The sequence below is a fragment of the Mesorhizobium sp. BR1-1-13 genome, assembly GCF_020165515.1.
Classification (GTDB): domain Bacteria; phylum Pseudomonadota; class Alphaproteobacteria; order Rhizobiales; family Rhizobiaceae; genus Mesorhizobium.
In genome coordinates this window covers 55,060-110,328 of record NZ_JAIUIH010000017.1, presented here as the reverse complement: position 1 = coordinate 110,328, position 55,269 = coordinate 55,060, and the positions used below count along the sequence as shown (strand labels likewise).

Genomic DNA, 55,269 nt, shown 5'->3' with positions numbered 1-55,269 from the left:
CCCCGCGGATCTGCCCTCCCCTGCAAAGCGGAGGGTAAGACGTGAACTGGTCTATCTCCTTCGAACCGCTGATCTCCTGGCCGCTTTTGGCCCTGGTGCTGGTGCCGCTGGCCCTGCTCGCGGCCGTCGGCCTGTGGTTTCGCCAGCGCGGCGCGGTTCTGCGCCTCGTCGCCTTGCTGGCGCTCGCCGCCGCTCTCTTCAATCCGGTGTTCCTCAACGAGGAGCGCGAGCCGCAGCAAAGCGTGGTCGCCCTGATCGTCGACCGCAGCCAGAGCCAGGACATCGGTGAACGGACCAAACAGACCGACGAGGCGCTGGCCGGGCTTGAGCAGCGCCTCGGCCGCTTCAAGCAGTTTGACGTCCGTGTCGTCGAGGCCGGCAAGTCGGAAGCCGCCGAGGAACGCACGGAAACGCGGCTGTTCGGCGCGCTCGAAAACGCCTTCCGCGATGTGCCGCCCTCGCGCATCGGCGGCGCCGTCATGATCACCGATGGCGAAGTGCATGACGCACCCGCCGGCGCGCCTGATTTCAATGCCCCGCTGCACGCCTTGATCACCGGCAACGACCACGAGAAGGATCGCCGCATACGTTTCGAGAACGCGCCGCGCTTCGCCCTCGTCGGCAAGCCGCTCGATATGACCTATCGCGTCATTTCAACCAGCAACGAGACCGGGCCGGTCGATGTGCGCGTTTCGGTCAATGGCGAGCAGATCGCGGTCGAGCATGCCACCGTCGGCCAGGCCATGCCGCTGCAGGTGACCATTCCCAGCGCCGGGCGCAACATCATCGAACTCGCCATCGATCGCGAGCCCGGCGAGCTCACCGACACCAACAACCGCGCCATCGCGCTGGTAGACGGCATTCGCGAGAACCTGCGCGTGCTGCTCGTCTCCGGCGAACCGCATGCGGGCGAGCGCACCTGGCGCAATCTGTTGAAATCCGACGCCTCGGTCGATCTCGTCCATTTCACCATCCTGCGGCCGCCGGAAAAGCAGGACGGCACGCCGATCAACGAATTGTCGCTGATCGCCTTCCCGACGCGGGAACTGTTCGTCGAGAAGATCAAGGATTTCGACCTGATCATCTTCGACCGCTACCAGCACCGCGACGTGCTGCCGATCCTCTACTACGACTACATCTCCGAATATGTCGAAAAGGGCGGCGCGCTGCTGATTGCGGCCGGACCCGAATATGCCGGTGAAAGCTCGATCGCGCGCACGCCGCTGATGTCGGCGCTGCCGGCGATGCCGACCGGCGAGGTCGTCGACAAGGCGTTCTATCCACGCCTCACCGACATCGGCCAGCGCCATCCGGTGACGCGCGGTCTCGACGGTTCTGCCAGCGAGCCGCCGCACTGGAGCCGCTGGTTCCGCACCATCGGCGTGCAGAATCCCGAAGGCGAGGTGGTGATGAAGGGAGCCGACAACCGGCCGCTGCTCCTGCTCGACCGCAAGGGAGAAGGCCGCGTCGGCATGCTTCTGTCCGACCAGGGCTGGCTGTGGGCGCGCGGCTTCGAAGGCGGCGGCCCGCATGTCCAGCTCTACCGCCGTATCGCCCACTGGCTGATGAAGGAGCCAGAGCTCGAGGAGGAACGGCTGACCGCCGACGGGCGCGGCATGGTGCTGGAGATCCGTCGCCAGACCATGGCCGACGACCCCGGCCCGGCCCAGATCATCACGCCCTCCGGCAAGACCATCACCGTCAAGCTCGAAAAATCCGAACCCGGTGTCTTCCTGGGTAGCGCCCAGACTTCCGAGATCGGCCTTTACCAGGTCGGCAATGGCGACCTTACCGCGCTCGCCCATGTCGGGCCGGTTAACGCACCCGAATTCGCCGACGTCGTTTCCACGCAGGACCGGCTGAAGGCTCCCGCCGAAGCCACCGGCGGCAGCGTTCGCAGGCTTGCGGGATCGCCCCTTGGAGGCGGCGACGTGACCTTGCCCTCGATCGTCCCCGTACGGTCCTCGGGAGAAGCGTCCGGCGCCGACTGGATCGGCCTGCGCACCACCGACGACAGCGTGCTCAAGGCGGTCTCGCGCGTGCCGCTGTTCGGCGGCTTCCTCGGTCTCGGCCTGCTGCTGCTGGCGATGGGTTCGATGTGGTACCGCGAAGGGCGGTAGCTTCCTTCTCCCCGTATAGTGACGGGGAAAAGACGCTGTCGCGGATGGTTTCGCCAATTATCGGCGTTGCGAAGGGAGCCAAGGCTATGAAGGAGCCCTGCTCTACTCCTCAGGCTCCGTTGTGAACATCAGCGGATAGCCCTTGGCCTTGCCGGCGTCGGTGGCCCGTGTCGCCTTGGTCTCCGCGACGTCCTTGGTGAAGACGGCGACGACGCAGACGCCGCGCCGATGCGCCGTGATCATCACCCGATGCGCCTGGTCTTCGCTGAGCTTGAACTCGCCCTTCAGCACCGTCACCACGAATTCACGCGGCGTGAAATCGTCGTTGAGCAGGATGACCTTGTAAAGCTTCGGCCGCTCTGTCTTGGGCAGGGTCTGCGTACGGGGTTTTGTCGTGATTTCAGGCATGGGAGCCGACAATTGCGCGAGCCTCGGTTTCGCCCTTATTTCGCACGGGCGAAAGCGAGCGTCCAATCACAGAGCTATGTGGGAAGTGTCGGCCGCAGTTCAACGGCCCTGGCGGCCGAGGCCGCGCCGGGAAGGCGGCAGGTTCCCGGCCGCATCCGACCGGCGTTCCATCCAGGACGCGACCGGCCAGGCAACGACGCAGATCAGCGTCACGCTGGCAAGGGCAATGAGCAGCCAGGTCTGCGCGGGCGTGATGTAATCCCAGTCGGTGGAAATGACGGGCGCGAACAGCGACGGCTCGGTACGGCCGCTGGCAGGATCCGGCACGGGGCTGGCGGTGAACAGGATCAGCAGCCGGGCGGCGCCGGTGGCAACCAGGCCACCAAGCACGATCGAGCGCAGAATGGACGAAAGCCGCTTCATGCGGATTTCCTACAGGGCCGGCCTTGCAATCGGGTTAAGGGTCGGTCGAGGCGAAAGCCGCCGGCACCGGCTTCGGGTACATCGTTGGGGTCTGTCCGTCCGCTTCACGCCGATACGCGGCCTTCCGCTTTGTCGGACAGGAAGAAGGCCGCTCCAGCCAAAACGCAACTGGAGCGGCCTTGTCACAAGGCAGGCAGTGGTGCCCGACCTGGATTAAGCCTTCGGAGCGACCTTCTTGTCGGTCTTCTTGACAGTCTTCTTGGCGGCCTTCTTGTGCTTCTTGGCAGCGACCTTCTTCACCGGAGGCTTGGCGGTCGTGGTCGCCGGAGCGGTGGTCGTCGAGGAAGCAGCCGGAGCGGCGGTCGTGGTGGCAGCGGCGTTGCCGAGAGCCGGCATGGCGAAGGCGAGAGCAACGGCGAGACCGGTGGCGGAGAGGATGGACTTTTTCATGGCTTCATTTCCTTTTCATGCGGGTCGGGTTTCGAGTGTCACTGAACCGGGTCGTTCGGTGTCACCCCCAGCAGCTTCAGAGCGTTGGCGAGCATCCGGATGCCCTGTGCCTGTTTCTTGGCGGCGCAGTACCGGTTGCCCTTTCTCTGAAGTGCCTTTGCCGCGGTGACCTGCGTTGCCGTGGCATGGGTTTCGAGGGCTTCGTCGAATTGGTGGCTGAGATTGGCACACCGCTCGGTCCGGGTGGTGAGCGTCACTTTTGCATCCGATTGTCCAGCAGCGGCTGTGACGAGCGAAATGCCCATCAACGCACCCAGCAAACTGATCGACAACCTTGGCATCGGTTAATCCGTGAACCCGGAGACTTGCGTCGCGGCCAAATGACATGACCGCCACGGCACCGTTATGCCGGCCTAGTTTTTCAGGAGTTTTTCCCGATTATAGAATTTTGTTTCTGGATTGTGTCTGTGCGCCCCGGGCGGGAAGGCCTCCAGGGCATTCGGTGTGGAGATTGCCAGATTTACCTTGCCTTGAAATCCAAGGCACTGGCCAACATATGGCCCGAATTCTATCGTGTGGGTGGCCGCCTGCCGGCTTGGCAGGTCAACGAAGACAGGATCCCCGTGAAATCCGACGCACACATACTGATCGTCGACGACGACAAGGGCATTCGCGACCTGCTGCAGGAGTTCTTCCAGAAGCGCGGCCTGCACACATCGGTTGCCGCCGACGGCACCGAGATGGAAACGATCCTGCGCCGTGCACAGGTCGATCTCATCGTGCTCGACGTCATGCTGCCCGGCAGGAGCGGGCTGGAACTGTGCCGTGACATCCGGGCCCAGTATTCGACGCCGATCATCATGTTGACCGCCGTGACCGAGACGACAGACCGCGTGGTTGGCCTCGAGATGGGCGCCGACGACTATGTGCCCAAACCTTTCGACCCCCGCGAATTGCTGGCCCGCATACGCGCCGTGCTGCGGCGCAACGGCGCCTCCGAGCCCAAGCGCGCCACATCGAAGCAGATCTATCGCTTCGCCGGCTGGACGATGGATTGTTCGCGGCGCCGGCTGACCGCGCCCGACGACGTCAGGGTCGAACTGACCATGGCGGAGTTCAACCTGTTGCAGACCTTCGTCAAGAGCGCACAGCGCGTGCTGACCCGCGACCAACTCATCGAACTCTCCGGCGGTGATAGCGATTATTCCTTCGACCGCAGCATCGACATCCTGGTCAGCCGGCTGCGGCGCAAGATGGAAGATGACCCCAAGACGCCCAAGCTGATCCTGACGGTGCGCAGCGGCGGCTATCAGTTCCTCCCCGAAACGACTTCCGAATGAGACGTTTCCTGCCGCAGACCCTGCCTGTGTGGGTGCTGCTGATCGTCATTGCCGGCCTGTTGATCAGTCAGGTCGCGACGCTCTACATCGTGTCGCGCGACCGCGCGGCCGCCAATGACGTGGTCGATCTCTACCGCCTCAACGACCGCGCCTATTCGCTGGTGCAGCTGATGCATGCCGCCACGCCCGAGGAACGCAAGGCGACCGCATCCGGCCTGTTCAACGCTACCTATGCTCTCACGGTTTCAGACACCCCCGCGGTCACCTCGTCGATCGCCGGCGACGATGAACTCGCCGAGCTGGAAGACATTCTCGTTGGACGGCTGTCGAAGTTCGGCGTCACCGACGCGCGCGTCCGGCGCGATCCGGCGACGCAGGAATCCGACAGCCCCGGCGGCGAGGTCATGAACAGGGACGTCGGCCAGGTGGAACGCGACCTCCTGGTGCTGGCGGCGAACTTCGCCCAGAGCGACAAGCTGACCGCCTCGCTGCGCTTCGCCGACGGCCAATGGCTGAACTTCACCGAGCCGATCACGCCGGTCGGCCCGATCCTGAGCTTCGACAGCCTGCCGCTCTATTCGCTGATAGCGGGGCTGGTGGTGATCATGTCGATCTGGTCGCTGCGCCGGCTGACCGCGCCCTACCGGATGATGGAAACCGCCGTGAACCGGATCGGCAATGACCTCAAGAGCCCGCCGATCGCCGAAAGCGGCAGCCGCGAGGTGCGCGCTGCCGCCAAGGCGATCAACGCCATGCAGGCGAGACTGCGTGAATATGTCGAGGACCGTGAGCACCTGGCCGCAGCGCTGGCGCACGACCTGCGCACGCCGATGACCAGAATGCGGCTGCGCCTGGAGCTGTTGCGCAAATCCGCGGTTCGCGAGGCATTGGCGCACGATCTCGCCGATGTCGAGAGCATCGCCAGCTCGGTTATCGACTTCGCCACTTTCGAGGTGAACGAAGAAAAGAGCGAGCGCATCGACTTCTGGTCGCTGGTGGAATCGATCGCCGACGGCTACGCCGAGGTCTCCTTCGACAATGATGATACGCGCTCGCGCGGCCTGATCTGCATGGCGCGGCCGGTCGCGCTCAAGCGCTGCGTCACCAATCTTGTGCAAAATGCCGTCACCTACGGCAAGAAGGCGCATCTCGGCCTGTACCGGTCGGGCGACATGATCACGCTGGCCATACGTGATGAGGGGCCGGGCATTCCGCAAGCCCAGATCGACGCCGTGTTCGGATCTTTCGTGCGCCTGGAACAGTCCCGCAACCGCCAGACCGGCGGCCTTGGCCTCGGCCTCACCATCGCTCGCAACATCGCGCGCGCCGCCGGCGGCGAGATCCGCCTGTCCAACCATCCGGACGGCGGCCTGCTGACGGAGCTACGCCTGCCGCTGGCGACTTGAGACGCGACTGAGGGATTACCGCCGCAGCACCGCGCTCAGCACGTCCCTGATGCCGATCGCGCCGACGAAGCGCGACTGGTCATCGAACAGCGCCACGGGCGCGGTCTGCGACCGGTGCATGGCGAGCATCACCGTCTTCAGCGACGTTCCGGGATTGGCCCAGAACACCTGAGCCGCTTCCTCGGACTGGCCTTCGACGTCGGCGCACGACACCCATACCGCCGGCTTGCCGTCACGTTCAGCCGCCGCCACGAGGCCATGATCGTCGATCTTGAAGCGCGTCGTCTTGCGCCGGTCGAGCCACACCCAGCCGTCCTTGCCTTGTTCGAGGTCGCGGCGGTCGCGCATCACGTTCCAGGCGGTGAGCACCGACAGCGGATTCACATTGGCGATAAAGTCGCGGACATAATCGTTGGCGGGCTTGAGCACGATGTCCTCCGCCGCACCAGTCTGCACGATGCGTCCGCCCTCCATGATTGTGATGTGGCTGCCGATCTTCAGCGCTTCCTCGAGGTCGTGGCTGACGAAGATGATGGTCTTCTTCAGTTCGGCCTGCAGCTGAAGCAATTCGTCTTGCAGCTTGGTGCGGATCAGCGGATCGAGCGCGGAGAACGGCTCGTCCATCAAAAGGATCGGCGCCTCGGTGGCGAAGGCGCGCGCCAGCCCGACGCGCTGCTGCATGCCACCCGAAAGCTCATGCGCGTATTTCTTCGACCACTGCTCGAGATTGACCAGCTTGAGCTGCCTGTGCACGCGCTCCTTGCGCTCGGCGTCCGGCACGCCGGCAAGTTCGAGGCCAAGCCCGACATTCTCTTCCACCGTCCGCCACGGCAGCAGGCCGAACTGCTGGAACACCATGGCAACCTGCTTCTGCCGCAGGCGCCGCAAGGTGGCCTCGTCGCAGGTGACGACATCGACGGTGCGGTCGCCATCCTTGACCAGAACCTGGCCGCGCGAGACGACGTTCAGGCGATTGACCGCTCTCAGCAGTGTCGACTTGCCCGAGCCGGACAGACCCATGAGGACGGAAATCTCGCCCTCATGCACGGTGAGGCTGGCGCCGGCGCAGCCGAGCACATTGCCGGTCTGCTCGAGGATCTCGGCGCGCGTCGCACCCTTGTCGATCAGCGCCAGCGAACCCGCCTGGTCGGCGCCGAAGACGATATCGACGTTCCTGAAATCGACGGCGACGGTCATTTCTTGCCTCCAACGCCAATGCGGGTCATGCGGTCGAGCACGATGGCGAGCACGACGATGGCGAGCCCGGCCTCGAGGCCGAGATCGATGCGGCGCGAACCGAGCGCGCGGTTGATCTCGGTGCCGAGCCCGCCGGCGCCGATCAGTGCTGCGAACACCACCATTGACAGCGACAGCATGATCGACTGGGTCAGGCCCGCCATGATGGTGGGCAGCGCCGAGGGCAGTTCAACCTTCCACAGCAGCTGGCTCCTGGTGGCGCCGAAGGCCTCGCCGGCTTCGATGATCGATTTGGGCACCGAGACGACGCCGAGATGCGTGAGCCGGACCGCGGTCGGGATGACGAAGATGATGGTGACGATAAGGCCGGGCGCGTTGCCGAGGCCGAACAGCGTCAGCACCGGGATCAGATAGACGAACGTCGGCAGCGTCTGCATCAGGTCGAGCACCGGCAGCATGAAGCGATAGACCTTCGGCTTGTGCGCCGCCCAGATGCCGAGCGGCACGCCGATGGCCATCGCCATGGCGGCGGCGGCCACAACCAGCACCAGCGTCTGCACCGTCTGCTTCCACAGGTTCTGGTTGATGATGAAGATCAGGCCGAGGAAAACGCCGATGGCGAGCGGGCGCGAACGCTGCAGCAGCCAGGCGATGATGGCGATGATGAGTGCCAGCAGCACCGGCGGCACCATCAGCAGGAGGTCGACCAGGCCGTCGAGGATGAAATTCAGGCCGTTGGAGAAGGCCCTGAACACGGTGTCGAAATTGTCGGTGAGGAATCCGAAGAACGCCTTGCCCCACGGCCCGATGGGAATCTTGTAGCTGACCAGGAATTTGGAAATCGGATCCATCTTGCCCCCTCTCCTACCGGCATTCCCCTGGCGCGGCGCCCGCTGTCGTCACGTCATCTTCTCACAGCATATGAAAAAGGGCAGCCTTTTCCAGTGGCTGCCCTCGTTCCGCTCATGCCGAAATCAGTCGGCTCAGCTTCCCAGCGCTCAGCTTCCCAGCGCGGTCTTGATAGCCGCCGCCGCATCGCCGCCGTCGAAGGTGGTCACGCCGGCGATCCAAGGCGTCACGGCGTCCGGATTTTTCTTCAACCAGTCGGTCGCGACAGTCTGGGCGTCGCCGCCCTTGAGGATGGCGTCCATCAACTGGCCTTCCATATCCAGGTTGAACTTGAGGTTGGCGATCAACTTGCCGGCGTTCGGGCACTCGGTTGTATAGCCCTTGCGCACATTGGTGTAGACGGTGGCGGCGCCGAAGCCGCTGTCGCCCATGCCGTCGAGATAGGTGATCTTCATGGCCCCCATCACCGGATGCGGCGTCCAGCCGAGGAAGGCGATCCATTCATTGTTCTTCATCGACTGCTCGGCCTGCGTCAGCATGCCGGCCTCCGAGGATTCGACCAGCTCGAAGCCTTCCAGATTGTCCTTAGGGTTCTTGATCATGTCGAGGATGATGCGATTGCCGTCATTGCCGGCCTCGATGCCGTAGATCTTGCCGTTGAACTTGTCCTTGAACTTGCCGAGATCGGTCAATGTCTTGACGCCGGCATCCGCCACATAGGTAGGCACGACGATGCCGTAACCGGCACCGGTCAGGTTCGTGCTGATGGTCTCGATCGAACCGTCGGCGGTGTAGTCCTTGATGTCGTTGGTCATCGACGGCATCCAGTTGCCGAGGAAGACGTCCAGGTCCTTGTTCTTCAACGACGCCATCGTCACCGGCACCGACAGCTGGATCACCTGTGGCTCGTAGCCGAGCGCCGTGAGCAGCACCGAGGCTATGCCGGTCGTCGCCTGGATATCGGTCCAGCCGACATCGGAAAGGCGCACCGTCTTGCAGCTTGCCGGATCCCCGGCGAAGGCGGCGCTCGTCGACAAGAAAGCCGCAAGGCCGAGGCCTGCGACGAAGGAATTCATACGCGACATCTGTATTCTCCCATTTCGATTCTTTGGCGAAGCGAAGTCACGGTTTTTACGCCCGCCTTGTTCGTCAGCCAAACACCATTCTCGTGCGGTTTCAAGCATTAAGGCAATCACGATCAACGGCGCGGGCTGGCCGATCAGCGACACGTCTGCCGCTTTTTTTTCCATGCAAGCCGGCTTTTTTGGTGGAAGGCCTTCCATGGCCCCTCCCCGCGCCGGGACAAGTGGGCTTAAAAAGGGCGCCATGGCCAAACTGTATTTCCACTATGCGACGATGAATGCGGGCAAGACGACGATGCTCTTGCAGGCTTCGTACAATTACCAAGAGCGCGGCATGACGACGATGCTGTTCGTCGCCGGCCACTACCGCAAGGGCGACACCGGCTTGATTTCGTCACGCATCGGACTGGAAACGGAAGCCGAGATGTTTCGTGACGGCGACGACCTGTTCGCCCGCGTCGCCGAACATCATCAGCACGGTGCCGTGCATTGCGTCTTCGTCGACGAGGCGCAGTTCCTCGAGGAGGAGCAGGTCTGGCAGCTCGCCCGGATCGCCGACCGGCTCGACATTCCGGTCATGTGCTATGGCCTGCGCACGGATTTCCAGGGCAAGCTGTTTTCCGGCTCGCGCGCGTTGCTGGCCATAGCCGATGAGCTGCGCGAAGTGCGCACCATCTGCCGCTGCGGTCGTAAGGCGACGATGGTGGTGCGCCTCGGCCCTGACGGCAAGGTCGCAAGGCAAGGCGAGCAGGTGGCGATCGGCAAGGACGTCTATGTCTCGCTCTGCCGCCGCCACTGGGAAGAAGAAATGGGCCGCGCCGCCCCCGACGATTTCATCGGCTTTGTCGCGCCTTGACCGGGCTGTGGCATCACGGCCGCCGTTCTTGCCGCCATGGTGCAGTCCTCAGCGATCCGCCACGATGCAGCGTTTGTTAAGGCCTCGGCCCTATTTTGCGTCCTCTCGGTCCAGCCAGGAACTCGTCGGGGATAGCCATGTTTCGAGCCGCTTCGTCTGCCGCAGCCTTTCTGCTTGCCGGCGTCCTTGCCGCCCATGCCGGCGGCGATCCGGTACTGGGCAAGAGGGTCTTCAACCGATGCATGGCCTGCCATGAAGCAGCGAGCGACCGCGACAAGGTCGGCCCGCATCTGATGGGTGTCGTCGGCCGCGCCGCCGGCAGTGCCGAGAGCTTCCTCGGCCATTACTCCGAAGCGATGAAGAGTGCAGGCGCCGCTGGTCTCGTCTGGGACGAGGCCAACCTCGCCGAGTATCTGAAGGCGCCGCGGCAAAAAGTGCCCGGTAACAAGATGGCCTTCGCCGGCCTAAGCAGCGACGACGACATCGCTAATGTCATCGCTTATCTGAAGGCCGATCCCAAGCCCTGAGCCAGGATTATTCCGTCCCCGCTACGGACGCCGAGCTGCCACCGTCCTCACCGCGTTCAATGCTCTGTCGGATTTCAGGCATTCGTGGCAGCGGGGATTGAATGCCTGGCCGACATCCGCCGACGTTGAAGTTCAATGACAGTTGAACCACGCGCATTCCAAACGATCCTTTCGCCATGATCGCGGATCGATTGCGTTTCAAGGGCGCGGGCAAGGTTTTTGTTTTCGAAGCACCCCTGTCTTCACGTCTTTCAATCCCCTGAAGCCCCACATATATTCGCCGCTGTTCGCAATCAGCGACCTGATGCCGGAGCGGGAGGCCCTTATGGCGACATTGCAGAATTTCGATGCCGAAATTGCCAGAACCAAGCAGGTCGTCCAGGACATGCGCACCAAGATAGACCAGTCCGGCACCGTGCTCGACAAACTTGCCACATCAGACAAGAAGATCGGCGACGCCAATTTCGATATCGAGAACGCCCGCATCCAAGACGTGCTGAAGCAGCAGAAGGTGATGGAAGGCAACATCGCCGACCTGATCATCGGGCTGGAGGACGCCACCAACGTTTTCGGCGCCGAGTTCGAGAGCATGAAGAACTACACCGGCTGGGAAAACTTCATCGGCATCTTCTCCAGCCAACGCAAGCAGCGTCTGCGCACCGACCGCGTCCGCAACATGTCGCTGGCCGGCAACCTGCAGGAACTGCTGGCCAAGTCCGACACCATCGTCGGCATATTGAAGGCGCAGAAAGAAGTCCTCGACCAGCGCTACAAGACCTCCGAGACCAGCCTGTCGCAGGTCATCGAGCGCCGCAAGGCCACCATGTCCAACCTGGAAACCGTGCAGAAGCGCATCGAGGAGCTCAATCCGATGCTGCTCGACATCGAAAACAAGATCGCCGCCTCCACCAGCCAGAAGGAACGCACGCAACTCGAGGGCGAACGTTCCAAGCTCGCCACGGAATACAATGAGAAGCAGGCCAAGGAACAGGAATTGCTGGCCGAGAGCCAGACGCTGGAGCGCTACACCTCGATGTTCCAGACCTTCGTCGATTCGCTCAACAACCAGATCGCCGCGCAATCGACGCTGATCAACAAGCTGACCATCGACACCGAGCAGCGCATCGTCCTCTACAAGGCACTGGAAGACTCGCTGAAGACCGCCGCCCAGCAGGACGTCGCCCACAAGATCAACACGCTGGGTAGCCAGGTGGACAACACCGCCGAGGAGACCATGGCCGGCATTGGTGCCGCCTCGCAGAAGCACATTGGCGACCTGCTGGAGATGCACGAGAAGAACATGGTTGCCACCGCTGATATCCAGCGCCGCAAGAAGCTGGCCGACGACGCCTTCGCCCGCCGTTTCGACGAGGTGCTGAAGAAGCACAATTCGGCCAATTACGTGCAGCAGTGATTGTCGCACGAAAAGGTGCGGCAATCCCAGGGCAAGTAGCATGACCCCGGAAAACGACGCGGCGGTGCGGTATTTCTCGGCGATCACGGCCGCGCTCAACGGGCTGGAAGTATTCATGCGCGACGACCGTTCGCCGCTCTACCGGCACGGCATCGTTGCCAAGATCGTCGCCGAATATATCGCCCGGCTCGACAAATCCTTCTCCTGCTGGCGCAACCGGCTGGGCTTCACGGACACGTTCCGCATCTCGCGCGCCGAGAGCGGCTTCCCGGTCTTCCAGAACCTGCTCGAACTGGAAAACGACCGCCGCCAGGCGGACGCCAGGCTTGCCAACATCCCGCTGGCCGGCGAGTTGCGCGAGGAGATGGCCGACTTCATCTTGCGCCACAAGGAATTCCCCGAGGCATTGCAGAAGTCGATGGCCGAGCGGCTCTATCTCGAGGACGTCAAGAGCGAGCAGACCTTCGGCCCGTTCACGCTGGCGCAGACGGCCAAGGTTTCTGTCAATCCGAAGACGGCGCGGCCCTATTATCTCGTCCACTGGGCAACGTTCGACGGCAGCGCCAACCTGCCGCTGGTTTACATGGTGACGGTGGAGGATTCCTCGGAAAGCATGGTCCGCCAGCTTGTCGACAGAAACGGCAAGCTCAATGACAAGGTCGACATTCCATTGCCAGTCGATGGCCTGCTCAATCCCGAGCTTGCCCATCGCTTCGACGATTTCACCGAGAAGAACTCGGCCTATACGCTGTCGCCGGCAACGATCGCCGTCAATCTCGACAAGGACTTCGAGCCGCTGCACCCCAAGCAGCTGCGGCGCGTCGTGCTCGGCCCCTTCTATTCGGCCGGGATCACCGACAACAATTCTACGGTGACCGAGGTTCTGGCCAAGGTGCGCAAGCCGGAGAACGCCTGGCTGCTGACCTGGACCATCCAGGAGGTCTACTCCAAGGGCGAAAAACCCGGCCGCAGGGGGCTGTTTTCGAGCGAGAAGACGACGCAGGAGTTCTTCATCAACACCGACGACCTCGAGGCCGCGCGCCAGGGCGTGTCGAGCTATGAGAACCACGCGTTGATCCCGCACGAGGCATACCAGGCGCTCTATGCCGCGGGCGAAGCGCAGAAGATCTTTTCCGGATACAAGGTCCACATCCTGTCCAACGGACAGGTTATCTCGGACGTCTGACCGTCACACCACGGAGCAACCTTCATGGACACCGGCCTGACCACCATCCCGGAAGCGGCGATCGAGAAGCACCGCGCCACCGCGCAGAGCTTCATCACCCGCATCGTCGTACTGGAGGATCCCTCGCGCGAATCCGGAACCGCGCTCGCAGGCACCAACCGCCGCTTCGTCTCCACCGTCTCGGTCGGTTCGGTGCGCCGCACACGCGAGGTCGAGCTGGCGAAGACCGTCGGCGCCGTTCACCCCGACGACCAGTTGCTGACCATCCCGCAGCACACACTTTTGTTTCGCGCCCGGCGCGGCACGGCGCTCGCGCTCGCCATATCGGATGTTTTCGCCGAAGGCTCGGATCTCGAAAGCCTCCAGGCCAGGAACACCCGCGCTCCCCTCGAAGGCGACGAGGCCGCCACGTTCAAGAAGCTTCTGTCGGCCTCGGCTTACATTGCCGCCTTCAGCCTGTCCTCCTATCTGTTCCAGCTCATCGACAGCGACGGCGAGGCGCCCAACGACATTCCCGAGCCGGATTTCCTCTTCGACACGCCGCAGGACGCGGTGAAGTCGATCCTGGCCGGCCTCGACAAGGCGATTTCGGGCGCATCCGACGATGCCGAGCTGATGACCAGGGCGCGCGCCTTCGCCCGCGTCGCCATCGACGGGCTGCTGGCACGAAAAGGCCGCTTCGACGGCATCGGCCCGTTCGAGAACGCGCATATCCGCATCGATGCCGACGATTTCACACTCGACGGCTTCGACGTCGCGCCGGGCAAACGTTCCAAGCCGCTGGTGATGACCTTCAAGAAACCGGAAGAGGTCGTCGGCAACCACATCGCCAAGTATCAGTCGGTCAAGCTCGCCAAGATGCTGATGGCCTATGATTTCGAACGCGAGCTGAACCCGTTCGTCGAGCTCGGCGGTTTCCTGTTCACCTTCATCGGCGACGGCGCGCCCGGCACCGGCAAGACGACGCTGATCCAGATGATCGCCGGTCTGGTCAATGGTTACTGCCAGGTCGCCGGCTATCCCTTCGCCTATGAGAATTTCGGCGTCGACCAGATATCCTCCTATCAGGGCAAGTCCGGCCAGAACTGCCGCCAGTTCATCAACAATGTGTTGAACCCGCGCGTTATCGGCTTCGGCACCATCGACGACATCGACCAGGTAGCGGCGCGCCGTTCCGACGACCGCGCCTCGGCCGGCCAGCAGGAAATCACCGGCGTCCTGATGGATGCCTTCGCCGGTGCCGCCACCGTGGTGCGCGGCAACTGCTCGTTCGGCATGTTTTCCAACTATCCCGAGAATGTCGACGACGCGCTGCGCCAGCGCGCCGGCGCCCGCTGGCTGGTCGACGGGCCGCAGACGCGTGACGATTACATCGACATCTTCGTCCTGCTCGCCGGCAAGAACCACAAGATCCCGCTCGGCGACCACGAACTCTACGCCGCGCAAGAGATCCAGCGCGCCGTGGCCGAAGCTTATGAAGAACACGAGAAGCCGCAGGAGGACGGGCTGATGCGGGTCCATGAGCGCTACATGAAGGAGAACGGCGCGCCCAAGACCATGGCCGACATCGGCACCTACCTGCACCTGATCAAGCAGGCCGAGCCGCGCTTCACCGGCCGCGCCATCAAGAACGTCACCGACGCCATCAAGATGCGCGCCATGGACATCGAGCTTCCCGACGACTGGTTCGAGAAGCCAGAAGCGTTCATGCACAGGAGCTATGACGAGAAGAAAGCGATGATCGAGGAACTGCGCGGCCCGTTCTCGATGGACATGGTCATGCAGGAGATCAACCGCTACGCCGATTCCGAATTCCGCTATTCCGACAAGTCCGACGATTCCGCGGTGGAAAAGCTGCTGCGCGACGCGCGGCTGCGCGAACGGGCGGCGCGTGAGATGGAGGAGATGAAGAAGAAGGGGCTGTGGAATGCGTGATGCGCTCCGGCCTTTCCTTCTCCCCTTGTGGGAGAAGGTGTCGCCGAAGGCGACGGATGTGGGGTGTTCCAGGGAACGCCAAGGTCTCACTCCGCTGGAACACCCCTCATCCGTCTCGGCGCGATCGCGCCGATCCACCTTCTCCCACAAGGGGAGAAGGAAAGATCGTGCCCCTCATCCGCCCTTCGGGCACCTTCTCCCCGTAAATGGGGAGAAGGAATAATGGCCCGCAAGCCCGACCTTCTGCGCGACAACGAACTCATCTATGGCCGGCTGCTCGTCGTCGACGAGCCGCATCTTATCCAGCGTTACAACAAGGCGCTTGCCGCCTTCGGCCTCAAGCCCACCAAGCTGAACAGCTTCCAGATCGACCGCACCGGCTTTTCGCCCGAAGTGGCGGAGGAATGCGGCGACTACGGCTATCTCGATCCCAATGAGGTCAATCGCCGCTTCATCATCCTGACGCCGTCGCAGATCGATCTGCCGGTAGTGCACACCGCCTTCTCCAACACCTCGCAACTGATGTTCGAGTTCATGTCCAGGAACCAGCGCGCCATAGACGCGCTGACCATCAAGGACGTCATCTACGGCGAGATCGAGGATTCCATCCCCAAGGTCAACGATATCGAGGATCTGCTGTCGATCAACCAGGTCGAGTTCAAGGTGCTGTCGGCCGAGGATGTGCTAGGCAAGGCCGCCGAGCTCGGCAAGCTCGTCGATCGCCTGAAGCAGGAGCCTGACGCCTGGCGCGACAACGCCATGCTCAGCCGCATGGTGGAACTGGCCAAGGTCTGCGGCGACATCCGCGAGAACGCGCTGGTGCCCGACCAGGTAATCTTCCGCCACAACGCCTACTGGACCAGCCATTTCGGCGGGCTCTACGTGTTCGTCGACCCCGACATGACGACCGTCATCAGCGATCCGGCGGCCCCCGGTTTCCGCCGCTCGCGGCCGTGGCAGGTAAGCTATCTCTCGATCAAGGACGCCGACAAGGTGTTCAAGTTCCTCGCCGCCACCGGCCGCATCGAACTGCCGCGCGCCTCCTGGATCGAGGCCTCGGGCTATCTCGAGCACCGCGCCGAGATGGTGGTGCGCGCGCTGATCCGCGACGCCGAGCCGGATCGCAACCTGACCGACGTCGACAAGGTCTGGCTGCAGACCTGGATCCAGGGCCATGCCGACCTGATCACCAGGGACGGCAATTTCCCCTTCCTCAACGCCGCCAAGCGCGAGATTGCCCAGCTCGGCCATCTCAAGATCGAGGATGTGTTCCCGCAGCAGCGCTTCCTGGTGGTCCGCGCCAAGCCCGACCATCCCGACGCCTGGCTGACAAACCGGCTGATCTCGGATTTCGTGCCGTCGGACTTCGTCTCGCGCTACGTCTTCAACAAGCAGGGCTTCTACAAGGACTATGAGGGCTTCAGCGACGCCTGGCGATCGCATGTTGTGGACGTTCTGAAAACCACATATCTGAAGGACAAGGTGGCGTTCCGCACGCGCCTCTACGGCCTGACTGACTAGAACGAAATCGGCCGTGATTTCGTTCTAACTTCTTGTTTTGGCGCATGATGTTATCCAAAAAGTCCGCAACGTTTTGACATTATGCTTTGAGGGGGTGACACAACCATGCTCGATCCGATCGTGAACTTCTTCGTCAGGATTTTCCAATGGATCGGCCGCGGCATCGGCCTCCTGATCGGCGTCATCTTGTGGCCGTTCATGTGGGCCGGCCGCTGGTATGCGCAACGCGGTTGGATCCTCAAGGCCGTGCTCGGCCTCGCCCTGTTCGTGCTACTCGGCCTCTATGCCAATTTCTTCTACGCCACCCAGTGGTGGAACAATTTCAACCCGAGCTATCCCGACACCTACACGTTCGAGAAGCGCAACATCTCGGCGGGCGAACAGGTAGCCGCCGGTGCCGGTGCCGACACTGCCAGGACCTGCGGCAACTCCGGCATCGCCCAGATTGCCGCCGATTTGACCGACTTCAACGTCAACCAAAATGCCTGGATCTCGTCGATGATCCTCTACAAGCTCGGCCTGTTCGGCATCAGCTGGGACAACACGCCGTGGATGGACAACAAGGCCTCGTTCCAGCGCGGCATCAACCAGGCGGTGCGCCGCACCGCGACCGAACTCGCCGACAATCTCGGCCGTGTGCGCACGACATCGCAGATCGACGCCGACCTGCAGGATGCGCGCGGCAATCTGCAGTTCGACGAGTACACCTGGTATTTTGGTGTAAGCCCGTTCGGCCCGAAGACGCCGACCCCGAGCTACTATCGCGACGCCGTGCGCAAGCTGCGCTCCTTCAACGCCCGCCTCGCCACCTGCCAGGCCACCTTCGATGCCCGCGCCGACAATCTGAAGCAATATATCGACCGTATCGCCAGCGATATCGGTTCGACCTCGGCCATCCTCAAGGAACGGGCCGAAAACCATAACAATGGCTGGTTCGACTTCCGCGCCGACGACCGCTACTGGTTCGCCTATGGCCAGCTCTACGCCTATTACGGACTGATGAAGGGCGCGCAGGCCGACTTCGAGGACGTCATCAAGGAAAAGCACCTGCAGAGCCTGTGGGATACGATGGACGCGCAGTTCGTCTCGGCGCTGCGCATCCAGCCCTTCATCATCGCCAATGGCCGCGAGGACGGCTGGCTCCTGCCCACGCATCTGACGACCATGGGTTTCTATGTGCTCAGGGTGCGTTCCAACATGGTCGAAATCAGCAACGTGCTGACGCAGTAGGGCTGGTCGGCCCAATGCATGTGGCCCAAAAGTGGTCCGGCCTGGGGAGAACGGCATGCATGGAAACAAATGCCTGAAGCGCGATGCGCTTTAGGCCGGCGATGGCGGATTCGCGCCGCCTTGTCTGTCGCATTCCGTGCATTGCGCGGCTGTTTTGAGACGGCGGACGCGTCCCCGCTCTGGCTTCTATACGGCGCGGCAAGCGGAGCCAGAAAGAACCGGAGGCAGGTCGGCCCGCCGCAGAGGAATTTTCTTCATAGGAAACATAGTTGCATGAAAGTTGACGCCACGGCAGCGAGAGGGCTAGAACATGCCCTTGCCCGCGCGGCGTATCGAACATGCACCAGTGATCAACCCGTCCCCTCCACCGTCCAATCCAGAGGAAAGCCGTCATGGCAGAAGTGAAGTCCGACATCGAGATCGCCCGCGGTGCGAAGAAAAAACAGATCCAGGAGATCGGCGCCAAGATCGGCATCCCGACCGAACACCTTTTGCCCTATGGCCATGACAAGGCGAAGGTCTCCGCCGAATTCATCAAATCGGCGAAGGGCAACAAGGACGGCAAGCTGATCCTGGTCACCGCCATCAACCCGACCCCGGCCGGCGAAGGCAAGACGACCACCACAGTCGGCCTCGGCGACGGCCTGAACCGCATCGGCAAGAAAGCGATCATCTGCATCCGCGAAGCCTCGCTCGGTCCGAATTTCGGCGTCAAGGGCGGTGCGGCCGGCGGCGGCTACGCGCAGGTCGTGCCGATGGAGGACATGAATCTCCATTTCACCGGTGACTTCCATGCCATCACCACCGCGCACAACCTCCTGTCGGCGTTGATCGACAATCACATCTACTGGGGCAACGAGCTCGGCATCGACACCCGCCGCGTCGCCTGGCGTCGCGTCATGGACATGAACGACCGGGCGTTGCGCGAGATCATCTGCTCGCTCGGCGGCGTCGCCAACGGCTATCCGCGCGAGGCCGGGTTCGACATCACCGTCGCCTCGGAGGTCATGGCCATCCTGTGCCTCGCCACCGACCTGAAGGACCTGGAGAAGCGCCTGGGCGACATCATCGTCGCCTATCGCCGCGACAAGTCGCCTGTCTATGCCCGCGACCTCAAGGCCGACGGCGCCATGGCCGTGCTGCTCAAGGACGCCATGCAGCCGAATCTGGTGCAGACGCTGGAGAACAATCCGGCCTTCGTGCATGGCGGCCCGTTCGCCAACATCGCGCATGGCTGCAACTCGGTGGTCGCCACCACGACGGCGCTCAAGCTTGCCGACTACGTCGTCACGGAAGCCGGCTTCGGCGCCGACCTCGGTGCGGAAAAATTCTTCGACATCAAGTGCCGCAAGGCCGGGCTGAAGCCGGCGGCGGCGGTCATCGTCGCCACCGTACGCGCCATGAAAATGAATGGCGGCGTCAAGAAGGAAGACCTCGGCAAGGAAAACATCGAGGCGGTGAAGAAGGGCTGCGCCAATCTCGGCCGCCACATCGAGAACATCAGGCAGTTCGGCGTGCCGGCGGTAGTCGCCATCAACCACTTCTACTCCGACACGGATGGAGAAATCCAGGCGATGAAGGATTATGTCGCCTCGATGGGCGAAGAGGCGATCCTGTGCAAGCACTGGGCCAACGGCTCGGCCGGCATCGAGGATCTCGCCAAGAAAGTGGTGGCGCTGGCCGAATCCGGTGCCTCGCAGTTCGCGCCGCTCTATCCCGACGCCATGCCGCTGTTCGAGAAGATCAACACCATCGTCCAGCGCATCTATCGCGGCTCGGAAGCGATCGCCGACAAGTCGGTGCGCGACCAGTTGCACGCCTGGGAGCAGGCCGGCTACGGCCACTTGCCGGTCTGCATGGCCAAGACGCAGTATTCCTTCTCGACCGACCCGAACCTGCGCGGGGCGCCGACCGGTCACACCGTACCCGTGCGCGAGGTCAGGCTTTCGGCGGGTGCCGGCTTCGTCGTCATTATCTGCGGCGAGGTCATGACCATGCCCGGCCTGCCCAGGGCACCGTCGTCGGAAAAGATTTTCCTCAACGAAGCCGGCCAGATCGAAGGCCTGTTCTAGAAATCCTCAATTCCAAAAAGTGCAAAGGGCGCCGCAGCGATGCGGGGCCCTTTGTATTCCGCAGACGACTACGCAGCGTTGCGAGCCAGCGCCCGCTGGTTGGAGCCGAAGATCGTATCGCGTTCCGGCAAGGTGCCGGTCTTCAGGCACTCGATCCATTCGGCGGTCTTGAGCACCGCGGCGAAGCGCGACTGCAGGATGATTGTCACCACGCGGTGGATCTCCTCGGCCGAGGCATAGCCGGCGCTATTGGCGTAAGGCACCGAGCCGGTCGCGTCGGACAGGAACTCGACGGCAAAGCCCATATGCACGGCGTGAATGATGGTCGACAGGTCGCAATTATGCGTCATGTAGCCGACCACCACGATCGTATCGACAGCGTTGGCGCGCAGCCACTCTTCGAGATTGGTGCCGGTGAAGGCGGAAGGCAGCGTCTTCTCGACATAGTGGTCGCGTGGCCGCCTCGATATCTCGGGATGCAATTCCGCGCCATGGCCGCCCTTGGCGAAGATTGGTGACGTCTCCGGCGCCATCTGCTTGACGACCACCACCTTGATGCCGGCCGCGGCTGCCGCGTCCATGGCGTGCGCCACGTTGACGACGCTGTCGCGGAACGGCGGATGCTGGATGGCGAGATTCCCGCCGTCATAGTCATTCTGGACGTCGACGACGATGAGCGCGCGGCGCGGCGTCTTGCTGGCTGGTTTGGACATGATGCATTCCTTTCAGGCTTGATGTGATGCCCGAGCATAGGTCCGCCACCATCGGACGAAAGTGGCCCGATTGACATCATTCGAAAGAATTGGGACAATCCGCCATAACCCGCGCAGAAATCCCTGGCACAGACATGACCCACCCGATCGTCGCCGTCCTCGCCTTCGACGGCATCAGCCCGTTCCATCTCTCCGTCCCTTGCCTGGTGTTCGGCGAAGATCGCACATCGTTTGGCCTGCCGCGCTTCGACTTCCGCATCTGCGCGATCGAGGCCGATCCCGTCCACACCGAGGCCGGGCTGAGCGTCGCCGCGCCGCATGGGCTTGAGGGGCTCGATGGCGCCGACATCGTCATCGTGCCGAGCTGGCGGGATCTCGAAGACCCGCTGCCGGAACTGCTGACGCAGGCATTGCGGCGGGCCCACCGCAATGGTGCCCTGATCGTCGGCCTTTGCCTGGGAACATTCGCAGTCGCTGCTGCCGGACTGCTTGGCGGTCGGCGTGCGGCCACGCATTGGGCCTATGCCGAGCGGCTTCAGAAGCTTCATCCCGACATCGCGGTGGATGCCGAGGTGCTCTATGTCGACAATAGCGACGTGGTGACGTCGGCCGGCGTCGCGGCCGGACTCGACTGCTGCCTCCATATCGTTCGCGCCCGCTACGGCGCCGAGGCAGCACTGCGGCTCGCGCGGCAGATCGTGCTCTCCCCGCACCGGCAAGGCGGACAGGCGCAGTTCATCGAGCGTCCGCTGGCGAGGAGCGCCGATACCGACAAGTTCACACAAGCACTCGACGCGGTGCGTGCGACACTCGGCGAAGCGCACAGCCTGGATCGCGTCGCCGAAGCCGCCGGCCTGACCCGGCGCACCTTCACCCGCCGCTTCCAGAAATTGATCGGCACCAGTTTCGGCGATTGGCTGATCGAGCAACGGCTTGAACTGGCCCAGCGCCTGCTCGAGGCGACGGAAAAATCGATGGACATGGTGGCCTTCGAGGCCGGCTTCGGCAGCGCCGCCTCGCTACGCCAGCATTTTTCGGCGCGTCTCAGGACCTCACCGACGCAATACCGGCGTGAATTTTCCAGGCGGGCCGACCAAGGCGAGCGGTCGCCGCACGCGCTTTCGCACTGAGCGCCGCCGGGCACTCAACCGCGTTTGACCGCCCGCGCCGGATTGCCGACCACCGTTGTGTTCGCGGGCACGTCGCGCGTCACCACGGCGCCGGCGCCGACGATAGAGCCCTCGCCGATGCTGATCCCACCGAGGATGACCGCGCTGCCGCCGATCCAGGCATTGGCGCCGATCTCGACCGGCCGCGCGACTTCCAGTCCGGCTTGCCGCCCGGCGACCTCCCTGTGATGCTCGGCGCAATAGATCTGCACATTGGGGCCGAGCAGCGTTCCCTTGCCGATGCGTACGCTTGCCGTGTCGAGAATGATGCAGCCGGCATTGAGAAAGACGCCGTCGCCCAGAAAGATGTTGAAGCCATAGGCACAGTGGAACGGCGCCTCGATGCGGGCGCCCTCGCCCGCGCCGCCGAGCAGATCCCGCAAGGCCGGCCCGATGTTGCCGCGCTGACGGGGCGCAAGCGAATTGTGCTCGAATACGGCGCCCGCAGCCACGCCGCGCAGCGCCTCCAATTCGTCATCCATGCACGTATACCACTCGCCCGCCGCCATTTTTGCGCGTTCGCTCTCAGCCATGCGGTACCTCCGTCATCATTGCCACGCCCGGTTGCGGCGTAAGAGAGCGCCTATGCAAGTACTGGCCAAATACCGGACCTATGGTAGCTTGCCTTTTCAGGGCTGTCCCGGCCCGGGATCGAGGGGGATCAACATGCTTTACATTCTTGCACTTCTGATCGGGGTCATTGCCGGCCTGCGCGCCATGACCGCGCCGGCCGCCGTCGCCTGGGGCGCCTGGCTCGGCTGGCTGCCGGTTGCCGGCACCTGGGCAAGCTTCATGAGCCACTGGGCCGCTGTGGGCATTTTCACGATCCTGGCCATCGTCGAGCTGGTCACCGACCAGTTGCCGTCGACGCCGAGCCGCAAGGTGCCGCAGCAATTCGGTGCCCGTATCCTGCTCGGTGCCTTCAGCGGCGCCGTGATCGGCGCCACTGGCGGCGCCACCATCGTCTGCCTGATCGCCGGCGCCATAGGGGCCGTTATCGGCACGCTCGGCGGCGCGGAGGCGCGCGGCCGGCTGGCGGCCGCTTTCGGCAAGGACCAGCCGGCGGCCTTCATCGAGGACGCGGTCGCGATCGTCGGCGGCCTCTTGATCGTGGCGGCTGTGGCATGACGGCGAAAACCTTCGATGCCATCGTCATTGGTGCCGGCCAGGCCGGCCCTTCGCTGGCCGCACGGCTGACCGCGGCCGGCATGAGCGTGGCGCTAATCGAGCGCAAGCTGGTCGGCGGCACTTGCGTCAACACCGGCTGCATGCCGACCAAGGCCATGGTCGCCAGTGCCTATGCCGCGCATCTGGCGCGGCGCGCCGCGGATTATGGCGTGACCCTCTCCGGCCCGGTCGGCGTCGACTATGCCAGGGTCAAGGCGCGCAAGGACAAGGTGTCGAACGACGCCCGCGGCAATCTGGAAACCTGGATTGCCGGCATGGACAAATGCACGCTCTATCGCGGCCATGCGCGTTTCGAATCCGCCAACACGGTGCGCGTCGGCGATGAGCTCCTGACCGCCGGCAAGATCTTTCTCAACACCGGCGGCCGCGCCTCGGTGCCGGACCTGCCCGGCATCCACGACATCGACTATCTCACCAACTCTTCGATGATGGACCTCGACGTGCTGCCGCGCCACCTCGTGGTGGTCGGCGGCAGCTACATCTCGCTCGAATTCGCGCAGATGTTCCGGCGCTTCGGCGCGGAGGTCACGATTGTCGAAAAGGGCTCCCGGCTGATCGGCCGCGAAGACGAGGATGTGTCCGACGCCATCCTGTCGATCCTCGAAAACGAAGGCATCGCGGTCCATCTCGGCGCCGACGCCATAAGCTTCGCCAGGCAGGGCGAGGATATTGCCGTGGCCTTCTCCGCCGGCAAGCCGCCGGCCGTCGGCTCACATGTGCTCCTGGCTCTGGGGCGAACGCCCAATACCGACGATCTCGGCCTCGACAAGGCCGGCATCGAGGTCGACAAACGCGGCTTCATCACCGTCGACGACCAGTTGCGCACCAGCGTGCCCGGCATCTGGGCAATGGGCGACTGCAATGGCAAGGGCGCCTTCACCCACACGTCCTACAACGATTACGAGATCGTCGCGGCCAATTTGCTCGACAATGATCCGCGCAAGGTCAGCGACCGCATCGAGGCCTACGCTCTCTACATCGATCCGCCGCTCGGCCGCTGCGGCATGACCGAGGCGTCGGTGAAGAAGTCGGGACGCCGCGCGCTGGTCGGCCAGCGGCCGATGACCCGTGTCGGCCGCGCGGTCGAGAAAGGCGAAACGCAAGGCTTCATGAAGATCCTCGTCGACGCCGACACAAGGGAAATCCTCGGCTGCTGCGTGCTTGGCCCCGGCGGCGATGAAGCCGTGCATTGCGTGCTTGACCTGATGTACGCCAAGGCGCCTGTGGACACGCTGGCGCGCGCCATGCACATCCACCCCAACGTCTCGGAACTGCTGCCCACCATCGCCCAGGAGTTGAAGCCACTGGTCTGAACTCCGGCTTCAGCCGGTTGTTTCGGCCGCTCGGCCGGGTTCGGTCAGGGTCGTTTAGGCGGCACGGCACAACCACCGCTGCCAGTGCCCTCTTTGCTCTCCGCTTTCTGCATTGCTGCATTGCGGCAATGGCGCTTGTGCGCCCTGGCGCGCTCGCGCAGTTTCCATTTGAACCGATTCAGCCTGGACCTCCCATGCCTTTGCCGATCCTTGCGCTTGCCATTGCGTCCTTCTGCATCGGCACCACCGAATTCGTCATCATGGGCCTGCTGCCGGAGGTCGCCGCCGACCTCGGCGTGACCATTCCCGCTGCCGGGCTGCTGGTCACGGGCTATGCGCTGGGCGTGGTCTTCGGCGCGCCAATCGTCGCAATGGCCACAGCGCATCTGCCGCGCAAGCCGGCACTGGTCGGACTGGCCGCACTGTTCGTCGTCGGCAACCTGCTCTGCGCCATCGCGCCCAACTACTGGATGCTGATGGGCGCGCGCGTCTTCACCGCCTTCGGCCACGGCGCCTTCTTCGGCATCGGCTCGGTCGTCGCCGCCAGCCTGGTGCCCCGCAACAAGCGCGCCAGCGCCATCGCGCTGATGTTCGCCGGCCTGACGCTGGCCAACATCCTCGGCGTTCCCGCCGGAACGGCGCTTGGCGAAGCCTTCGGCTGGCGCGCCACCTTCCTGGCGGTGGTCGGCATCGGGTTGATCTCGGTCGCGGCGATCGCCTGGCTGGTGCCGTCGGATGTCACCGAACCGAGCGGCGGCGGCTTGCGCGGCGAATTGCGCGTGCTCGGCAAGCTGCAGGTGTGGCTGGCCATGCTGATCGCGGCGCTCGCCTCAGCCAGCCTGTTTGCCGTCTTCACCTACATCAAGCCCTATCTCACCGACGTGTCCGGCCTCTCGACTTCAGCGGTCACCTGGGTGCTCTTGCTGTTCGGCGCCGGCATGACCATCGGCAACATCATCGGCGGCCGGCTGGCCGACTGGAAGCTGATGCCGACGGTCATCGGCACGCTGCTGCTGCTGGCGATCCTATTTGTCGGCTTCATGCAGTTTGGCGCCATCGCCAGTGTCGCCGTAGGCATCGTCTTCGTGTGGGGCATGCTCGTCTTCGTCGTCGTGCCGCCGCTGCAGATCCGTGTCGTGGAAGCCGCTTCCGAGGGACCGAACCTTGCCGCCACGCTGAACCAGGGCGCCTTCAACGTCGGCAACGCCAGCGGCGCCTGGATCGGCGGCGTGGCGCTCTCCTGGGGCGTTTCCTATGCCAACCTGCCGCTGGTGGGCGCGGCACTCGCTCTGCTGGCGGTTGCCGTGGCCATAGCCTCGCGGGCACTGGACCGGCGCGCTCCGGCCGTCGCTTTTCAGCCTGCCGCGCAGTAGCTGCTTGCGCCCATAGCGCGACAGTCTGGACCAATCGACAAGCGGACCGTCGAAGAGGCATGTCCTTCTCGCCTCTCGACGGAGAAAAGACCCATGCAGAAATCGATCGAACGCATAGCCGGCGACAGCGAAGGCGTTTCCTACGAATTCCCGCTGTTTCGCTTCGTTGGAACGGACAATTCCGCGCCCTCGGCCTATCTGCAGGCGGCACTCCATGCTGGCGAACTACCTGGAGTCGTCGCCATTGACGCGCTGATGCCGATGCTGGCCAGGGCCGAGGCGGAGGGGCGCATCAAGGGCGACATCACCATCGTGCCCTGGGCCAATCCGATCGGCCGCGCCCAGTATCATTTCGGCGAACATCAAGGCCGTTTTCATCTGGGCACGCGCACCAACTTCAACCGCGGTTTTCCGCTGCTCTCCGCGCCCGACGCGGCACTCTTGCCTGACACCGCGCATGGCACGCCCGACCAAAGGCTGAAGACGAGACTGGTGCAGCTTTCGCTCGGCCACGACATCGTGCTCGACCTGCACTGCGACGACGAAGGCCTTGCCTATCTCTACATCCACTCCAGCCTGTGGCCGGCAATGGCCGATTGCGCCGCCGCTATGGGCGTCGAGGCGGTGGTGTTGTGGAGTGAAGACACGGACGGCACTTTCGAAGGCGCCTCGATCATGCCCTACCAGAACGTTCCCGCCGACGTGGCGAAGCTCGACCGGCGCGTCGTCACCACGGTCGAATATCGCGGCATCCTCGATGTCGATGGCGCGTTCGCGGCGTCGGACGCCGCGGGGCTCTACCGGCTGCTGGTGGCGCGCGGCGTGGTCGCCGACCCGGCCCTGCCCGCACCCGGTGCCTTCACCGGGGTTGTCGCACCGCTCGAAAACATCGACATGATGCCGGCGCCCCGGGCGGGTGCCGTGCTTTACGACGTGGAGCCCGGCGACCGCGTGGCCAAGGACACGCGGCTTGCCGTCATCGTCCACGCACCGGGCGAGGCCGATGGCCGCACCGAGGTGTTCGCGCCGCAGGCCGGCATCGTCCTGACCCGGCGCTCGCGCCGCATCATCCGCGCCGGCGAGGATCTGTTGAAACTGGTGGGCGACAGGAAGAGCGCCGACGCAAGGTCCGGCACCCTGGAAGATTGAGCCTCCATCGAATCCAGTTGCGTGGTCGCTCAATCGCCGCTATGGGAATCGCCATGAACATGCGTTCGATCAAGACCGTTTGGTGGTGGGCCTGCTGACAGCGGCCTGTTCGAACGCGTGCGCGTGAAAAGAGAGGGTGGCCGCAGCGGAATGTCCGGGCGGCCATTTGTTTTTTCCAAGCCATTCCCGGGTCCGTTGCCCAAGAAGCTGATGGAGACGGCAATGACGATGAAGGTTCTGGACAACGGCGCAGAGAGTTTTGTGACCGGGGGTGGCATCACCATCACCCGCGAGCGCCACGACCGGCCCTATGAAGGCGCCATCGACGCCTATGTCGACGGGCTGAATGCGCGCCGGGGCGCGGTGTTCTCTTCGAACTATGAATATCCCGGCCGCTATACGCGTTGGGATACCGCCATCATCGACCCGCCCTTGGTGATCTCGGCGCGTGGCCGGTCCATGCGCATTGAGGCGCTGAACCGGCGGGGCGAGGTGCTTCTGCCGGTCATCGTCAAGACGCTCGGCGATATCGCCGAGATCACGATCGCCGAGGCGTCGAAAAAGCTGATCCGCCTCGACGTCGCCAAGCCCGGCCGCGTCTTCACCGAAGAAGAGCGCAGCCGCGTTCCTTCCGTCTTCACGGTGCTGCGCGCCATCACCGCCTTGTTTAAGACCGCCGAAGACGCCAATCTCGGCCTTTACGGCGCTTTCGGCTACGATCTCGCCTTCCAGTTCGACCCGGTCGACTACAAGCTCAAGCGCAAGCCAAGCCAGCGCGATCTCGTGCTGTTCCTGCCCGACGAGATCCTGGTCGTCGATCATTATTCGGCCAAAGCCTGGACCGATCGATATGACTACGCCGGCAAGGGTTTTTCGACCGAAGGCCTGCCGCGCGACGAGATCGCCGAGCCGTTCAAGACCGCCGACCGTATTCCGCAGCGCGGCGACCATGAACCCGGCGAATACGCCAATCTTGTGCGCCGCGCGATGGACAGCTTCAAGCGCGGTGACCTGTTCGAGGTCGTACCCGGGCAGATGTTCTACGAACGCTGCGAGACCCAACCCTCCGAGATTTCGCGCAAGCTGAAGTCGATCAACCCCTCGCCCTATTCCTTCTTCATCAATCTGGGCGAAGGCGAATACCTGATCGGCGCTTCGCCCGAAATGTTCGTGCGCGTCAACGGCCGCCGCGTCGAGACCTGCCCGATCTCAGGTACCATCAAGCGCGGCGACGACGCCATTTCGGATAGCGAGCAGATCCTGAAACTACTCAATTCGAAGAAGGACGAATCCGAGTTGACCATGTGCTCGGATGTCGACCGCAACGACAAGTCGCGCGTCTGCGAGCCGGGTTCGGTGCGCGTCATCGGCCGCCGCCAGATCGAGATGTATTCGCGGCTTATCCACACGGTTGACCATATCGAGGGCAGGCTGCGCGAAGGCATGGACGCCTTCGACGCGTTTCTCTCGCACGCCTGGGCGGTGACCGTTACCGGCGCGCCGAAACTATGGGCCATGCGCTTCATCGAGCAGAACGAGAAGAGCCCGCGCGCATGGTATGGCGGCGCCATCGGCATGGTCAATTTCAACGGCGACATGAACACCGGCCTGACACTGCGCACCATCCGCATCAAGGACGGCATTGCCGAGGTGCGTGCCGGCGCCACATTACTGTTCGACAGCATTCCCGAGGAAGAAGAAGCCGAAACCGAACTGAAGGCATCCGCCATGCTCTCCGCCATCCGCGACGCCAAGACGGGCAATGCCGCCAGCACCGAGCGCACCACCGCGCGCGTCGGCGACGGCGTCAACATCCTGCTCGTCGACCATGAAGACAGCTTCGTCCACACGCTGGCCAATTACTTCCGCCAGACCGGCGCCAACGTCTCGACCGTGCGCAGCCCGGTGCCGGAAGAAGTCTTCGACCGGCTGAAGCCGGATCTTGTCGTGCTGTCGCCCGGTCCCGGCACGCCGAAGGATTTCGATTGCGCCGCCACCATCAAAAACGCGCGCGCCCGCGAGCTGCCGATCTTCGGCGTCTGCCTCGGCCTTCAGGCGCTTGCCGAGGCCTATGGCGGCGAATTGCGGCAGCTGCATGTGCCGATGCACGGCAAGCCGTCGCGCATTCGCGTCTCCAAGCCCGGCATCATCTTCTCCGGCCTGCCCAAGGAAGTCACCGTCGGCCGTTACCATTCGATCTTCGCCGATCCGGTGCGGCTACCCGACGATTTCGTGGTCACCGCCGAGACCGAAGACGGCGTCATCATGGCCTTCGAGCACCGCAAGGAGCCGATCGCCGCAGTGCAATTCCATCCGGAATCGATCATGACGCTCGGCCACAATGCCGGCATGCGCATCATCGAGAACATCGTCGCCCACCTGCCGCGCAAGGCCAAGGAAAAGGCCGCCTGACCAATATGGCCGAAGCCGAGAACACGATGGCGATCACGGCAAAAGCTGCCGCCAGGCAAAAGGTCGCCAGGCTCGCCTTTTGGTCGATCGTCATTGCCGCTGTCGTGCTCGGCCTGAAGCTCGTCGCCTGGTATGTCACCGGCTCGGTAGCGCTCTATTCGGACGCGCTGGAATCGATCGTCAACGTCATCGCCTCGATAGCTGCCTTCTGGGCGATCCAGGTCAGCTACAAGCCGGCCGACCAGGATCACCCGTTCGGCCATCACAAGGCCGAGTATTTCTCGGCGGTGCTGGAAGGCGTGCTAATCGTGGTCGCCGCCTTGCTGATCCTCAACGAGGTCTGGCGCTCCTGGCAGGCGCCGGCGCCGCTAGAACAGCCTTGGAACGGCCTTGCCATCAACGGCATCGCCACGGTGATCAACGGCATCTGGGCGTGGCTGCTGATCCGCACCGGCCGCAGCGAGAAATCACCCGCGCTAGTCGCCGACGGCAACCACATCATGACCGATGTGGTGACCTCGGTCGGCGTCTTCGCCGGCCTGGTCGGCGCCGTACTGACCGGCTGGCAGATTCTCGACCCGGCACTGGCCGTGATCGTCGCGCTCAACATCCTGTGGCAGGGCTGGCACGTCATCGGCTCGTCGATGAACAGCCTGATGGACCGCGCCGTCGACACGGCAGAACATATGCGCATCCGCGACATCATTTCGGCCAATTGCAAGGGCGCCATGGAGGTGCACGACCTCAAGACACGCATCGCCGGCCGCGCCACCTTCATCGAATTCCATCTGGTCGTCGACGCCGACATGTCGGTCGGCGCCAGCCACGTCATCTGCGACCGGATCGAGGATGCGCTGAAGGCGGAAATCCCTTCCGTGCGCGTCACCATCCATGTCGAGCCGGACGACGAGGCCAAATTGCCGAGGGGCACGACGGCCGTGCCGTTCGCCTGAAGTCAGATCACGGCGCGCAGGCGGATTGCGGCATCGGCTGCAGCCGGTAGACCTTGTCGTCGGACGTCGTTTTGCCATCGGCCGTCTTCGAACACAGGTCGAGGATCGGCAGGCTGCTGTTGGGATTGGCCAGCATCATCGTGCCGTTGGCACCTCGCTTGAGGAAAACCTCCTTCTGCGCGATATCGCAGGAAAAATCGCTCATCTTCGAACTCGCCGCGCAGCGCCACTGGTCGGCCTCTCCCTGGCAGGAATAGGCCTGCGTAACTTTGCCCGACTTCCCTCGCGTCGTGACCGACACGGCGATGTCGGCGCCGTCAGGCCAATTGGCAGCGTCGCCGCCCGCCGCAAATGAAGCCAGTTCGACCGGGCCACGGAACACGCGGATCGATTGCGTCAATTGGTCGGGATGCGAGCCGAGATGCGCGGCGTCATAGTCGCGCCCGTAGCAGAAGGACTGGTCTGGCGTCAGGCGCTCGCGCAGCGGCGGACCCATCGCCGGGTCGATCGGGTCGATGCGGGCGAACTCCGCCTTGCAGGTCGCCGCCGGCATCGGGTCGAGGCGGAAATTGTCGTCCTCGCTGCCCAGCGCCTGCCTGTTGTATTCGGCCGTGCCGAGTTCCTCCTCCGAGCCGGCATCGAGATAGATGTCGGGCTGCAGGTTTGAAAGCATCAGTCGGCCCTTGTCGTCGACCTTCAGCGACGCCAGCGTGCGGTCGCAATCCATGCCGCAATGGATGGCGCTCGACTTGTCGTCGGGATCCTCCTTGTTGCACCAGCCGCCGGCCCATTCCGGCGCCTTGGCGCCGCGCACGGTGGTGCTGACGAAGGCATTGTAAGAGGAGTCCGAACCGGCCGCCGGCCCTTCGTTCGGGGAGCTGACCGGATCGTGGCCATAATAGAAGAAGATACGCGCCACCTTCTGCTTCGGATGTACCTGCAGATGCACCGCATCGTAGATGCGACCGAAACAGGCGTCCGCGCCATTAGGGCTAAGTTCGGTGAGCTTGGCGGCGTTTTCGGCGTAAGCCGTTGCGCCCAACAAGCCCAACAAGGCTGCGCCCGACAGGGCGCATGCCAGTCTCCGTCTCGATGCCATGTGACCCCTCCTTGCATCGACAGGACGCGACGTCAATTTATGCTATTATTGGCGCTCCGGCCACGCAATTCGCGTTGAGCCGTCAACCGGAAGGACATAGCCATGCGTCGACGCGATATGTTCCGCGCCGTTCTGGCCGGGGCCGGTACGCTGGTTGGGTTGCGGGTGGCGCAAGCCGGCGGCAGTGAACCCGCGAGGCTGAAGGTCGCCTATCACTTGAGCGATCTCGACAAAGTCAATTTCGTGCTTGGCAACATTAAGAACCATTACGACGGCACCGGCGGCAATGTCGATATCGCGCTGGTCGTCCATGGGCCGGCTCTTGCCGGTTTCAAGTCGAAGGGCATATCGGCGGCGATCTCCGGTCGTTTCACCGGTCTCGTCCAGCAGGGGCTCGATCCGCATGCCTGCGCCAACACCATGCACGGCATGGATATTTCGCTCGCCGACCTGCTCGACGGTTTTCATGCAGCCGACAGTGGCGGCGTCGTCAAGCTCGCCGAGCTGCAAAGCCAGGGCTATGCCTATCTCAGGCCTTGAAGCTGCATGGACTGAAATGCAAGGGTAGCAAGACCCGCTAAGAACTGCGAAAATCCCGGAGAAACGACAGTGCCAGCGACAACCACTCCCCTCGGGCTTGTCATTCCCGATCTCGCCGGCAAGGCGGTGCTGGTCACCGGCGCCTCGACCGGCATCGGCGCGGCACTCGCCTTGGCCTATGCGGCGCAGAAATGTCTGGTCGCACTGCACTACAATTCCAGCCGTGACGCCGCCGAGAAGCTTGGCAAGGCCATCCGCAACAATGGCGGCGAGGTGTTTCTCGTCCAGGGCGATTTTTCCCTGGCCGCCGATGTCGAGCGTGTCGTCGAGGACAGCGCGCAGCATTTCGGCCGTCTCGACGGGCTGGTCAACAATGCCGGCGGCATGCTCGGCCGCGTGCCCTATGCCGAGCAGACCGAGGCGCATTACGACGCGGTGATGGATCTCAACGCGCGTTCGGTGCTGACCGCCTCGCGCAAGGCGATGCCGTGGCTGAAGAGACAGGGCGGCTTCATCGTCAACACCTCCTCGATCGCCGCGCGCAACGGTGCGGGCGGTGGCGCCGGGCTTTACGGCTCGGCCAAGGCTTTCGTCTCCAACGTCACGCGCGGCATGGCCAAGGAACTGATCGGCTTCGGCATCCGCGTCAACGCGGTGGCGCCCGGCACCATCCTCACGCCGTTCCACGAACGCTATTCGACCGAAGAGCAGATCAGGGGCATGATTGCCACCATTCCGCAAGGGCGCGCCGGCACGGCTGAAGATTGCGTGGGTGCGTATCTGTTTCTCTCCTCCGATCTGTTGAGTGGCTACATCACCGGCCAGGTGATCGAGGTGAATGGTGGCCAGTTGATGCCTTGAGCCGCGACCTGCATACTGGCGAACGGCATACTCTTGTCGAAAACGCTGAAGGGAGACGAAGGCATGTACGGTCTGATCGGCAAGATGCGAGCGGCTCGCGGCCAGCGCGACGCTGTCATGGACGTCCTGCGCGCCAGCACCGGCGCCCTGCCCGGCTGCCTGAGCTATATCGTTGCCACCGACCCGGCCGATGCCGATGCCATCTGGGTCACAGAAGTGTGGACTGACCAGGCAAGCCACAAAGCCTCGCTGCAGCTTCCCGAAGTCCAGGCGGCCATCGCCAAGGCGAGGCCCTTCATCGCCGGCTTCGAGTTCCAGGTGGAAACCAACCCCGTCGGCGGCTTCGGCCTGGCTGACGACAAGACGGGCTGATCCGGGTGGATGACTCGACCCAGATCGTGAACATTAGCGACCTTTCATTATCGCCAAGGCTGGCAAGCCGTTGGTCAAGGTCATTCCTATGGATCAATCGGCTCCGGTACAGTCGCGACGGGTTGGCTTTATGGCTGGTCAGTTTTCCGTGCCCGACCGTTTCCATCGCATGAGCGGTGGAGAGATCGAGCAACTGTTCGGCACAGACACCTAAGACGGTCGCTTTTCGACACGGCTGGGGTTCGCATTCCTTGCCGCTCAGTCTAAGACCAGAATATGGATTCCGAGGCCGAACAGCCATCTCCGGACCAGCCGGCGGTCGAGCGCATGGCGCGCATGCGCAAGCCTTGGCAATGGCTGGCCCTCCTCGCCATTTCCGTGCTGTTTGCCGGTGCGCTCGAACTGGCCGCGCTGCCGGCGGCGCTGCTGCTCGGGCCGATGCTGGCGGCCATCGTCGCCGGCACCAACGGCGCCACGGTGCGCGTGCCGCGGCTTCTGTTCGGCTCCGCCCAGGCAATCGTCGGCTGCCTCATCGCCGCTTCGATCTCGGCCGACATTTTTCGCGTCTTCTACGCCGAATGGCCGCTGTTCCTCGGCGTCGTGACAGCCACTGTCGCGGCGTCCAGCCTGCTCGGCTGGCTGATCAGCCGCTGGCGCATCCTGCCCGGCACCACCGCCGTCTGGGGATCCTCCCCAGGCGCGGCCACCGCAATGGTGCTGATGGCCGGCGCCTTCGGCGCCGACCAGCGCCTCGTCGCCTTCATGCAGTATCTGCGCGTCATCTTCGTCTCGATGACGGCGGCGCTCGTGGCCAAGATGTGGGTTGACACGTCGGGCATCGAGGTGCCGCCCATCGTCTGGTTTCCGCCGCTCGACGCCCAGGCCTTCGCCGCAACCATCGGCATCGCGCTGGTCGGCGGGCTGGCGGGAAAGCTTTGCCGGCTGCCTTCGCCCTTCTTTCTGGGCACCTTCATCTTCGGCGCGGTGATCCACCTTGCCCTCGGCGTGCCGATGCAATTGCCGCCCTGGCTGCTGGCTGTCAGTTACGCCATGGTCGGATGGTCGATCGGGCTGAACTTCACCAGGCCGATCCTGCGCCATGCGACACGGGCCCTGCCGCAGATCGTCGCTTCGATCGTGGCTCTGATCGCCTTTTGCGGCGGCCTCGCCTTCATGATCAGCCATCTGCTCGGCATCGATCCGCTGACCGCCTATCTCGCCACCAGCCCCGGCGGCATGGACAGCGTCGCCATCATCGCCGCCGCCGCCCAGAACGTCGACATCTCCTTCATCATGGCGCTCCAGTCGGCGCGTTTCCTGATCGTGCTTCTTGTCGGCCCGAGCATCGCGCGGCTGGTAGCGCGCGCGGTGAAGGAATAGGCTGCTCCGCCCCGGCTGCCGGCATACTTATGGATCGATCCTAATCCTCGTCGTCGCCCTCGGCCTGCGCGTCGCGACGCCAATAGGCCGTTACCAGGTGCCGGTCGCGGCCCAGGCCCCACTCCTTGCGCACGATCTTGCGGATCTCCCGGAAGTCGGTGAACTCGCATCCGGCCCAGACGTAGAGGCTATCGGCAAGCGTCATGTGGCTGCGCTCGCGCAGGGCGGCCGTCAGCAGGCCGGCGGTGCCGGCCGGGCGGTCGTGCCGGTAAAGCCAGGTGATGTCGATGTTGTCGCCTTGCGCCAGCGCGATGCGGTCGTCCGGGCCGTCGACCTCGATGAGCGCCTCGACGCGGGTTGACGGCCGCAGTTCCTCCAGAATCCGGCCAATTGCCGGCAGCGCGGTGTCGTCGCCGACCAGCAGCAGGGTTTGCGCCGTCGGCGTCTCGCCGCCGCTTGGCCCGACCATGCCGATGACGTCTCCCGCCACCGCGTTCTGCGCGAACGTGGCGGCGGGCGTGTCATGGCCGGGGTGCAGCACGAAGTCGACATCGAGCCAACCGCTTGTCGGATCTACCGCTCGGATCGTGTAGATGCGCACGGTGAGCGCATCCTCACCGGCAGGCCACACAAGCAGGCCGTCGGCGCCCATCGAGGGCCAAACGGGCGGCCTGCCCCGCGGCGGCAGCAGCAGCCGGATGTGCAGGCCGCCATGGGTAAACCGGCCAAGATCATCGCCTGCAAAGCGCAGGCGCTGCATGTGCGGAGAAATCCGCGTTGAGGAGACCACCGTGATTTCGCGGAAGAAGATCGGGGTGCCGGTGTCGCGGCCATCGCCTTGCCAGCGCAGTCCGCTCGTCGTTCCGAGATGCTGCGCGACGTGGCCGGCGACCGTCATCTTCATGTAGGAGAGGCAGGTTTCGTCTATAGCCGAGACGCGGATCAGCATTGAGTCGCCCTCGAGTGCCGCGCTCAGCGAACCGTAGTACAGGCGAAGTTCCCATCGATCGGCAACACCGGTCTCGACCTCGAATTCGCTGTGCTCGGTGCGCAGCCGGTCCATCACCCACCTGATCGCCGCATTGCTGATCCGGGTTTGCGCTCGCAGTTGGTCCATCGTTCGCGTCCTTCGAAACGGTTTGAAGCAATAGGCCGCAAGACGGCCGCGCCGGCAGCGGCATGCCATAGACGTCCCGAAGTTTCCACAGAAACTTGAATTTTGAAGTCATGTTATTTTGGTGAACCGCTACGTCCCGTCGGCGCCGGTCCGGCCTTCGGCCTGTTGGAAGGGCACGCACGTCAGCGACACGTCAGGCGGAACGTAGTCCGGCACGCGCCCCGGCTGTCTCGGTACGACTTGCCTCCGGCTGGCCGCTCCTGTATGAAAACCGCCATGAACACGCGCGCCATCACCGCTTCCCGTCAGACCGGCTTTGCCGGCGAGACCGCGCGCGCGCTTGCCTCGACGCTGCTTCTTCTCGGCCTTATCGGCGATCGCCGGGTTCGCTGAGGAGCGCCCGGCGGTCGAGCCGCCGCGCAAGCGCATGCTCCTTGGCAGTCACATCAAGCGAACGAAAAACTGGTAAAAGGCGCCACTCGCCACCCATCCGCCTGAAGGCGGATTCGAGGGTCGCCGGGAGAAACGACGATGAACGCACGAGAAGAAATCCGCGTAAGCGAGGCCCCGGCGGGCCAGCAGAACGGCGGCATGCCGGACGCCGCCCGCAAGTACCAACCCTACCCGATCGTCGGCCTCACCGACCGGACCTGGCCCTCGAAAGTGATCGACAAGGCGCCCATCTGGTGCTCGGTCGACCTGCGCGACGGCAACCAGGCGCTGATCGACCCGATGGGCCACGAACGCAAGGCGCGCATGTTCGCGCTGCTGCTCGACATGGGTTTCAAGGAGATCGAGATCGGCTTCCCTTCGGCCTCGCAGACCGATTTCGACTTCGCCCGCTGGTGTATCGAAGAGGGCAGCGTACCGGCCGACGTTTCGCTTCAGGTTCTGGTGCAGTGCCGGCCCGAACTGATCACCCGCACCTTCGAAGCGCTCAGAGGCGCTACCAACCCGATCGTGCATTTCTACAATTCGACCAGCGAGCTGCAGCGCCGCGTCGTCTTCGAGAAGGACGTCGCCGGCATCAAGCGCATCGCCACCGATGCCGCCAAGATGATCACCGACATGGCAGCGAATGCCGGCGGCGGCTACCGTTTCGAATACTCGCCCGAAAGCTTCACCGGCACCGAGCTCGAAGTGGCGCTGGAGATCTGCAACGCGGTCACCGAGATCGTGAAGCCGACGCCTGACAACAAGCTCATCATCAACCTGCCGTCGACCGTCGAGATGTCGACGCCCAATATCTATGCCGACCGCATCGAGTGGATGTGCCGCAATCTCGACAGTCGCGAGAACCTGATCATTTCGCTGCACCCGCATAATGACCGTGGCACCGGCATCGCCACCACCGAGCTCGGCCTGATGGCCGGCGCCGATCGCGTCGAAGGCACGCTGTTCGGCAATGGCGAGCGCACCGGCAATGTCGACATCGTCACGCTGGCGCTCAACATGTACACGCAAGGCGTCGATCCGGAGCTGGACTGCTCCGATATCAACCGGATGAAGGATGTCTACGAATATTCGAACCAGCTGAAGATCCCCGAGCGCCATCCCTATGTGGGCGAACTCGTCTACACCGCCTTTTCCGGCTCGCACCAGGATGCCATCAACAAGGGTATGAAGGCGCTGAAGAAGGCCAACACGCCAGTGTGGGAGGTTCCCTATCTGCCGATCGACCCGGCCGACGTCGGCCGCAGCTACGAAGCCATCATCCGCATCAACTCGCAGTCCGGCAAGGGCGGCATCGCCTATGTGCTGCAGGCGGATTACGGGCTCAACCTGCCGCGCAACCTGCAGATCGAGTTCAGCCAGGCAATCCAGGCGATCACCGATGCCGAAGGCAAGGAAGTGCCGGCCAGGCGCATCTATGAGCGCTTCCTCGATACCTATGTGGACCAGCCGGGCGCCAGGCTGAAATTCCTCGATCACCACACTTATCCGGACACCGAGGTAAAGGGCCGGCGCGTTGTCGAGGCGGTCATTCTCGACAACGGCAAGGAGATGACGATATCAGGCACGGGCACAGGCCCGATCGACGGCTTCGTCGATGCGCTGTCGCGCCATGTCGGGGTCGATATGTCGGTGCTCGACTATTCCGAGCACTCGATGCAGCGCGGTTCGAACGCCTCGGCCATTTCCTATGTCGAGATGGAATATCCTGACGGCAAGCTGTTCGGCGCCGGCATCAACACCAACATCGTCGCTGCCTCGCTGGAGGCCGTGGTGTCCGCCGCCAACCGGATTATCGGCAAAAGAGCCGGTTGAATACACGCCTGGAACGGGTGTCGGGACCATCGTCATTTGGCGATCGGTCCCCACCTTTTTCGTCATTAACCACCGAGAAATTATCCGGTGTGGTACGCGATCGCATAATACGTGTATGCTTGTACGGTGGTGCGGTAACGATATGATCGCGCCTCAACCTGTGCCGACTTCGAGAGGATCGACACTTGCAGCATGCCACGCCTGCCGCCCCCGCAGTGCGCGAGACACTGGAGCGACTGCTTGCCAGCGAAACGTTCGGAAGATCCGAGCGCGCGCGCAGACTGCTTCGCTATCTCGTGGAGCGCGAGCAGGCTGGGGAAGCCGACAGGCTCAAGGGCTTTTCCATCGCCATGGATGTTTTCGGCAAGGACGGCGATTTCGATCCGTCCACCGATGCCGTCGTGCGGGTGCAGGCGAGCCGGCTGCGCGAACTGCTGCAACATTATTTCGCCAATGAAGGCATTGCCGAGCCGGTCCGCATAGCCATTCCGCGCGGCGGTTACGTCCCGGCCTACGAACTCAATGCGATCCGCTTGCCGCAAGCAGCGGAAGCCGTCAGTCAGGCAGAGCCGACAGTCATCCGGCCCGAACAGTCCGGTATCGCCGGTGATGCCGCACCCATGGCGGCCTTGCTCGGCCAGGTTCCTGCGGCGGGCCTCTCGGTGACGCGCCATCTCAGGTTCTTCTGGATCGCGATCGCCGTGGTTATCGCCATGTTGGGCGTTCTGATCCTGCGCCAGGGCGGCGGTGCCTTGCTGGCGGGAGGCGACATCCCGGCAACGTTCGAGACCGCCAGCGAAACCGGCAGCATCACGCCGTCGCCCATGGTCGAAGCGCTGCCGCTCGTCTACATCGCCCTCAAGGCCAACACTCCCAACGCCAGTCGCGTCGCCGCATCGCTGCGTGCCGGCCTGAGCGGCTTTGATACGATCGACTTCATCGGTCGCAACACCGTCAACAAGGCCGATCCGGTTGCCGATGCGACGAGTTTCATTTTCGATATCCTGCCTGGACCAGACGCGGGCGACGTTACAATCGAATTGCAAAGCTTGGCGTCCGGACGGGTGCTGTTGTCGCGCAACCTGACCGCCGCCGACAGTGCGCCAACCGTGGTCGAGGATCGCATATCCGGCATTCTCAGCGCGGCACTTCCCGCTTCTGGCACCATCTACAATTACATCGAGCAGTCCGGCGCGGAGACCGGTCTGACGCAGTGCCTGCTGCTCAACGACAAATATTATCTCGACCAGAACGCCAGGACTCACGAGACGGCCTATCGTTGCCTCGAAGCCCTTGCCAACAATGGCGCGAAATCGTCGCTGGTTTATTCGGAACTCGCCTCCTTGCATTTGGAGGCCGTGACCGACCACTATGCCTACCCACCGGACGCAACGATCGAGAAGGCGATGACGTTTGCCCATCGCGCCGTGCAGATGGGGCCGACCAGCCCGTACGCACATCGCTCCTATGGCTACATCAATTCGCGCCTTGGCAATGCCGACGAGGCCCTGCGATGGATGCGCAAGGCCCATGATCTTAACCCCTACGATCTCGCCATGGCCGCCGCCTATGGCTACGGGCTGGTTTTCGCCGGCCGGTACGCCGAAGGAACACCTCTTCTGGCGCATGCCGTGGACGCCTCGAGCGGCCACCCGACCTGGTGGGACTTTGGGCTTTTCGCCGGAGAATTAATGCTGGGCGATACCAGCAAGGCAGCGATAGCCAGCAGCGCTCTGAGAACCACTGCGGCGAAATCGCACTATCTCGCCGCCCGTCTGATCGGCGCCAAGATCAGCGGTCGGGACAACCAGGCACGCAGGCTGCTTGATGAGCTGATAACCGAGTTTCCGAAATTCGCCGCCAATCCGCGCGCAACCTTCATCGACAGAAAATATCCCGCCGATCTGACCGAGCGGCTCGTCCACGCCTTGCGTGCCGCCGGGCTCTTCAACGCGAGCTAGATGTGAGCCATTCTAGTGCCGGTTTCCCTCCCGGAGTTGCGTAAAAAGCAAAGACTTCAAGCAGACGGCGATTCCATCGAATCACGAAAGACCCTACAAACGTTTTCGCGTCGAAACGGATTCATGCGACACGCCTTAGAGCTTTTGTCTCGTGCGTGTGGTTTGCCCAAATCGAAGTCGCTTTTGGGAGCGGCATCCACCAGCAGCCGGCTCGCTGTTCGGCCAATCGCCTAATCGCGAAAATTTTACTGGCGAATGCTCTGAACTAGGAGCAATTCAGCCACATTTCCATCGCGCCTTCTTGAATAAAGCCTCAACCTTTCATGACTTCATCACTTTATGCCGACGAACGGGGTGTGGGTTCGAAGACCATCGTCCTGCTGCATGGTTTTGGCGGCAGCCACGATGTCTGGCGCGAGGTGATCTCCTTGCTGCCGCCTTCCGTACGCACATTGGCCTATGATCTGCCGGGACACGGCCTGTCGCTCGACTTTCCGTCGGCCGGACCGGCCAAGGTCGCGGCAAATGCCATCCTTGGCGACCTCTCCGCACGCGCGATCAAGCGCGTCCACCTCGTCGGCCATTCGATGGGCGGAGCGGTTGCAGCGCTGATGGCATTGGCGGAGCCGGCAAAAGTCGCCTCGCTGACGCTCCTGGCGCCGGGCGGTTTTGGCCCCGAAATCAATGTGCCCTTGTTGCGCCGCTTTGCCCGCGCACAGGACTTGGCCGAAGTCCAGGCCTGCCTCGCCGCAATGTCCGGCCCTCGAGCCGCACCCTCGCGTCGCATGGCCGAATTGCTGTGCGAAATGCGCGGCCGCCCCGGACAAACGGAAAAGCTCGTCGAGATCGCGGCCGCCATGACCAGGGGCGATCGACAGGGCGTCATCCCACGCGAGCGGCTCGATGCGCTGAACATGCCGGTGATGGTGGCGTGGGGATCGGATGACGCCGTTCTACCCTTTACCCAGGTGGATGACCCGCCGGAGCGCTTCCATGTGCACCACGTGCTGGAGGCCGGCCATATGCTGGCCGAGGAAGCGCCCGACCTGATCGCCGAAATCATTCGCCGCAACAGCAGTCGCCGCGTGGGGCCGCATCGAGTGAAACTGTCCGCCGCGGCCAGCTGACTTCTTCCGTGTGCGCCGCCAACGGCGACCCTTGATGCATTGATGCATTTTGCCGGCGGCTGTGTTAACTCCATGTTAACCAAACCGCGAGGCCACGCCCATGAAGGATGCAGGCGAAAAGATCATCGACCCGTCGAGAAAACTGTCCGATGCCATTCGCGATGTGAAGAATGCCTTTGCCGATCGCGACGACGTCGTCGTCGACATGCGCGAGGCGCACCGCATGCGGCTCGACCTTCTTGCCGCCGAACTCGCGCCCGTTTTTGCCGACGTACCCGCCGACATGGACAGTTTCGACTTCGTCGTCTCGTCCGGCCTGCAGCCGCGCCTGTGGATCGACGCCGTCAGCCATGTCGCCATGGGGCGCGACCGCCGCACCTACAGGTTCCTGAAGGACACTCGTATCGGCCGTGTGGTGCTGGCCGAATCCAGCGAGATGAAGCTGGTTGCCGATTCCGTGACGCGCTATGTCGCCGAGCGGATCGTCGAACGCCAGAGAATGATGGAGGGTGGCGTCGAGGTTGCCGTTCCCGGCATGAAGCGGCACGTGGTGCCGGAAGCCGAGCCGCCTTTGCGATCGCCGCCGCGCAGCAAGGGCTGGTCGACCGTCCTGTCCGGCCTTGGCCTGATCGCCGCAGGCGCGCTGGTGGGACTGGCGGTTTCGATCGTGCTGTTCTGGGACCGTATCGTGGCGCTGGGACTCAGCTTGCGGCCATAGCCGGTTGCGCCCCGAGTTCCAGTGTCTGCAGATCCGAAGGCGGTATCGCCGGCCCGGTCAAGCCGCGCCGCGTCAGGCGGATGCGCCAATCGCCTTTTTCACCGTCTATGTCGAACAGATTGTACTGCGCCGCCGGAGGCTTGCCGCCGGGGGCCTGGCCGGCCGCGGCGACGCCGACCACCGGGACCTTGGCGTCGCGCGGGCCGATCTGAAACAGCGACGGCAGATGTGAATGGCCATGCAGGACGAGCTCGGCACCGTGCCGGCGAATGATTTTGTGGAAGCGGGCGATGCCGAACAGCCGCTTATGCTGCGGGACGGCGCCCCGCACCGGCGGATGATGGATCATGATCGCACGGAACAAACCTTGCTTCGCCGTCGCATCGAGCATTTTGCGCAGCCGCTCGGCCTGGCCTTCCATGAAGAAGCCGTTGGCCATGAAGGGTGCCGTGGCACGCGCCGTGGTGATGCCGATCAACGCGACATTGCCGCGCACGCGCAGATAGGGAAACGAATTGCGATCGACCGGACTGTTGACGCCGTCGCCCGTCATCCATGCCGCCCAGGACCGGCACACCTTGTCGAAGGCGCCAGGCACATAGGCGTCATGATTTCCCGGGACCACCGACACGTCATGCGGCGAGCCGAGCGTCTCCAGCCAGTGCTTGGCCATCTCGATCTCGCCGTCGAGTGCCAGGTTGACGAGGTCCCCGGTGACCGCGAGGTGATCGGGCGCGCTGGCCTTGATATCGGCCACGATGGTGTCGATGACGGCATCGTGCATGTGCCGGCGGCGGTTGCGCTGCCAATTGACGTAGCCCAGCACCCGCTTGGAGGCGAGATCGCGATAGGTTACTTCAGGGAGTGGCCCCAAATGGATATCGGAAATATGCGCGAGCCTGAACATTTCTCCTTCATAGGCGACGCGCACGCGGCTTTCCACCCACGGTTTCGCGACTGATGGCGACCGATCCCGAGAGCACTTTGCGCCAGACCGGCTGGCCGGGGCTGCGAGCCGGGCTGTTCCATCTCTACTTCGTGCTGCGGCGGCCAATGACGCTTGGCGTGCGCGGGCTCATCCACGAAACGGCGTCCAACTCCCTCTTCCTTATCCGCCACACCTATGTGCCGGGCTGGCAGCTTCCCGGTGGCGGGGTCGAGATCGGCGAGACGATGGCCGAAGCGCTGGCGCGCGAACTGGCGGAAGAGGGCAATATCACGCTGACCGCTGCGCCGGTGCTGCGCTCGATGCATTTCAACCGCCGCGCCAGCCGCCGCGACCATGTCGGCCTGTACCTGATCGAAAAATTCAGCCAGACGGCCCCGAAACTGCCGGACCGCGAGATCGCTGAGGCCGGTTTCTTTCCGCTCGACCGTTTGCCCCAGGGTACGACCCCGGCAACGCTGCGGCGCATCGCCGAGGTTTTTGGCGGGAAGCCGCCGTCACCCTACTGGTAGTTCAGGCAGCCGCCTTGGCGAACCGTGCCCTGTCATGCCGCGCGCCGTAGTCAAGTTCCGGCCCCACAGGCACGATACGCGTCGGGTTGATCATTTCGTGGCTGCCGTAATAGTGCGACTTGATATGATTGAGGTTCACCGTGCCGGCTACGCCAGGCACCTGGTAAAGATCGCGCAGATAGTTCGACAGGTTCGGATAGTCAGCGATGCGGCGCCGATTGCATTTGAAATGGCCGACATAGACCGGGTCGAAGCGCACCAGCGTGGTGAACAGCCGCCAGTCGGCTTCGGTGATCCGCTCGCCGACGAGATAGCGCTGATTCGACAGCCGATGCTCCAGCGTGTCGAGCGCGGCGAATAACTCCCCGAACGCTTGCTCGTAGGCGGCCTGCGTTGTGGCGAAGCCAGCGCGATAGACGCCGTTGTTGATGGCGGGATAGACCAGCGCATTGACCGCGTCGATCTCGCCGCGTAGCGCCTGCGGATAGAAGTCGAGATTGGGGTCACCCCAAGCGTCGAAAGCTAAATTGAGCATCCGGATGATTTCGGAGGACTCGTTGGAGACGATGGTCTCATCCTTTTTATCCCACAGCACTGGCACCGTGACCCGGCCGGAATAGTTGGGGTCGGCCCTGGTGTAGATCTGGTGCAGGAAGTCCAGGCCGTAGAGCGTGTCACCTGTGGCCCCGTCCTGCGCCAGGAACGTCCAGCCATTGGCGCCCATGAAATGATGGACGACTGACACGGAGATGATGCCTTCAAGCTTCTTCAGCGCCCGGAAGATCAGCGTTCGATGCGCCCAGGGGCAGGCAAGCGAGACATAGAGGTGATAGCGACCGGGCTCCGCTTTGAAGCCGCGGCCGCGGCCTTCGGCAGGCGCCCCGTCACGAGTGATCCAGTCGCGCCATTGCGCCTGCGCCCGCACGAACTTGCCGCCGCTGCCTTTGGTGTCGTACCAGCGGTCCTGCCATTTGCCTTCGACCAGCAATCCCATCGCTTGTCCTTTCCTGTCTGGAGTGTCATGTAGGGCTCCAAGCCGTTACGTGGAATCGCCGGGCGCTGAACAGATCGTCAAGCACGTCGCGGCGCCCGTTGCTCTCTACTTGCAAACCGCCGATTGCAGCGGCGGGAAATTGATGCTAGCGGACACTCCGCATGTTCGATTTTGCTTTGATCCGGTTCGACCGACGACGAAAGGGCGCCCACGCTTGATAAAGCGCTGATTGGCGAATGCTGCCGTTTGCAGCAAACCTTTCCTCCTGTACCGGATGCAAAGACCATGAGCCTTGCCGACGTAGAATACCTGCCGGAAACTCCGGCGCATGATCCTCAGATCGAAGCCATCAATGACGAAGCCTTCGGGCCCGGCCGTTTTGTACTGGCCGCCTACAAGATCCGCGAGGCCGGCGGGCATGAACGCGCGCTGTCCTTCGTGGCCGTGGATGGCGATCTCGTGGTCGCATCGGTTCGCATGACCCGCATCGCCGCAGGCGCCGGACGCGCGCTGATGCTCGGGCCGCTCGCGGTGCGGCCGGCCTTCAAGAATCTCGGCATCGGCCGCCGGCTGGTGGCGATCGCGCTGGAAGCTGCCGCCAAGGCCCGCGCGCCCGCCGTCATGCTGGTCGGCGACGAGCCTTATTACGGACCGCTCGGCTTCAAGCGGATCCCGCGCGGCCAGATATCGATGCCACGCCCCGTCGATCTCGACAGGCTGCTGTCGCACGAGATCATGCCGGGCGCGGTTGCAAGGCTCACGGGCGAGGTCTGCCATGCCGACCAGGCCAGGGTCGCCGAGCACTTCGCCGCGATGGCTTGACCATTCGCGCCGATTGCGCGCCTGATCCACGCCTGACCCTCATGTGAAAGGATGACGCCATGAATCCGAACGGCGAGGTCGCGGTTGTTACCGGCGGCGGCTCCGGCCTTGGCGAGGCGACGGCGCGCGCGCTGGCCGCCAGGGGCGCCCGCGTCGCCATCTTGGATGTCGGTTTCGATCGGGCGGCCAAGGTGGCGGCGGAGATCGGCGGCATCGCCGTCCAATGCGATGTCGGCAGCGCCGACAGCGGTGTTGCCGCGCTTGCCGAGGTCACGGCCAAGCTGGGCGAACCGCGCATCCTGGTCAATTGCGCCGGCATTGCCATCGGGGTGAAGACGATCGGCAAGGATGGTCCCCATCCGCTCGATCAGTACCGCAAGGTGATCGAAGTCAATCTGATCGGCACTTTCAACATGATCCGCCTCGTCGCCGACCGCGCCGCAAAGCTCGAGCCGCTGCAGGGCGGCGAGCGCGGCGTCGTCGTCAACACCGCATCCGTCGCCGCCTATGACGGCCAGATCGGCCAGGCCGCCTATTCGGCATCAAAGGGCGGGGTCGTGGGCATGACGCTGCCGGTGGCGCGCGATCTTGCCCGTTCCGGCATCCGGGTCTGCACCATCGCACCCGGCATATTCAGGACGCCGATGATGGCCGGCATGCCGCAGGAGGTGCAGGATTCGCTGGGCGCCGCGGTGCCCTTCCCCTCGCGCCTCGGCGAGCCGTCGGAATATGCGGCCCTTGCCTTGCACATCATCGAGAACCAGATGCTCAACGGCGAGACCATTCGTCTCGATGGCGCCATTCGCATGGCTCCGAAGTAGCACTTGCCAGCCTGGCGCCATCGTCTGATAAGTGGAATAGACAAATCAACTTAACAGGGCGAGCATTTTGGCCGATCGAACGAAGGACGTGATCCGCGAGACCGACGCCGAGGCGATCCGGCTGGCCAAGACGCTCATGCGCCGTGCCCGCTTCGGCGCCCTGGCGGTGCTGGAGCCTCAGACGGGCTCGCCGCTGGCTAGTCGGGTCGGTGTTGCCACCGACATCGACGGCACGCCGCTGATCCTGGTGTCGCAGCTTTCGGCCCATACGCCTGCCATTCTTGCGGACCCGCGCTGTTCGCTGCTGCTCGGCGAGCCGGGCAAGGGCGACCCGCTCGCGCATCCTCGGTTGACGCTGATCTGCCGGGCAGCGCGGATCGAGCGCGGATCGGACGCGCATGCACGCGCCGAACGCCGCTATCTCAACCACAATCCGAAGGCCAGCCTCTATGCCGGCCTCGGCGACTTCTCGATCTTTCGTCTCGAACCGCAGCGCGCCAGCCTGAACGGCGGCTTCGGCAAGGCCTTCCTGCTTGATCGCACCGATCTCATCACCGACGGGCCGATCGTCGAGGAGCTGGCAGCCAGCGAGCAATCCGCGATCGACCACATGAATGCGGACCATCTCGACGCCGTCGCCCTCTACGCGCATCATTTTGCCAGGGCATCCGGCGACGGCTGGATCATCGCTGGATTCGATGCCGACGGCATGGATCTGGCGTCTGGCGACGATGCCAGCAGGGTCTTCTTTCCGCAGTCCTTGGTCACGGCGCACGAGTTGAGGCACGTCTTGGTCGACATGGCCAAGAGCGGTCGGGCGGCAACATCGACAAATAACTGCACTTAATTACGTTTGATCAAAAGCAACGCTTGAGATTTGAATGAAATGTTCTACCCTTTGGTTGTGGCGCTGACTCGTTGGCGACCATTCACAACTGAGTTTATGGATTCAGGCGCCATTGCCCCCATGGCGCCTCGATGAGCAAAGAGCATGGGGGATCGATGATCTCGACAAAGCTAATCGCCAACGCCGGATCGGCGGCCGAATTTCTGATGCTGATGGGCAATGAAAAACGGCTTTTGATCATGAGTTATCTGATCGACGGTGAAATGTCGGTCGGAGCCATCGCCGAGAAGGTGATGCTCAGCCAGTCCGCCCTGTCGCAGCATTTGGCAAAGTTGCGGGCGCTGGACCTTGTGGACACCCGCCGCGACCGCCAGATGATCTACTACTCCTGCAAATCCGACGCAGTGCGCGAACTGCTTGCCACGCTCGACGGCATTTTCGGCAGCGGCAAGGATGATCTGTCTCAGATGGCACAAAGGCTGCGCCGCGCCGGAACTTGAACGGCTGGTCGCGTAAACGTTTACGCCACCAGCGGCCTTCGGCAATGTGCGTCCATCCTGGGCGCGCAAAATACACTTTGACACTGCATCCGCGCATCGTGTTCTTGGCAACCGATTCCGATTGTCAGCCCGAGGCTCAGATGATCCTTGTCCACATCGACGATCCGCGGGATCCGCGCGTCGCCGCCTATCTCGACATCCGCGAGCGTGACCTCGCCGGTCGACAGGGCCGCTTCATTGCCGAGGGCAAGGTCGTGCTCGACATGCTACTGTCGGCCGCGCGCTTCCGCGCCGAATCGGTGCTGGTTCTGGAGAACCGGTTGGCCGGCCTCGAAGAAATCCTGCACAAGGCATCTCCTGACCTGCCGGTCTATGTCGCCGCCGGAGCTGTGATGGATGCCATTGCCGGTTTTCACATGCATCGCGGCATTCTTGCCATTGGTCGCAAGGAGGCGCCCCAGCCGGCCGAGGCCCTGCTGGACGGCTTGCCTGCCCGAGCATTGATCGTGGTGCTCGTGGGCATCGCCAACCATGACAACATGGGCTCGATTTTCCGCAACGCCGCCGCGTTCGGCGCCAACGCGATCCTTTTGGATGCGACCTGCTGCGATCCGCTCTATCGCAAGGCGATCCGCGTTTCGGTCGGCGCGGCCTTGAAGGTCCCATTCGCCTCGTTCAGCGACACCGCGCGGTTCGCCGCGACGCTCGACCGGCGTGGCTTTACCCAATTTGCGCTGTCGCCGCGCGGGACATCAGACATACGCGATGCAAAGCCGGCCGAACGCCTGGCACTCTACCTCGGGACTGAGGGCCAAGGTCTGCCCGAAAGCCTGCTCGCCCGTCTCAATACTGTTCGGATCAACATGTCGGAAGGCTTCGACAGCCTGAACGTGGCGGCGGCATCCGCCATCGCCCTGCATTATTTCTGCGCCGGCGGGGCCTGAATTCAATCTGCCGCAGCCGCCTTCTGCAACGCGCGCACGCGGTCGGCAAGGCTGGGGCCGCCGCTGTTCGGACGCGCATCCTGCTGCGCCTCCAGCGCCTTGGCGATCGGCGACCCCGGCCCTTCGAGCTTGGCTGTCAAGTTGACGACTTCCGCCGCCAGGTCATTCATCTGTTCGCGCAACATGGAACTTGCTTGGCGTGTATCGCCCTGCGGGCTGGCGGCCTCGGCGGCGGACAGATCCGCCTTCAGCCGCTTGTTCTCGCGTGCCAGCGCCGTCAGTCTGGCCTCCAGCCGCTCACGGTCGGCGTCGAGCCTGGCGATCGCCTTTTCGACGTCGTCGCGCCTGTCCGCCTGTACCTGCCCGCCGATCAACCGCAAGGCCGACGCGCCGTCCTCAGCCTTCGCTTTTTCGCGCTGCCGCGCCAGATCTTTCTCGCGGCGTTCGAGCTTCTCCTCTCGGTCGGCAAGCGTGGCGAGCAGCCGTTCGACTTTCTTGTCCAGTTCGGCGGTTTTTTTCCTCTCGGCCTTCAGCGCCTCACGCGCGGCCTTGCTTTCGGCCGCGATCTCCTGGTTGCGCCTGTCCGCCTCCTTGCGCTGGCCGCGCAGCAGCGCGATATCGCTGGCGAGCTTCTGCAACTCGGATTCGCGCGCCACGAGTTCGATCTGGCGGCTGCTGGAGGAGAAGCTGGCGTCGTCATACATGCGTTCCAGCTTCTCAAGCTCAAGCGCGCGTTTCTCCAGTTTGCGTTCGGTCTCCTTGAGCCGCTCGGACAGCCGGTGCAGTTCATCCTCGCGCTGGTGCAGCGCCGCGTTCTTGGCGGCCAGTTCATCGAGCACCTGGTTCTTGTCCATGCGCTCCACCGCCAGCCCCTTCAGGGCCTCGCGGCCGCGATTGATCTCGATGAGTTGCTCGGTCGACTTCTCGCGCAGCGCCTTGACGTTCATCTCGAGGCGGCGCGTCGCCATGGCGAACTCCGCCCGGATCCGATCCTTGTCGGCCCCGATTTCGGCTTGCGTCAGCGGGATCGAGGCTTCGATGCGTTTGCGCGTCAGGGCGACCGCCCGCCGCCAGATGGCCGGAGCCACCATCAGCGCCAGAAAGCCGGCGCAGAGAAAGCCGAGAGCAAAGAACAGGACCGACTGAACCAAGTGACTATCCGTTATCGCGCGCCGACATGCAACAATGCGAGGATCAAAAGCCGGTCGCGACCTTTGACCGTTACTCTGTTGGCATGACGGAAATCCGGCGCTGCGGCAAGGGCTCGCCGCGGCGCATATGGGTCATCGGATCTGGATTCTCATCGAAAGCGTATACACATTCCGGCCGTGACCTCGGGTCAGAACGGATTCCACGTCGCCCGTTCGGTAAGCTTCAGGTAGCCGAGATTGACGCCAAGCCGGGCGCCGACGCCGGTGCGGATCGGCACCAGCAGCACATTGTTGTTCTTCAGCACGTTGAATCCGACACCCGCCACCACATAGGCCGAGCCGGCGACGCCGCCATAACGGTTGTAGAGATTGCCGACGTCATCGAGATTATAGACGAGCATCATCACCCGCGATCCCTCGCCGCCGAAATCCCAGCCGAGCGACGGGCCTTGCCAGAACACTTTATCGTCGCCGGCATTCTTGGTGTAGAGCGTGCCTTCGCCATAGGTCAGGCCGCCGATGAGCGCGCCGGATCCTTCCTCGCCAAGCAGATAACCATTGGGCAAGCCATAGGAAGCAAAAATCTTCTCCACGACTGTGGCAAGGCCGCCCGATGTCGCGCCGAAGAACTTGTGACCGGAATCGACAATCTCCTGAGCGGTGTACTCCTGGGCCCGCAGGGCCGATGTCGAGAAGACGAGAACGCCCATCAGCGTGATCGCCATTGAGAGGACACGGAGAAAACTCCGGCCGTAGAATCGGGAAAACATGCTTCCAATCTCCGTCAGGGAGCACTTTCGCCGACGCCTCGCACCCGTACGGCTCTTTAGGCGGCCGTTAAGGATGGCTGTTAGGGGCAAACTATGCCGTAATCCTTTTTCAACCATTAAACTCGCACATGAAGATGGCGGTTCGAAGGCTGTTGGGGTCGTTCATACAGGCAAGCAGCCTGCGTGAACGCGCCATAGGCCCCAACGGCGATTTTGGGTTTGTTGCTGCACGCACGGGCGCTGTGTATTCAGAAGCCTGGGAAGAGAGCGTGATTCGTGTGGGCAGGCGACGATCGATCGCGCGGCCATGATTTATGGGATTTTGCAGGGATTTTCGCCGATGTCCGATCTTTTCACCCTTTCCGCACCCGATCTGGCGGCACTTTTGTGCAGCCGGGTCTGCCACGACATCATCTCGCCTGTCGGCGCGATCAACAACGGGCTTGAACTGCTCGATGAAGGCGGCGCCGACGAGGACGCCATGAAGCTGATCCGCCAGAGCGCCCGCAACGCCTCGGCGCGCCTGCAGTTCGCCCGCATCGCCTTCGGCGCGGCTGGTTCCGCCGGCATGCTGATCGACACCGGCGATGCCGAAGCCGTCGCTATCGCCTTCCTCAAGAACGAGAAGCCGGAACTCACCTGGAATGGAACCCGTGCACTGTTGCCCAAGAACAAGGTCAAGCTGCTGCTCAACCTGATCCTGGTCGCCAACGCCGCCATTCCACGCGGCGGCAAGCTTTCGGTGACGCTGGAGAATCTCGAGACCGAGCCTCGCTTCGCGCTTTCGGCGAGCGGCCCCATGTTGCGGGTGCCGCCGAAATTCCTCGAACTGCATTCCGGCCACAAGCCGGAAGAACCGATCGACGCGCATTCGGTGCAGCCTTACTATACGCTGCTTCTGGCGCGGGAGGCCAATATGACGATATCGATCCATGCGACCGCGGAAGAGATTGTGCTTTCGGCGGCTTGAGATTCGCGCAAACCAGCAGCGAAGTATTTCAGCGCTGTAATATTGGTTGAATGGACCTGCGGGCGAAAGATGACTTCGCCTGACAGCGCGAGCCAAAGCATCTGCAAGAAAAAGCTTGCAAACCGGCATCTTTGCAAAAATTTTACCTAATGGCTTTTCGGCTTCTTTACCAGATCGGTCTATGCTGTGCCGCAGATACCCGACGCGACCGGATTGCCACAAGGCAAAGAGGACCCGGAAATGAAACGCTGCATGTTCGTCGACGATTCTAGCGTCATCAGGAAAGTTGCGAAGCGCATCCTGGGCGGTTCCGATATGATGGTCATCGAAGCCTCCAGCGGGCTTGACGCGCTGGAGATGTGCGCCGCCGATATGCCTGATATCATCGTCGTCGACGGTGCACTGCCGGATGTACAGGCGGTCGACCTGATCCGGCGCGTGCGCGCCATGGAAAGCCCGACCAAGCCGCAGATCCTGATCTCGCTGGTCGAACTGGACATCGCCTCGATCATGCGAGCCAAGCGCGCCGGCGCCCAAGGCTATCTGTTGAAGCCGTTCAACCGCCCGCAGCTACTCGAGCGCTTTCGCACCCTGAAGATCGCTGCCTGATCCGTCGGATCGCGGTTACCACCGGTCTATGACGCAAAAACCCGGCTGACGCCGGGTTTTTGTTTGGAATTTCAATCGGGCGGCCGTCGCTCAGGCGCTGACGCGGATGTCTTCCGGTTCACGCAGCACATAGCCGCGGCCCCAGACCGTCTCGATATAATTCTGGCCGCCGGACGCGGCATCGAGCTTCTTGCGCAGCTTGCAGATGAAGACGTCGATGATCTTCAGTTCCGGCTCGTCCATGCCGCCATAGAGGTGGTTGAGGAACATTTCCTTGGTGAGCGTGGTGCCCTTGCGCAGGGAGAGCAGCTCCAGCATCTGGTATTCCTTGCCGGTAAGGTGCACGCGCTGACCGCCGACTTCGACAGTCTTGGCATCGAGATTGACCACCAGGTCGCCGGTGGTGATGACCGATTGGGCATGTCCCTTCGAACGGCGCACGATGGCGTGGATGCGCGCCACCAGCTCGTCCTTGTGGAACGGCTTGGTCATGTAATCGTCTGCGCCGAAGCCGAGGCCGCGCACCTTGTCCTCGATGCCGGCCATGCCGGAAAGGATGAGGATCGGCGTCTTGACCTTGGAAAGACGAAGCGTTCTCAAGACCTCGTAGCCGGACATATCGGGCAGGTTGAGGTCGAGAAGGATGATGTCGTAGTCGTAGAGCTTGCCCAGATCGACACCCTCTTCGCCGAGGTCGGTCGTATAGACATTGAAGCTTTCCGATTTCAGCATCAGCTCGATGCTTTGTGCGGTTGCACTGTCATCTTCTATCAGCAGAACACGCATTTCATTCCCCTTTTCTGCTGCCGGACCATCTTGCGACCCGTCCGGGACCGGAGCAGTGATTGCCTGGTGCAGAGGCTGCCATGGAATGGTTAACAAAACCTAATTCCACGTCGATGACGGTACCAGATTTTTTAACCACTTTCTACACCCTCTTGAATTTAATAATGAATCACAGGGCCAAACTGCTAATGCAACACATTAAAAACCTGGACTAAGTGACTCCAGGGACTCATCGACCTCGCTTCCATGTCGTCAGCTGGATTTTTACCCGGCCTTAAGTCCTGACCCGTATGATTAACAATGCCCGTAAACGAATGGTTACCGTCGGCAAAAAACTTTAGGGTTTTGTTTCCCATAGGGCGGGGAAAGCCGGTGGACACGGGCAGCGCTTGGGCCTTTCCAAGTGGTTTGGACGATATGTGCAGGTGTGCGTTTCCGGGAGTACCGAATCATGAAGTCACGTGAAAACCTCGTTCGGCTGAAACAGTTTCAGGTGAATGAGAAGCGGCGGCAGCTGCTGCAGCTCGACATGATGATCGCCGAATTCGAACGCATGGCCGCCGAGCTGGAGCTTCAGATCAGCGCCGAGGAAAAGAAGGCCGGTATCACCGACATCAATCATTTCGCCTATCCGACCTTCGCCAAGGCGGCCCGTTTGCGCCGCGACAACCTCAGAAATTCGCAAGGCGACCTCGCCCAGCAGCGAAGCGCCGCCGAATCATTACTCGGCGAAGCTGAAGCGGAGCTTTCCAAGGCGGAAATGCTCGAATCGCGCGACACCAAGATTCGCGAGGCCGAAACCGGCGGTCGTAGCGCGATGATCGGCTGAACCGCCCGATATCCGCATCTTTGAGCACGTCCAAGCGGGCACGCAACGCATTGGGCGAGCGCTAAACGGCCCACTCCCCTTCATTCACGGCCGCAGCCCGCGCCCGGGCCTTCTTGATGTCGGGAACGTGTTGTTCCGACCAGGATCTGATCTGGTTGAGCAATCCCGCCAGATTCTGGCCAAGTTCGATCAATTCATATTCGACCCGAGGCGGGACGACCGCAAACACCTCGCGCCGCACCAGGCCGTCGCGCTCGAGCACGCGCAACGTCTGCGTCAGCATCTTCGGCGTGACGCCTTCGAGCCTGCGGGCAAGCTCGCCATTGCGCTGCCGGCCTTTGCGCAGCGCCCGGCGCCCTCGCCCAACGCCGGCGAAGTGCTGGTTCGCATCAAGGCGGCCGGCATCAATCCGGTCGATGGCGCCGTGCGCGCCGGCTATTACCCGCTGCTCAGCGAACCACCCTTCATCCTCGGCTGGGACCTTTCAGGAACCGTCGAGGCGCGGGGGCCTGGTGTCAGCGGCCTGAATCCAGGTGACGCGGTGTTCGGCATGTCGCGCTTCCCAAAGCAGGCGGCAGCCTATGCTGAACTGGCCGCCGTGCCCGCCGATGAATCGCGCGCAAGCCCGCGCACGCCGATTACATCCAGGCAGGCGCATTGCCGCTGGCCGGGCCTCACCGCCTGGCAAGTTCTCGTGCGTCATGGCGCGCTGAAAGCCGGCCAGCGCGTGCTGGTTCACGCCGGGCCGGCGGCGTCGGCCATCTGGCGGTGCAGGTCGCCAAGGCGGGCGGTGCCTGGGTTGCCGCCACCGCCAGCACGGAAAAGTTGGATTTCGTCCGCAAGCTCGGCGCCGACGAAGTCATCGACTACACCAAGGATGATTTTACCGACGTGGCGAAGGACATCGACCTGGTGTTCGAGACGGTGGGCGGCGAGCACGCCCATCAATCGTTGAAGGTGCTCAGGAACGGCGGCGTGCTGGTGTCACTGCTCGACGTCAGCGACAAGACCAGGGCGGATGCCAAGGCGCGAAGCATCCGCGTCGAACGCATGTCCGTTGTTCCCGACCGCGAAGGCCTTCTGGAACTTGGCAGGCTCATCGATGCGGGAAAGCTTACCGTGCATGTGGCAAAGACCTTCCCGCTCGAACAGGCCGGCGCCGCGCACGCTTTCCTCGCCAGCAAGCCGGTCGGCAAGGTGGTGCTGACGGTCTGAAACGCGCAAATGCTGTCAAGAAACCAAAAGGGCGCGAATTTCGCGCCCTTTGCAGATTGTTGAGCGTCAGTGCCGGTATTGCTGGATGCGCGTCGTGCGCAGCCCGGCGAGGCCGTATTCGTCGATCGAGGCCTGCCAGGACAGGAACTCCTCGGTGGTCAGCTTGTAGCGCTGGCATGCCTCTTCGAGGCTCAAAAGCCCGCCGCGCACCGCTGCAACCACTTCCGCCTTGCGCCGGATAACCCAGCGACGTGTATTCGTCGGCGGCAGATCGGCAATTGTGAGAGGGCTGCCGTCAGGCCCGATAACATATTTGACTCGCGGTCTAACCAGATCGGTCATCGTACTCTCTACAAAAAACTCAAAGACCCAATCCCCACCACGTTACCGCCACAGCTTTAAAAATTGCCTAAGCAGACCCTAACAGCTAGGTAATGATCATGAACGCCGCGTTAGTCTTTTCGCAAACATTTGAAATATCTGCCGGGAAGTTCCGGATTCGCTCGAAAAATCTGCGCGGTCACCGGGCCGGCAGTTGCCCGCCGATCGGTCCCGCAAGCTGGCGCAGCCGCCAAGCTTGACCTATATTCGCGTCATTGGCATGCAAGCGCCGCGCAGAACGAAAGAACCATGAACAGCCTCGATCTCCCCGGACGTCCCGAAAACACCCGTATCGTCGTCGCCATGTCGGGCGGCGTCGATTCGTCCGTCGTCGCGGGTCTCTTGAAGCGCGAGGGTTATGATGTCGTCGGCGTCACCTTGCAGCTTTACGATCATGGCGCCGCGACGCACCGGGCCGGGTCCTGCTGTGCCGGGCAGGATAT

At 63.1% G+C, this 55,269-nt stretch carries 55 protein-coding genes and 1 pseudogene (1 of these 56 only partly in view); 38 read left to right on the top strand and 18 right to left on the bottom strand.

What is annotated here, in order from left to right; genetic code table 11:
- Window positions 1-41: 41 nt before the first annotated feature.
- The gene (locus tag LB533_RS28025; RefSeq protein ID WP_140639747.1) at window positions 42-2,120 is read left to right on the top strand and encodes a hypothetical protein; all 2,079 of its coding nucleotides are present in this window, start codon (window positions 42-44) and stop codon (window positions 2,118-2,120) included.
- A 102-nt stretch (window positions 2,121-2,222) separates the two neighbouring features.
- Here the strand turns inward: LB533_RS28025 and clpS are convergent, their stop codons facing one another.
- The 4 genes from clpS to LB533_RS28005 all read right to left on the bottom strand — a co-directional run bounded on the left by clpS (window position 2,223) and on the right by LB533_RS28005 (window position 3,742).
- On the bottom strand, window positions 2,223-2,528 hold the full coding sequence (gene clpS / locus LB533_RS28020; protein ID WP_140496053.1) for an ATP-dependent Clp protease adapter ClpS: 306 nt from the start codon (window positions 2,526-2,528) through the stop codon (window positions 2,223-2,225).
- A gap of 99 nt (window positions 2,529-2,627) precedes the next feature.
- Window positions 2,628-2,951, bottom strand: coding sequence for a hypothetical protein (locus LB533_RS28015; RefSeq protein ID WP_140639748.1), 324 nt, complete (start codon window positions 2,949-2,951; stop codon window positions 2,628-2,630).
- A gap of 213 nt (window positions 2,952-3,164) precedes the next feature.
- The gene (locus LB533_RS28010; RefSeq protein ID WP_140639749.1) at window positions 3,165-3,401 is read right to left on the bottom strand and encodes a hypothetical protein; all 237 of its coding nucleotides are present in this window, start codon (window positions 3,399-3,401) and stop codon (window positions 3,165-3,167) included.
- Between the two features lie 38 nt (window positions 3,402-3,439).
- Window positions 3,440-3,742 (bottom strand): hypothetical protein, encoded by a 303-nt coding sequence (locus LB533_RS28005; RefSeq protein ID WP_140549836.1) that lies wholly within the window; start codon window positions 3,740-3,742, stop codon window positions 3,440-3,442.
- Between the two features lie 282 nt (window positions 3,743-4,024).
- Between LB533_RS28005 and LB533_RS28000 the strand changes: the two genes are divergently transcribed.
- Together LB533_RS28000 and LB533_RS27995 are read left to right on the top strand one after the other, a co-directional pair.
- A complete protein-coding gene (locus LB533_RS28000) occupies window positions 4,025-4,741 on the top strand; it encodes a response regulator (RefSeq protein ID WP_140639750.1) in 717 nt (238 codons plus the stop codon).
- The gene (locus LB533_RS27995; protein WP_140639751.1) at window positions 4,738-6,147 is read left to right on the top strand and encodes an ATP-binding protein; all 1,410 of its coding nucleotides are present in this window, start codon (window positions 4,738-4,740) and stop codon (window positions 6,145-6,147) included. Before LB533_RS28000 ends, LB533_RS27995 begins: the two co-directional genes overlap by 4 nt.
- A gap of 15 nt (window positions 6,148-6,162) precedes the next feature.
- Here LB533_RS27995 and choV read toward each other — a convergent pair whose 3' ends face one another.
- The 3 genes from choV to LB533_RS27980 form a co-directional block, all read right to left on the bottom strand.
- Window positions 6,163-7,344 (bottom strand): choline ABC transporter ATP-binding protein, encoded by a 1,182-nt coding sequence (choV, locus tag LB533_RS27990; protein WP_140516936.1) that lies wholly within the window; start codon window positions 7,342-7,344, stop codon window positions 6,163-6,165.
- Window positions 7,341-8,195, bottom strand: a complete 855-nt coding sequence (choW, locus tag LB533_RS27985) for a choline ABC transporter permease subunit (RefSeq protein ID WP_140639752.1) — start codon at window positions 8,193-8,195, stop codon at window positions 7,341-7,343. The genes choV and choW overlap by 4 nt, the downstream gene beginning before the upstream one ends.
- Before the next feature lie 147 nt (window positions 8,196-8,342).
- Complete coding sequence (locus LB533_RS27980; RefSeq protein ID WP_140639753.1) at window positions 8,343-9,278, bottom strand: choline ABC transporter substrate-binding protein; 936 nt, start codon at window positions 9,276-9,278, stop codon at window positions 8,343-8,345.
- 241 nt (window positions 9,279-9,519) lie between these two features.
- On the opposite strand from LB533_RS27980, the gene LB533_RS27975 reads away from it, so the two are divergent.
- From LB533_RS27975 to LB533_RS27940, 8 genes are all read left to right on the top strand, one after another.
- Window positions 9,520-10,131 carry a thymidine kinase gene (locus LB533_RS27975; protein ID WP_140639754.1) on the top strand — a complete coding sequence of 204 codons (612 nt, stop codon included), beginning with the start codon at window positions 9,520-9,522 and terminating at the stop codon, window positions 10,129-10,131.
- Between the two features lie 137 nt (window positions 10,132-10,268).
- On the top strand, window positions 10,269-10,658 hold the full coding sequence (locus LB533_RS27970) for a c-type cytochrome (RefSeq protein ID WP_140639755.1): 390 nt from the start codon (window positions 10,269-10,271) through the stop codon (window positions 10,656-10,658).
- A 325-nt stretch (window positions 10,659-10,983) separates the two neighbouring features.
- Complete coding sequence (locus LB533_RS27965) at window positions 10,984-12,072, top strand: hypothetical protein (RefSeq protein WP_140639756.1); 1,089 nt, start codon at window positions 10,984-10,986, stop codon at window positions 12,070-12,072.
- Between the two features lie 40 nt (window positions 12,073-12,112).
- Entirely contained in the window at window positions 12,113-13,258 is a 1,146-nt protein-coding gene (locus LB533_RS27960; protein WP_140639757.1) for a hypothetical protein, read from the top strand.
- A gap of 24 nt (window positions 13,259-13,282) precedes the next feature.
- A complete protein-coding gene (locus tag LB533_RS27955) occupies window positions 13,283-15,193 on the top strand; it encodes an AAA family ATPase (RefSeq protein ID WP_140639758.1) in 1,911 nt (636 codons plus the stop codon).
- A gap of 222 nt (window positions 15,194-15,415) precedes the next feature.
- Complete coding sequence (locus LB533_RS27950; RefSeq protein WP_140639759.1) at window positions 15,416-16,714, top strand: DUF6638 family protein; 1,299 nt, start codon at window positions 15,416-15,418, stop codon at window positions 16,712-16,714.
- 105 nt (window positions 16,715-16,819) lie between these two features.
- Window positions 16,820-17,944, top strand: coding sequence for a DUF2333 family protein (locus LB533_RS27945; RefSeq protein WP_140639760.1), 1,125 nt, complete (start codon window positions 16,820-16,822; stop codon window positions 17,942-17,944).
- 392 nt (window positions 17,945-18,336) lie between these two features.
- The gene (locus tag LB533_RS27940; protein ID WP_140639761.1) at window positions 18,337-20,016 is read left to right on the top strand and encodes a formate--tetrahydrofolate ligase; all 1,680 of its coding nucleotides are present in this window, start codon (window positions 18,337-18,339) and stop codon (window positions 20,014-20,016) included.
- A 68-nt stretch (window positions 20,017-20,084) separates the two neighbouring features.
- Here LB533_RS27940 and LB533_RS27935 read toward each other — a convergent pair whose 3' ends face one another.
- Window positions 20,085-20,729, bottom strand: coding sequence for a cysteine hydrolase family protein (locus LB533_RS27935; protein ID WP_140639762.1), 645 nt, complete (start codon window positions 20,727-20,729; stop codon window positions 20,085-20,087).
- A gap of 134 nt (window positions 20,730-20,863) precedes the next feature.
- Here LB533_RS27935 and LB533_RS27930 point away from each other — a divergent pair, with 134 nt between their 5' ends.
- Window positions 20,864-21,859, top strand: a complete 996-nt coding sequence (locus LB533_RS27930) for a GlxA family transcriptional regulator (RefSeq protein ID WP_140639763.1) — start codon at window positions 20,864-20,866, stop codon at window positions 21,857-21,859.
- Window positions 21,860-21,873: 14 nt separating this feature from the next.
- Here LB533_RS27930 and LB533_RS27925 read toward each other — a convergent pair whose 3' ends face one another.
- On the bottom strand, window positions 21,874-22,431 hold the full coding sequence (locus tag LB533_RS27925; protein ID WP_140639764.1) for a sugar O-acetyltransferase: 558 nt from the start codon (window positions 22,429-22,431) through the stop codon (window positions 21,874-21,876).
- A 133-nt stretch (window positions 22,432-22,564) separates the two neighbouring features.
- Here LB533_RS27925 and LB533_RS27920 point away from each other — a divergent pair, with 133 nt between their 5' ends.
- From LB533_RS27920 to LB533_RS27895, 6 genes are all read left to right on the top strand, one after another.
- The gene (locus tag LB533_RS27920) at window positions 22,565-23,026 is read left to right on the top strand and encodes a DUF4126 domain-containing protein (protein ID WP_140516958.1); all 462 of its coding nucleotides are present in this window, start codon (window positions 22,565-22,567) and stop codon (window positions 23,024-23,026) included.
- Window positions 23,023-24,399 (top strand): FAD-containing oxidoreductase, encoded by a 1,377-nt coding sequence (locus tag LB533_RS27915; protein ID WP_140639765.1) that lies wholly within the window; start codon window positions 23,023-23,025, stop codon window positions 24,397-24,399. The genes LB533_RS27920 and LB533_RS27915 overlap by 4 nt, the downstream gene beginning before the upstream one ends.
- A 194-nt stretch (window positions 24,400-24,593) precedes the next feature.
- The gene (locus LB533_RS27910) at window positions 24,594-25,772 is read left to right on the top strand and encodes an MFS transporter (protein ID WP_140639766.1); all 1,179 of its coding nucleotides are present in this window, start codon (window positions 24,594-24,596) and stop codon (window positions 25,770-25,772) included.
- Window positions 25,773-25,865: 93 nt separating this feature from the next.
- A complete protein-coding gene (locus LB533_RS27905) occupies window positions 25,866-26,921 on the top strand; it encodes a succinylglutamate desuccinylase/aspartoacylase family protein (protein WP_140639767.1) in 1,056 nt (351 codons plus the stop codon).
- A 222-nt stretch (window positions 26,922-27,143) separates the two neighbouring features.
- Complete coding sequence (locus tag LB533_RS27900; RefSeq protein ID WP_140639768.1) at window positions 27,144-29,333, top strand: anthranilate synthase; 2,190 nt, start codon at window positions 27,144-27,146, stop codon at window positions 29,331-29,333.
- A gap of 5 nt (window positions 29,334-29,338) precedes the next feature.
- Window positions 29,339-30,286, top strand: coding sequence for a cation diffusion facilitator family transporter (locus tag LB533_RS27895; protein WP_140639769.1), 948 nt, complete (start codon window positions 29,339-29,341; stop codon window positions 30,284-30,286).
- Between the two features lie 7 nt (window positions 30,287-30,293).
- Here the strand turns inward: LB533_RS27895 and LB533_RS27890 are convergent, their stop codons facing one another.
- A complete protein-coding gene (locus LB533_RS27890) occupies window positions 30,294-31,385 on the bottom strand; it encodes a hypothetical protein (RefSeq protein WP_224678694.1) in 1,092 nt (363 codons plus the stop codon).
- A 102-nt stretch (window positions 31,386-31,487) separates the two neighbouring features.
- Here LB533_RS27890 and LB533_RS27885 point away from each other — a divergent pair, with 102 nt between their 5' ends.
- The 4 genes from LB533_RS27885 to LB533_RS27865 all read left to right on the top strand — a co-directional run bounded on the left by LB533_RS27885 (window position 31,488) and on the right by LB533_RS27865 (window position 34,538).
- Complete coding sequence (locus tag LB533_RS27885) at window positions 31,488-31,925, top strand: DsrE family protein (RefSeq protein ID WP_140639771.1); 438 nt, start codon at window positions 31,488-31,490, stop codon at window positions 31,923-31,925.
- A 69-nt stretch (window positions 31,926-31,994) separates the two neighbouring features.
- Window positions 31,995-32,786 carry an SDR family NAD(P)-dependent oxidoreductase gene (locus LB533_RS27880; protein WP_224678693.1) on the top strand — a complete coding sequence of 264 codons (792 nt, stop codon included), beginning with the start codon at window positions 31,995-31,997 and terminating at the stop codon, window positions 32,784-32,786.
- Window positions 32,787-32,849: 63 nt separating this feature from the next.
- Window positions 32,850-33,158 (top strand): putative quinol monooxygenase, encoded by a 309-nt coding sequence (locus LB533_RS27875; protein WP_140496083.1) that lies wholly within the window; start codon window positions 32,850-32,852, stop codon window positions 33,156-33,158.
- A gap of 276 nt (window positions 33,159-33,434) precedes the next feature.
- Complete coding sequence (locus tag LB533_RS27865) at window positions 33,435-34,538, top strand: AbrB family transcriptional regulator (protein ID WP_224678692.1); 1,104 nt, start codon at window positions 33,435-33,437, stop codon at window positions 34,536-34,538.
- A gap of 40 nt (window positions 34,539-34,578) precedes the next feature.
- Here LB533_RS27865 and LB533_RS27860 read toward each other — a convergent pair whose 3' ends face one another.
- The gene (locus LB533_RS27860; protein ID WP_140639774.1) at window positions 34,579-35,655 is read right to left on the bottom strand and encodes a siderophore-interacting protein; all 1,077 of its coding nucleotides are present in this window, start codon (window positions 35,653-35,655) and stop codon (window positions 34,579-34,581) included.
- A gap of 531 nt (window positions 35,656-36,186) precedes the next feature.
- On the opposite strand from LB533_RS27860, the gene leuA reads away from it, so the two are divergent.
- From leuA to LB533_RS27840, 4 genes are all read left to right on the top strand, one after another.
- Window positions 36,187-37,923, top strand: a complete 1,737-nt coding sequence (gene leuA / locus LB533_RS27855) for a 2-isopropylmalate synthase (protein ID WP_140639776.1) — start codon at window positions 36,187-36,189, stop codon at window positions 37,921-37,923.
- A 185-nt stretch (window positions 37,924-38,108) separates the two neighbouring features.
- Window positions 38,109-39,884, top strand: coding sequence for a tetratricopeptide repeat protein (locus LB533_RS27850; RefSeq protein ID WP_140639777.1), 1,776 nt, complete (start codon window positions 38,109-38,111; stop codon window positions 39,882-39,884).
- Between the two features lie 323 nt (window positions 39,885-40,207).
- Window positions 40,208-41,011: an alpha/beta fold hydrolase gene (locus LB533_RS27845; protein ID WP_140639778.1), complete on the top strand. Its 804-nt coding sequence runs from the start codon at window positions 40,208-40,210 to the stop codon at window positions 41,009-41,011.
- Between the two features lie 100 nt (window positions 41,012-41,111).
- Window positions 41,112-41,729, top strand: a complete 618-nt coding sequence (locus tag LB533_RS27840; protein WP_140639779.1) for a hypothetical protein — start codon at window positions 41,112-41,114, stop codon at window positions 41,727-41,729.
- On the opposite strand, the gene LB533_RS27835 is transcribed toward LB533_RS27840, so the two are convergent.
- Window positions 41,713-42,636, bottom strand: coding sequence for a metallophosphoesterase family protein (locus LB533_RS27835; RefSeq protein WP_140639857.1), 924 nt, complete (start codon window positions 42,634-42,636; stop codon window positions 41,713-41,715). The two genes, LB533_RS27840 and LB533_RS27835, sit on opposite strands and share 17 nt — an antisense overlap.
- 53 nt (window positions 42,637-42,689) lie before the next feature.
- Between LB533_RS27835 and LB533_RS27830 the strand changes: the two genes are divergently transcribed.
- Window positions 42,690-43,187 (top strand): NUDIX domain-containing protein, encoded by a 498-nt coding sequence (locus tag LB533_RS27830; RefSeq protein ID WP_140639780.1) that lies wholly within the window; start codon window positions 42,690-42,692, stop codon window positions 43,185-43,187.
- 1 nt (window position 43,188) lies between these two features.
- Here LB533_RS27830 and LB533_RS27825 read toward each other — a convergent pair whose 3' ends face one another.
- Entirely contained in the window at window positions 43,189-44,181 is a 993-nt protein-coding gene (locus LB533_RS27825; protein ID WP_140639781.1) for a glutathione S-transferase family protein, read from the bottom strand.
- Window positions 44,182-44,466: 285 nt separating this feature from the next.
- On the opposite strand from LB533_RS27825, the gene LB533_RS27820 reads away from it, so the two are divergent.
- From LB533_RS27820 to LB533_RS27800, 5 genes are all read left to right on the top strand, one after another.
- Entirely contained in the window at window positions 44,467-45,003 is a 537-nt protein-coding gene (locus LB533_RS27820) for a GNAT family N-acetyltransferase (protein WP_140549804.1), read from the top strand.
- A gap of 59 nt (window positions 45,004-45,062) precedes the next feature.
- Entirely contained in the window at window positions 45,063-45,824 is a 762-nt protein-coding gene (locus tag LB533_RS27815; RefSeq protein ID WP_140639782.1) for a 3-hydroxyacyl-CoA dehydrogenase, read from the top strand.
- A gap of 67 nt (window positions 45,825-45,891) precedes the next feature.
- Entirely contained in the window at window positions 45,892-46,671 is a 780-nt protein-coding gene (locus LB533_RS27810) for a HugZ family protein (RefSeq protein WP_140639783.1), read from the top strand.
- A gap of 155 nt (window positions 46,672-46,826) precedes the next feature.
- Entirely contained in the window at window positions 46,827-47,171 is a 345-nt protein-coding gene (locus LB533_RS27805; protein WP_140496438.1) for an ArsR/SmtB family transcription factor, read from the top strand.
- 140 nt (window positions 47,172-47,311) lie between these two features.
- Window positions 47,312-48,115, top strand: a complete 804-nt coding sequence (locus tag LB533_RS27800) for a TrmH family RNA methyltransferase (RefSeq protein WP_140639784.1) — start codon at window positions 47,312-47,314, stop codon at window positions 48,113-48,115.
- A gap of 2 nt (window positions 48,116-48,117) precedes the next feature.
- Here the strand turns inward: LB533_RS27800 and LB533_RS27795 are convergent, their stop codons facing one another.
- Both LB533_RS27795 and LB533_RS27790 read right to left on the bottom strand, forming a co-directional pair.
- Entirely contained in the window at window positions 48,118-49,266 is a 1,149-nt protein-coding gene (locus tag LB533_RS27795) for a hypothetical protein (RefSeq protein WP_140639785.1), read from the bottom strand.
- Between the two features lie 188 nt (window positions 49,267-49,454).
- On the bottom strand, window positions 49,455-49,991 hold the full coding sequence (locus LB533_RS27790) for a DUF1134 domain-containing protein (protein ID WP_224678697.1): 537 nt from the start codon (window positions 49,989-49,991) through the stop codon (window positions 49,455-49,457).
- A gap of 385 nt (window positions 49,992-50,376) precedes the next feature.
- Between LB533_RS27790 and chpT the strand changes: the two genes are divergently transcribed.
- Together chpT and LB533_RS27780 are read left to right on the top strand one after the other, a co-directional pair.
- On the top strand, window positions 50,377-51,006 hold the full coding sequence (chpT, locus tag LB533_RS27785) for a histidine phosphotransferase ChpT (protein WP_140639786.1): 630 nt from the start codon (window positions 50,377-50,379) through the stop codon (window positions 51,004-51,006).
- Between the two features lie 240 nt (window positions 51,007-51,246).
- Window positions 51,247-51,615 (top strand): PleD family two-component system response regulator, encoded by a 369-nt coding sequence (locus LB533_RS27780; RefSeq protein WP_140639787.1) that lies wholly within the window; start codon window positions 51,247-51,249, stop codon window positions 51,613-51,615.
- 90 nt (window positions 51,616-51,705) lie between these two features.
- Here the strand turns inward: LB533_RS27780 and ctrA are convergent, their stop codons facing one another.
- Complete coding sequence (ctrA, locus tag LB533_RS27775; protein ID WP_006203583.1) at window positions 51,706-52,401, bottom strand: response regulator transcription factor CtrA; 696 nt, start codon at window positions 52,399-52,401, stop codon at window positions 51,706-51,708.
- Between the two features lie 451 nt (window positions 52,402-52,852).
- Here ctrA and LB533_RS27770 point away from each other — a divergent pair, with 451 nt between their 5' ends.
- Window positions 52,853-53,230: a flagellar export protein FliJ gene (locus LB533_RS27770; RefSeq protein WP_140496101.1), complete on the top strand. Its 378-nt coding sequence runs from the start codon at window positions 52,853-52,855 to the stop codon at window positions 53,228-53,230.
- 61 nt (window positions 53,231-53,291) lie between these two features.
- Here LB533_RS27770 and LB533_RS27765 read toward each other — a convergent pair whose 3' ends face one another.
- Window positions 53,292-53,576, bottom strand: coding sequence for a winged helix-turn-helix transcriptional regulator (locus LB533_RS27765; protein WP_224557105.1), 285 nt, complete (start codon window positions 53,574-53,576; stop codon window positions 53,292-53,294).
- A gap of 30 nt (window positions 53,577-53,606) precedes the next feature.
- On the opposite strand from LB533_RS27765, the pseudogene LB533_RS30075 reads away from it, so the two are divergent.
- Window positions 53,607-53,720, top strand: a pseudogene (locus LB533_RS30075) (alcohol dehydrogenase catalytic domain-containing protein); the annotation flags it as partial.
- A gap of 278 nt (window positions 53,721-53,998) precedes the next feature.
- Window positions 53,999-54,445, top strand: a complete 447-nt coding sequence (locus LB533_RS27755) for a zinc-binding dehydrogenase (RefSeq protein WP_246674438.1) — start codon at window positions 53,999-54,001, stop codon at window positions 54,443-54,445.
- A 66-nt stretch (window positions 54,446-54,511) separates the two neighbouring features.
- Here LB533_RS27755 and LB533_RS27750 read toward each other — a convergent pair whose 3' ends face one another.
- Window positions 54,512-54,787, bottom strand: coding sequence for a DUF1153 domain-containing protein (locus LB533_RS27750; protein WP_006203587.1), 276 nt, complete (start codon window positions 54,785-54,787; stop codon window positions 54,512-54,514).
- Between the two features lie 288 nt (window positions 54,788-55,075).
- Between LB533_RS27750 and mnmA the strand changes: the two genes are divergently transcribed.
- Window positions 55,076-55,269: the 5' portion of a tRNA 2-thiouridine(34) synthase MnmA gene (gene mnmA, locus LB533_RS27745; RefSeq protein WP_140496104.1), read on the top strand. 997 nt of this gene lie beyond the right edge of the window; 194 of the gene's 1,191 nt are visible here — the first part of the coding sequence; it begins with the start codon at window positions 55,076-55,078; the stop codon falls past the right edge of the window.

Coding starts and splice junctions, on each gene's coding strand:
- clpS (WP_140496053.1), bottom strand. CDS start 2,528: ATGCCTGAAATCACGACAAAACCCCGTACGCAGACCCTGCCCAAGACA.
- LB533_RS28015 (WP_140639748.1), bottom strand. CDS start 2,951: ATGAAGCGGCTTTCGTCCATTCTGCGCTCGATCGTGCTTGGTGGCCTG.
- LB533_RS28010 (WP_140639749.1), bottom strand. CDS start 3,401: ATGAAAAAGTCCATCCTCTCCGCCACCGGTCTCGCCGTTGCTCTCGCC.
- LB533_RS28005 (WP_140549836.1), bottom strand. CDS start 3,742: ATGCCAAGGTTGTCGATCAGTTTGCTGGGTGCGTTGATGGGCATTTCG.
- LB533_RS27995 (WP_140639751.1), top strand. CDS start 4,738: ATGAGACGTTTCCTGCCGCAGACCCTGCCTGTGTGGGTGCTGCTGATC.
- choV (WP_140516936.1), bottom strand. CDS start 7,344: ATGACCGTCGCCGTCGATTTCAGGAACGTCGATATCGTCTTCGGCGCC.
- choW (WP_140639752.1), bottom strand. CDS start 8,195: ATGGATCCGATTTCCAAATTCCTGGTCAGCTACAAGATTCCCATCGGG.
- LB533_RS27980 (WP_140639753.1), bottom strand. CDS start 9,278: ATGTCGCGTATGAATTCCTTCGTCGCAGGCCTCGGCCTTGCGGCTTTC.
- LB533_RS27975 (WP_140639754.1), top strand. CDS start 9,520: ATGGCCAAACTGTATTTCCACTATGCGACGATGAATGCGGGCAAGACG.
- LB533_RS27970 (WP_140639755.1), top strand. CDS start 10,269: ATGTTTCGAGCCGCTTCGTCTGCCGCAGCCTTTCTGCTTGCCGGCGTC.
- LB533_RS27965 (WP_140639756.1), top strand. CDS start 10,984: ATGGCGACATTGCAGAATTTCGATGCCGAAATTGCCAGAACCAAGCAG.
- LB533_RS27960 (WP_140639757.1), top strand. CDS start 12,113: ATGACCCCGGAAAACGACGCGGCGGTGCGGTATTTCTCGGCGATCACG.
- LB533_RS27955 (WP_140639758.1), top strand. CDS start 13,283: ATGGACACCGGCCTGACCACCATCCCGGAAGCGGCGATCGAGAAGCAC.
- LB533_RS27950 (WP_140639759.1), top strand. CDS start 15,416: ATGGCCCGCAAGCCCGACCTTCTGCGCGACAACGAACTCATCTATGGC.
- LB533_RS27945 (WP_140639760.1), top strand. CDS start 16,820: ATGCTCGATCCGATCGTGAACTTCTTCGTCAGGATTTTCCAATGGATC.
- LB533_RS27940 (WP_140639761.1), top strand. CDS start 18,337: ATGGCAGAAGTGAAGTCCGACATCGAGATCGCCCGCGGTGCGAAGAAA.
- LB533_RS27935 (WP_140639762.1), bottom strand. CDS start 20,729: ATGTCCAAACCAGCCAGCAAGACGCCGCGCCGCGCGCTCATCGTCGTC.
- LB533_RS27930 (WP_140639763.1), top strand. CDS start 20,864: ATGACCCACCCGATCGTCGCCGTCCTCGCCTTCGACGGCATCAGCCCG.
- LB533_RS27925 (WP_140639764.1), bottom strand. CDS start 22,431: ATGGCTGAGAGCGAACGCGCAAAAATGGCGGCGGGCGAGTGGTATACG.
- LB533_RS27920 (WP_140516958.1), top strand. CDS start 22,565: ATGCTTTACATTCTTGCACTTCTGATCGGGGTCATTGCCGGCCTGCGC.
- LB533_RS27915 (WP_140639765.1), top strand. CDS start 23,023: ATGACGGCGAAAACCTTCGATGCCATCGTCATTGGTGCCGGCCAGGCC.
- LB533_RS27910 (WP_140639766.1), top strand. CDS start 24,594: ATGCCTTTGCCGATCCTTGCGCTTGCCATTGCGTCCTTCTGCATCGGC.
- LB533_RS27905 (WP_140639767.1), top strand. CDS start 25,866: ATGCAGAAATCGATCGAACGCATAGCCGGCGACAGCGAAGGCGTTTCC.
- LB533_RS27900 (WP_140639768.1), top strand. CDS start 27,144: ATGACGATGAAGGTTCTGGACAACGGCGCAGAGAGTTTTGTGACCGGG.
- LB533_RS27895 (WP_140639769.1), top strand. CDS start 29,339: ATGGCCGAAGCCGAGAACACGATGGCGATCACGGCAAAAGCTGCCGCC.
- LB533_RS27890 (WP_224678694.1), bottom strand. CDS start 31,385: ATGGCATCGAGACGGAGACTGGCATGCGCCCTGTCGGGCGCAGCCTTG.
- LB533_RS27885 (WP_140639771.1), top strand. CDS start 31,488: ATGCGTCGACGCGATATGTTCCGCGCCGTTCTGGCCGGGGCCGGTACG.
- LB533_RS27875 (WP_140496083.1), top strand. CDS start 32,850: ATGTACGGTCTGATCGGCAAGATGCGAGCGGCTCGCGGCCAGCGCGAC.
- LB533_RS27865 (WP_224678692.1), top strand. CDS start 33,435: ATGGATTCCGAGGCCGAACAGCCATCTCCGGACCAGCCGGCGGTCGAG.
- LB533_RS27860 (WP_140639774.1), bottom strand. CDS start 35,655: ATGGACCAACTGCGAGCGCAAACCCGGATCAGCAATGCGGCGATCAGG.
- leuA (WP_140639776.1), top strand. CDS start 36,187: ATGAACGCACGAGAAGAAATCCGCGTAAGCGAGGCCCCGGCGGGCCAG.
- LB533_RS27845 (WP_140639778.1), top strand. CDS start 40,208: ATGACTTCATCACTTTATGCCGACGAACGGGGTGTGGGTTCGAAGACC.
- LB533_RS27840 (WP_140639779.1), top strand. CDS start 41,112: ATGAAGGATGCAGGCGAAAAGATCATCGACCCGTCGAGAAAACTGTCC.
- LB533_RS27835 (WP_140639857.1), bottom strand. CDS start 42,636: ATGTTCAGGCTCGCGCATATTTCCGATATCCATTTGGGGCCACTCCCT.
- LB533_RS27830 (WP_140639780.1), top strand. CDS start 42,690: ATGGCGACCGATCCCGAGAGCACTTTGCGCCAGACCGGCTGGCCGGGG.
- LB533_RS27825 (WP_140639781.1), bottom strand. CDS start 44,181: ATGGGATTGCTGGTCGAAGGCAAATGGCAGGACCGCTGGTACGACACC.
- LB533_RS27820 (WP_140549804.1), top strand. CDS start 44,467: ATGAGCCTTGCCGACGTAGAATACCTGCCGGAAACTCCGGCGCATGAT.
- LB533_RS27815 (WP_140639782.1), top strand. CDS start 45,063: ATGAATCCGAACGGCGAGGTCGCGGTTGTTACCGGCGGCGGCTCCGGC.
- LB533_RS27805 (WP_140496438.1), top strand. CDS start 46,827: ATGATCTCGACAAAGCTAATCGCCAACGCCGGATCGGCGGCCGAATTT.
- LB533_RS27800 (WP_140639784.1), top strand. CDS start 47,312: ATGATCCTTGTCCACATCGACGATCCGCGGGATCCGCGCGTCGCCGCC.
- LB533_RS27790 (WP_224678697.1), bottom strand. CDS start 49,991: ATGGCGATCACGCTGATGGGCGTTCTCGTCTTCTCGACATCGGCCCTG.
- chpT (WP_140639786.1), top strand. CDS start 50,377: ATGTCCGATCTTTTCACCCTTTCCGCACCCGATCTGGCGGCACTTTTG.
- LB533_RS27780 (WP_140639787.1), top strand. CDS start 51,247: ATGAAACGCTGCATGTTCGTCGACGATTCTAGCGTCATCAGGAAAGTT.
- ctrA (WP_006203583.1), bottom strand. CDS start 52,401: ATGCGTGTTCTGCTGATAGAAGATGACAGTGCAACCGCACAAAGCATC.
- LB533_RS27770 (WP_140496101.1), top strand. CDS start 52,853: ATGAAGTCACGTGAAAACCTCGTTCGGCTGAAACAGTTTCAGGTGAAT.
- LB533_RS27750 (WP_006203587.1), bottom strand. CDS start 54,787: ATGACCGATCTGGTTAGACCGCGAGTCAAATATGTTATCGGGCCTGAC.